The organism is Arthrobacter sp. PM3 (genome assembly GCF_003352915.1).
Taxonomy (GTDB): domain Bacteria; phylum Actinomycetota; class Actinomycetes; order Actinomycetales; family Micrococcaceae; genus Arthrobacter.
In genome coordinates, this window is the sequence record NZ_CP022314.1 from 3,824,215 (window position 1) to 3,881,885 (window position 57,671).

General features: G+C 69.0%; 49 protein-coding genes and 1 riboswitch (1 of these 50 running past the window's edge). Of the genes, 18 read left to right on the plus strand and 31 right to left on the minus strand.

Annotated elements, in window-relative coordinates:
- The 6 genes from aceE to fabF all read left to right on the plus strand — a co-directional run.
- A partial coding sequence (aceE, locus tag CFN17_RS17455) for a pyruvate dehydrogenase (acetyl-transferring), homodimeric type (RefSeq protein ID WP_208748973.1) occupies positions 1-1,844 on the plus strand: 1,844 nt, incomplete at its 5' end.
- Positions 1,845-2,042: 198 nt separating this feature from the next.
- Positions 2,043-3,287 (plus strand): CdaR family transcriptional regulator, encoded by a 1,245-nt coding sequence (locus CFN17_RS17460; RefSeq protein ID WP_315968638.1) that lies wholly within the window; start codon positions 2,043-2,045, stop codon positions 3,285-3,287.
- An 87-nt stretch (positions 3,288-3,374) separates the two neighbouring features.
- Positions 3,375-4,304 (plus strand): ACP S-malonyltransferase, encoded by a 930-nt coding sequence (locus tag CFN17_RS17465; RefSeq protein ID WP_208748974.1) that lies wholly within the window; start codon positions 3,375-3,377, stop codon positions 4,302-4,304.
- A complete protein-coding gene (locus CFN17_RS17470; protein ID WP_208748975.1) occupies positions 4,301-5,362 on the plus strand; it encodes a beta-ketoacyl-ACP synthase III in 1,062 nt (353 codons plus the stop codon). The genes CFN17_RS17465 and CFN17_RS17470 overlap by 4 nt, the downstream gene beginning before the upstream one ends.
- Before the next feature lie 124 nt (positions 5,363-5,486).
- Positions 5,487-5,732 (plus strand): acyl carrier protein, encoded by a 246-nt coding sequence (locus CFN17_RS17475; RefSeq protein WP_208748976.1) that lies wholly within the window; start codon positions 5,487-5,489, stop codon positions 5,730-5,732.
- 171 nt (positions 5,733-5,903) lie between these two features.
- A complete protein-coding gene (gene fabF, locus CFN17_RS17480; RefSeq protein WP_208748977.1) occupies positions 5,904-7,139 on the plus strand; it encodes a beta-ketoacyl-ACP synthase II in 1,236 nt (411 codons plus the stop codon).
- A gap of 134 nt (positions 7,140-7,273) precedes the next feature.
- Here fabF and CFN17_RS17485 read toward each other — a convergent pair whose 3' ends face one another.
- From CFN17_RS17485 to CFN17_RS17565, 17 genes are all read right to left on the minus strand, one after another.
- Positions 7,274-7,777 carry a DUF3145 domain-containing protein gene (locus CFN17_RS17485; protein WP_208748978.1) on the minus strand — a complete coding sequence of 168 codons (504 nt, stop codon included), beginning with the start codon at positions 7,775-7,777 and terminating at the stop codon, positions 7,274-7,276.
- A 359-nt stretch (positions 7,778-8,136) separates the two neighbouring features.
- On the minus strand, positions 8,137-9,105 hold the full coding sequence (locus tag CFN17_RS17490; protein WP_395925502.1) for a tyrosine recombinase XerC: 969 nt from the start codon (positions 9,103-9,105) through the stop codon (positions 8,137-8,139).
- A 48-nt stretch (positions 9,106-9,153) separates the two neighbouring features.
- A complete protein-coding gene (dprA, locus tag CFN17_RS17495) occupies positions 9,154-10,341 on the minus strand; it encodes a DNA-processing protein DprA (RefSeq protein WP_208748979.1) in 1,188 nt (395 codons plus the stop codon).
- A gap of 69 nt (positions 10,342-10,410) precedes the next feature.
- The gene (locus CFN17_RS17500) at positions 10,411-11,958 is read right to left on the minus strand and encodes a YifB family Mg chelatase-like AAA ATPase (RefSeq protein WP_208748980.1); all 1,548 of its coding nucleotides are present in this window, start codon (positions 11,956-11,958) and stop codon (positions 10,411-10,413) included.
- The gene (locus CFN17_RS17505; RefSeq protein WP_208748981.1) at positions 11,959-12,315 is read right to left on the minus strand and encodes a YraN family protein; all 357 of its coding nucleotides are present in this window, start codon (positions 12,313-12,315) and stop codon (positions 11,959-11,961) included.
- 116 nt (positions 12,316-12,431) lie between these two features.
- Complete coding sequence (locus CFN17_RS17510) at positions 12,432-12,758, minus strand: DUF2469 domain-containing protein (RefSeq protein ID WP_018773443.1); 327 nt, start codon at positions 12,756-12,758, stop codon at positions 12,432-12,434.
- 46 nt (positions 12,759-12,804) lie between these two features.
- On the minus strand, positions 12,805-13,470 hold the full coding sequence (locus tag CFN17_RS17515; protein ID WP_208748982.1) for a ribonuclease HII: 666 nt from the start codon (positions 13,468-13,470) through the stop codon (positions 12,805-12,807).
- Between the two features lie 10 nt (positions 13,471-13,480).
- Positions 13,481-14,341: a signal peptidase I gene (gene lepB / locus CFN17_RS17520; RefSeq protein ID WP_208748983.1), complete on the minus strand. Its 861-nt coding sequence runs from the start codon at positions 14,339-14,341 to the stop codon at positions 13,481-13,483.
- A complete protein-coding gene (gene lepB, locus CFN17_RS17525) occupies positions 14,342-15,022 on the minus strand; it encodes a signal peptidase I (RefSeq protein ID WP_208748984.1) in 681 nt (226 codons plus the stop codon). It abuts the gene before it with no gap.
- Positions 15,023-15,148: 126 nt separating this feature from the next.
- Positions 15,149-15,508, minus strand: coding sequence for a 50S ribosomal protein L19 (rplS, locus tag CFN17_RS17530; protein WP_146337296.1), 360 nt, complete (start codon positions 15,506-15,508; stop codon positions 15,149-15,151).
- Between the two features lie 231 nt (positions 15,509-15,739).
- Positions 15,740-16,561: a tRNA (guanosine(37)-N1)-methyltransferase TrmD gene (gene trmD, locus CFN17_RS17535; RefSeq protein WP_208748985.1), complete on the minus strand. Its 822-nt coding sequence runs from the start codon at positions 16,559-16,561 to the stop codon at positions 15,740-15,742.
- On the minus strand, positions 16,562-17,161 hold the full coding sequence (rimM, locus tag CFN17_RS17540; protein WP_208748986.1) for a ribosome maturation factor RimM: 600 nt from the start codon (positions 17,159-17,161) through the stop codon (positions 16,562-16,564).
- A gap of 109 nt (positions 17,162-17,270) precedes the next feature.
- On the minus strand, positions 17,271-17,513 hold the full coding sequence (locus tag CFN17_RS17545; RefSeq protein WP_018773450.1) for an RNA-binding protein: 243 nt from the start codon (positions 17,511-17,513) through the stop codon (positions 17,271-17,273).
- 1 nt (position 17,514) lies between these two features.
- Positions 17,515-17,940: a 30S ribosomal protein S16 gene (gene rpsP, locus CFN17_RS17550; protein ID WP_208748987.1), complete on the minus strand. Its 426-nt coding sequence runs from the start codon at positions 17,938-17,940 to the stop codon at positions 17,515-17,517.
- Positions 17,941-18,170: 230 nt separating this feature from the next.
- Positions 18,171-18,611, minus strand: coding sequence for a hypothetical protein (locus CFN17_RS17555; protein ID WP_208748988.1), 441 nt, complete (start codon positions 18,609-18,611; stop codon positions 18,171-18,173).
- Between the two features lie 868 nt (positions 18,612-19,479).
- Entirely contained in the window at positions 19,480-20,349 is an 870-nt protein-coding gene (locus tag CFN17_RS17560; protein WP_208748989.1) for a VOC family protein, read from the minus strand.
- Positions 20,350-20,429: 80 nt separating this feature from the next.
- Positions 20,430-21,512 (minus strand): amidohydrolase family protein, encoded by a 1,083-nt coding sequence (locus tag CFN17_RS17565; RefSeq protein WP_208748990.1) that lies wholly within the window; start codon positions 21,510-21,512, stop codon positions 20,430-20,432.
- Positions 21,513-21,592: 80 nt separating this feature from the next.
- Positions 21,593-21,700: riboswitch (TPP riboswitch) on the plus strand.
- Between CFN17_RS17565 and thiC the strand changes: the two genes are divergently transcribed.
- The gene (thiC, locus tag CFN17_RS17570) at positions 21,696-23,549 is read left to right on the plus strand and encodes a phosphomethylpyrimidine synthase ThiC (protein WP_208748991.1); all 1,854 of its coding nucleotides are present in this window, start codon (positions 21,696-21,698) and stop codon (positions 23,547-23,549) included. Its footprint overlaps the riboswitch before it by 5 nt.
- Before the next feature lie 73 nt (positions 23,550-23,622).
- On the opposite strand, the gene CFN17_RS17575 is transcribed toward thiC, so the two are convergent.
- Together CFN17_RS17575 and ffh are read right to left on the minus strand one after the other, a co-directional pair.
- Positions 23,623-24,357, minus strand: a complete 735-nt coding sequence (locus CFN17_RS17575) for an alpha/beta fold hydrolase (RefSeq protein ID WP_208748992.1) — start codon at positions 24,355-24,357, stop codon at positions 23,623-23,625.
- A gap of 71 nt (positions 24,358-24,428) precedes the next feature.
- A complete protein-coding gene (gene ffh / locus CFN17_RS17580; protein ID WP_208748993.1) occupies positions 24,429-26,015 on the minus strand; it encodes a signal recognition particle protein in 1,587 nt (528 codons plus the stop codon).
- A gap of 152 nt (positions 26,016-26,167) precedes the next feature.
- On the opposite strand from ffh, the gene CFN17_RS17585 reads away from it, so the two are divergent.
- Positions 26,168-27,556, plus strand: coding sequence for a glucose-6-phosphate dehydrogenase (locus tag CFN17_RS17585; protein WP_208748994.1), 1,389 nt, complete (start codon positions 26,168-26,170; stop codon positions 27,554-27,556).
- 124 nt (positions 27,557-27,680) lie between these two features.
- Here CFN17_RS17585 and CFN17_RS17590 read toward each other — a convergent pair whose 3' ends face one another.
- Both CFN17_RS17590 and CFN17_RS17595 read right to left on the minus strand, forming a co-directional pair.
- On the minus strand, positions 27,681-28,019 hold the full coding sequence (locus CFN17_RS17590) for a P-II family nitrogen regulator (protein WP_018773460.1): 339 nt from the start codon (positions 28,017-28,019) through the stop codon (positions 27,681-27,683).
- Positions 28,016-29,380: an ammonium transporter gene (locus CFN17_RS17595; RefSeq protein ID WP_208748995.1), complete on the minus strand. Its 1,365-nt coding sequence runs from the start codon at positions 29,378-29,380 to the stop codon at positions 28,016-28,018. The genes CFN17_RS17590 and CFN17_RS17595 overlap by 4 nt, the downstream gene beginning before the upstream one ends.
- A gap of 248 nt (positions 29,381-29,628) precedes the next feature.
- Here CFN17_RS17595 and CFN17_RS17600 point away from each other — a divergent pair, with 248 nt between their 5' ends.
- Positions 29,629-30,885 (plus strand): MFS transporter, encoded by a 1,257-nt coding sequence (locus tag CFN17_RS17600; protein WP_395925516.1) that lies wholly within the window; start codon positions 29,629-29,631, stop codon positions 30,883-30,885.
- A 40-nt stretch (positions 30,886-30,925) separates the two neighbouring features.
- Entirely contained in the window at positions 30,926-32,608 is a 1,683-nt protein-coding gene (locus CFN17_RS17605; RefSeq protein ID WP_208748996.1) for a hypothetical protein, read from the plus strand.
- Positions 32,609-32,699: 91 nt separating this feature from the next.
- Here the strand turns inward: CFN17_RS17605 and ftsY are convergent, their stop codons facing one another.
- Positions 32,700-33,914, minus strand: coding sequence for a signal recognition particle-docking protein FtsY (gene ftsY / locus CFN17_RS17610; RefSeq protein ID WP_208748997.1), 1,215 nt, complete (start codon positions 33,912-33,914; stop codon positions 32,700-32,702).
- Positions 33,915-33,987: 73 nt separating this feature from the next.
- The gene (smc, locus tag CFN17_RS17615; protein ID WP_208748998.1) at positions 33,988-37,611 is read right to left on the minus strand and encodes a chromosome segregation protein SMC; all 3,624 of its coding nucleotides are present in this window, start codon (positions 37,609-37,611) and stop codon (positions 33,988-33,990) included.
- Positions 37,612-37,833: 222 nt separating this feature from the next.
- Between smc and CFN17_RS17620 the strand changes: the two genes are divergently transcribed.
- From CFN17_RS17620 to CFN17_RS17635, 4 genes are all read left to right on the plus strand, one after another.
- Positions 37,834-38,856 (plus strand): 3-oxoacyl-ACP synthase III, encoded by a 1,023-nt coding sequence (locus CFN17_RS17620; protein ID WP_208748999.1) that lies wholly within the window; start codon positions 37,834-37,836, stop codon positions 38,854-38,856.
- A complete protein-coding gene (locus tag CFN17_RS17625) occupies positions 38,850-41,519 on the plus strand; it encodes an alpha/beta fold hydrolase (RefSeq protein WP_208749000.1) in 2,670 nt (889 codons plus the stop codon). Before CFN17_RS17620 ends, CFN17_RS17625 begins: the two co-directional genes overlap by 7 nt.
- A complete protein-coding gene (locus tag CFN17_RS17630; protein WP_208749001.1) occupies positions 41,516-42,484 on the plus strand; it encodes an NAD(P)-dependent oxidoreductase in 969 nt (322 codons plus the stop codon). Before CFN17_RS17625 ends, CFN17_RS17630 begins: the two co-directional genes overlap by 4 nt.
- A gap of 326 nt (positions 42,485-42,810) precedes the next feature.
- On the plus strand, positions 42,811-47,559 hold the full coding sequence (locus tag CFN17_RS17635; RefSeq protein WP_208749002.1) for a DUF4082 domain-containing protein: 4,749 nt from the start codon (positions 42,811-42,813) through the stop codon (positions 47,557-47,559).
- Positions 47,560-47,617: 58 nt separating this feature from the next.
- On the opposite strand, the gene CFN17_RS17640 is transcribed toward CFN17_RS17635, so the two are convergent.
- The 8 genes from CFN17_RS17640 to coaD form a co-directional block, all read right to left on the minus strand.
- The gene (locus CFN17_RS17640) at positions 47,618-48,646 is read right to left on the minus strand and encodes a hypothetical protein (RefSeq protein ID WP_208749003.1); all 1,029 of its coding nucleotides are present in this window, start codon (positions 48,644-48,646) and stop codon (positions 47,618-47,620) included.
- Positions 48,643-49,935 (minus strand): MFS transporter, encoded by a 1,293-nt coding sequence (locus tag CFN17_RS17645; protein WP_208749004.1) that lies wholly within the window; start codon positions 49,933-49,935, stop codon positions 48,643-48,645. The genes CFN17_RS17640 and CFN17_RS17645 overlap by 4 nt, the downstream gene beginning before the upstream one ends.
- 4 nt (positions 49,936-49,939) lie before the next feature.
- Entirely contained in the window at positions 49,940-50,644 is a 705-nt protein-coding gene (locus tag CFN17_RS17650) for a hypothetical protein (RefSeq protein WP_208749005.1), read from the minus strand.
- Positions 50,645-50,788: 144 nt separating this feature from the next.
- Positions 50,789-51,736: a bifunctional DNA-formamidopyrimidine glycosylase/DNA-(apurinic or apyrimidinic site) lyase gene (gene mutM, locus CFN17_RS17655; protein WP_208749006.1), complete on the minus strand. Its 948-nt coding sequence runs from the start codon at positions 51,734-51,736 to the stop codon at positions 50,789-50,791.
- Positions 51,737-51,745: 9 nt separating this feature from the next.
- The gene (rnc, locus tag CFN17_RS17660) at positions 51,746-52,450 is read right to left on the minus strand and encodes a ribonuclease III (RefSeq protein ID WP_208749007.1); all 705 of its coding nucleotides are present in this window, start codon (positions 52,448-52,450) and stop codon (positions 51,746-51,748) included.
- 21 nt (positions 52,451-52,471) lie between these two features.
- Complete coding sequence (gene rpmF, locus CFN17_RS17665; protein WP_208749008.1) at positions 52,472-52,675, minus strand: 50S ribosomal protein L32; 204 nt, start codon at positions 52,673-52,675, stop codon at positions 52,472-52,474.
- Between the two features lie 36 nt (positions 52,676-52,711).
- Positions 52,712-53,236: a DUF177 domain-containing protein gene (locus CFN17_RS17670; RefSeq protein WP_208751567.1), complete on the minus strand. Its 525-nt coding sequence runs from the start codon at positions 53,234-53,236 to the stop codon at positions 52,712-52,714.
- 144 nt (positions 53,237-53,380) lie between these two features.
- Complete coding sequence (gene coaD, locus CFN17_RS17675) at positions 53,381-53,881, minus strand: pantetheine-phosphate adenylyltransferase (RefSeq protein ID WP_208749009.1); 501 nt, start codon at positions 53,879-53,881, stop codon at positions 53,381-53,383.
- Positions 53,882-54,028: 147 nt separating this feature from the next.
- On the opposite strand from coaD, the gene CFN17_RS17680 reads away from it, so the two are divergent.
- The 4 genes from CFN17_RS17680 to CFN17_RS17695 form a co-directional block, all read left to right on the plus strand.
- Entirely contained in the window at positions 54,029-54,880 is an 852-nt protein-coding gene (locus tag CFN17_RS17680; RefSeq protein ID WP_208749010.1) for an SDR family NAD(P)-dependent oxidoreductase, read from the plus strand.
- Positions 54,877-56,100: an aminotransferase class I/II-fold pyridoxal phosphate-dependent enzyme gene (locus tag CFN17_RS17685; protein WP_208749011.1), complete on the plus strand. Its 1,224-nt coding sequence runs from the start codon at positions 54,877-54,879 to the stop codon at positions 56,098-56,100. The genes CFN17_RS17680 and CFN17_RS17685 overlap by 4 nt, the downstream gene beginning before the upstream one ends.
- A gap of 2 nt (positions 56,101-56,102) precedes the next feature.
- Positions 56,103-56,888, plus strand: coding sequence for a spermidine synthase (locus CFN17_RS17690; RefSeq protein ID WP_208749012.1), 786 nt, complete (start codon positions 56,103-56,105; stop codon positions 56,886-56,888).
- Between the two features lie 279 nt (positions 56,889-57,167).
- On the plus strand, positions 57,168-57,671 hold the 5' end (the start) of the coding sequence (locus tag CFN17_RS17695) for an alkaline phosphatase D family protein (protein WP_208749013.1). Its footprint extends 1,167 nt past the window's final position; the window shows 504 of its 1,671 coding nt (coding positions 1-504); it begins with the start codon at positions 57,168-57,170; its stop codon lies beyond the right edge, outside the window.

Here is a 57,671-nt window from a genome sequence, read left to right on the forward strand (position 1 = left end):
GCTGGAACGTGATCAAGGTCGTCTGGGGCCGGGAATGGGATGACCTGCTGGCCAAGGACCGGGACGGGTCGCTGGTGAAGATCATGAACGAGACCGTCGACGGGGACTACCAGACCTACAAGGCCGAATCCGGCGCGTTCGTCCGCGAGCACTTCTTCGGCCAGACCCCGCAGACCAAGGAACTGGTCCAGGACCTCACCGACGACCAGATCTGGAACCTCAAACGCGGCGGCCACGACTACAACAAGGTCTACGCCGCGTACAAGGCCGCGACCGAGTTCAAGGGCAAACCCACCGTTATCCTGGCCCACACGGTCAAGGGCTACGGCCTGGGCACCCACTTCGAGGGCCGCAACGCGACCCACCAGATGAAAAAACTCACCCTCGCGGACCTCAAAGCCTTCCGCGACCACCTGCGCATCCCCATCACCGACGACCAGCTCGAAGCCGACCCCTACCGGCCCCCGTACTACCACCCCGGCCCCGACGCCCCGGAAATCCAGTACCTCATGGAACGCCGCCGCGCCCTCGGCGGCTTCGTCCCCGAACGCCGGTCCAAGCACACCGAGATCACGCTGCCGGACGACAAGGCCTACGAGGTCGCCAACCGCGGGTCCGGCAAGCAGCTGGCCGCGACCACCATGGCGTTCGTCCGCCTGCTCAAGGACCTCATGCGGGACAAGAACTTCGGTTCCCGGATCGTGCCGATCATCCCCGATGAGGCCCGCACGTTCGGCATGGACGCGTTCTTCCCGACGGCGAAGATCTACAACCCCAACGGCCAGAACTACCTCTCCGTGGACCGGGACCTCGTCCTGGCCTACAAGGAGTCGATCTCCGGCCAGATCGTGCACGCCGGCATCAACGAGGCCGGCTCCGTCGCCGCGTTCACGGCGGCCGGCACCGCCTACGCCACGCACGGCGAGCCGCTCGTGCCGATCTACGTGTTCTACTCCATGTTCGGCTTCCAGCGCACCGGCGACTCCTTCTGGGCCGCCGCGGACCAGATGACCCGCGGGTTCATCATCGGCGCCACCGCCGGCCGCACCACCCTCACCGGTGAAGGCCTGCAGCACGCCGACGGCCACTCCCCCATCCTCGCCGCCACCAACCCGGCCGTCGTCACCTACGACCCCGCCTACGGCTACGAGATCGGCGTGATCATGCGCGACGGCCTGGAACGGATGTACGGCCCGGACTCGGAAGACCGGAACCTGATGTACTACATCACGGTCTACAACGAGCCGATCGCGCAGCCGGCGGCCCCGGCGGAGCTCGACGTCGAAGGCATCACCAAGGGCATCTACCTGCTCGCGCCGGCCAAGATCGACGGCCCGCGCACGCAGATCCTGGCCTCCGGCGTCTCCGTGCCCTGGGCCCTCGAAGCCCAGCGGATCCTCGCCGAAGACTGGGGCGTCTCCGCCGACGTCTGGTCCGTGACCTCCTGGAGCGAACTGCGCCGCGACGCCATGGCCGCCGAAGAGGAAGCCTTCCTCAACCCCGGCCAGCCCGCCCGCGTCCCGTTCGTCACCCGGCAGCTCGCCGGCGCCACCGGCCCGATCGTCGCCGTCACCGACTACATGAAGGCCGTCCCGGACCAGATCCGCCAGTTCCTCCCGAACGAGTTCGCCTCACTCGGAGCCGACGGCTTCGGCTTCTCCGACACGCGCGCCGCAGCCCGCCGCTTCTTCAAGAACGACGTCCACTCCGTGGTTGTCCGTTCCCTGCAGATGCTGGCCCGGCGCGGAGAGGTCGACGCCCAGGCCCCGGCCCAGGCGATCGAGAAGTACCGCCTGCTCAACGTGAACGCCGGCACCACCGGCAACGCGGGCGGCGACTCCTGAGCGGCCGTCCCTGCCGGGCCGGGCGGCCCGGCAGCCGTTCCCGACGGCGGTTCCCCCGTAAAGGTGGGGGCCGCCGTCGGGCGTTTAATCCCAAAGTGCCCCGCGGCGGGCGGCTGCGGACACTTGTGACACAGGACAACCGCAGTTGTAGCCTTTGCACAAATGGAGCTTGGGCGGCGCGCCCCGTATGCTCGATGCATGGCCGAGCCGATCACCACTCCAGAAAAACGCAAGCCGACCTCGCGGGCGATGACTCCGGAGAAGGCCGAGACGCTCAAGAAGCTCCGCGCCAGCGTGGGCCAGCTGTCCACGACAACGCTGCGCCAGCTGGAGAAGTCGCTGCCGTGGTACAGCCGGCTGAACTCGGACGAGCGCTCCGCCCTGGGCATGGTTGCGCAGAACGGCATCGCGGCCTTCGTCACCTGGTATGAGAGGCCGAGCTCGCCGTCGTGGATCCTGTCCGACGTCTTCGGCACCGCCCCCACCGAACTGACCCGCTCCATCAGCCTCCAGAAGGCGCTGCAGCTCATCCGGATCGTCGTGGAGGTCGTCGAGGACCAGGTCCCGGTCATCGCCCCGGAAGCGGACCAGTCAGCCCTGCGGGAAGCGGTGCTCCGCTACTCGCGGGAGGTCGCCTTCGCGGCCGCCGACGTCTACGCCCGCGCCGCGGAATCCCGCGGGTCCTGGGACACCCGGCTGGAGGCGCTAATTGTCGACGCCATCCTGCGCGGCGAAAACACCGACGCGCTGCGGTCCCGGATCGCGGCCCTGGGCTGGAAGGCGCAGGAACGGTTCACCGTCATGGTGGGCAATTCCCCCTCTGAGCCGAGCGCCAGCTACGTCAGCGAACTGCGGCGCACCGCGGGGCGCTTCGCCGAGGACGCGCTCGTGGGAATCCAGGGCGACCGGCTCATCCTCATCCTGGGCGGGGTCCAGGACCGGGAGACCGCATACCTGAAACTCAGCGAACTCTTCGCCCCCGGTCCCGTGGTCTACGGCCCGGAGGCCGGTTCCCTCCTCGAGGCCAGCGGCTCGGCCCAGTCGGCTTTCGCCGGCCTGACGGCGGCCCGCGCCTGGCCCTCCGCGCCGCGCCCCGTGGCGGCCGATGATCTGCTCCCGGAGCGCGTGATCTCCGGCGACGACGCCGCCCGCCGCTCCCTGGTCAAAAACATCTACCGCCCCCTGCTGGCCGCCTCCAACGGGCTCGTCGAGACGCTGGGAACCTACCTGGAACTGGGCCATTCGCTGGAGGCGACGGCCCGTGAGCTCTTCGTCCACGCCAACACCGTGCGCTACCGGCTCAAGCGCGTCTGCGACGTCACCGGCTGGGATCCGCTCCTGCCGCGGGAGGCGTTCGTGCTCCAGACTGCCCTCGTGGTGGGCCGGCTTTCGACTCCCCCGAAGGCCCCGGCCGAGCGGCAGCCTCCCCGCAACGGCTCCTGATCCATTGTAGACTTCCTACAAACTGACCCAGTGAGCTTGGTGTATGAAAACACCAATGTTCACGCGGTAATTTGGAAAGCTGGTTACGTGCTTGCAATCGTCTGCCCTGGACAGGGCTCCCAGACCCCCGGTTTTCTGGCCCCCTGGCTGGAACTGCCACCCATAGCGGGCCTTCTGGCCTCCCTCAGCGAAATAGCAGGCATCGATCTCGCCGCCCACGGCACCACCTCCGATGAGGAAACCATCAAGGACACTGCCGTCGCGCAGCCCCTGATCGTCGCCGCCGGCCTCGTGGCCGCGAAGTCCCTGTTCGACGTCGAACTGAGCACCCTGCCGGTCATCCTCGCCGGCCACTCCGTCGGCGAAATCACCGCAGCCGCGCTGGCCGGCGTGCTGACGGAAACAGAAGCGATGACGTTTGTCCGCGAACGCGCCAATGGCATGGCCGCCGCCGCTGCCGCCACGCCGACGGGCATGAGCGCCGTCGTGGGCGGAGAACCGGCTGATGTCCTGGCCGCCATCGAGGCCTCCGGCGCCACCGCCGCCAACGTCAACGGCGCGGGCCAGATCGTGGCCGCCGGCACACTGGAGCAGCTCAAGGCCCTCGCCGAGAACCCGCCGGCCAAGGCCCGGGTCATCCCGCTGAAGGTCGCAGGCGCATTCCACACCTCGCACATGGCCCCCGCGGGCGCAGCCCTGCAGGCGTTGCGCCCGTCGCTGCACCCGCGGAACCCGCAGGTCCCGCTGCTGTCCAACTTCGACGGCGCGGAAGTCACCGAAGGCGGCGCCGCCGTCGACAGCCTCATCGCCCAGGTCTCCCGCCCGGTCCGGTGGGACCGCTGCATGGAGACGATGGTGCAGCGCGGCGTGACCGGCGTGATCGAGCTGGCGCCTGCCGGCACACTGGCCGGCCTCGCCAAGCGCGGCATGCCCGGCGTCAAGACCGTCACCGTCAAGACCCCGGACGATCTTTCCGCGGCCCTGGCCCTATTTGCAGAACTGGAGGGAGGGGAATGAGCGTTCCCACTCTGAAGCAGGCGCCCGTGCAGGAAAACACCCGCATCCTGGGTGTCGGCGCCTACCGGCCCAGCGTGATCGTGACCAACGAGGACGTGTGCCAGTGGATCGACTCGTCGGATGAATGGATCCGCCAGCGCACCGGCATCATCACCCGGCACCGCGCCCCCGCCGATGTCAGCGTGATCGACATGGCCGAGGCCGCCGGCCGTGAGGCGCTCCGGAAGGCCGGCATCGAAGCCTCCCAGCTCGGCGCGGTGATCGTTTCGACGGTCACCCATCCTTACGCCACCCCGTCCGCCGCCGCGAGCCTCGCCGACCGCATCGGCGCGACACCGGCCCCCGCGTTCGACATCTCCGCCGCGTGCGCCGGCTACTGCTATGGCATCGCGCAGGGTGACGCCCTGGTGCGTTCCGGCGCGGCCGACTACGTCCTGGTCGTGGGCGCCGAAAAGCTCTCCGACGTCATCGACAACACGGAACGGACCATCTCCTTCCTGCTGGGCGACGGCGCCGGTGCCGTCGTGATCGGCCCCTCGGATACGCCCGGAATCGGCCCGTCGGTCTGGGGTTCGGACGGCAGCAAGTGGGATGCCATCGGCATGACCCACTCGATGCTGGACATCCGCGAGCTCGCCCTGACCGGCAAGCACGGTGCCGCCGTGAGCGACGAGGAAGCCGCCGTGACCGACGCGTCGCTGTGGCCCACGCTGCGCCAGGACGGCCAGACGGTCTTCCGTTGGGCCGTGTGGGAAATGGCGAAGGTGGCCCAGCAGGCCCTCGACGCCGCCGGCGTCCGGGCCGAGGACCTCGCCGCCTTCATCCCGCACCAGGCCAACATGCGGATCATCGACGAGATGGCCAAGAAGCTCAAGCTGCCCGAGACCGTCAAGATCGCCCGCGACATCGCCGACGCCGGAAACACCTCAGCGGCGTCCATCCCCCTGGCCACCCACCGCCTGCTCGAGGAAAACCCCGAGCTCAGCGGCGGGCTGGCGCTGCAGATCGGCTTCGGAGCCGGACTGGTGTTCGGCGCCCAAGTGGTCGTGCTTCCTTAGGCAGCCACCGCTTTCCCCAAACGAAACCCGCACCAAGCCGAACCCTCGGCTTGAATCATTTCCGCCGACGGCGGCCGGCATCCCGCCGGCAGCCGGGGGCACCAACCAAGAAAAGGAGCCACCAATGGCTAGCAACGAAGAAATCCTGGCCGGCCTGGCTGAAATCGTCAACGAAGAGACCGGCCTGGCCCCCGAGGCTGTCGAACTGGACAAGTCCTTCACCGAGGACCTGGACATCGACTCCATCTCCATGATGACCATCGTCGTCAACGCCGAAGAGAAGTTCGGCGTCCGCATCCCCGACGAAGAGGTCAAGAACCTCAAGACCGTCGGCGACGCCGTCAGCTTCATCTCCAACGCCCAGGCCTAAGCCTGGTCCCGCCGCTTCCGGCGGACTCCGCGGACCGGTCCGGGCGGCACATCAGCGCCCGGACCGGACCGCAGCCATCAAGTGCACGACCACAGAGTTTTCCCTACGCAGGCCCCGGCCGCCCCGTTCGCGGGTCCGGACCCGGCAAGCGCACCGACAGAGAGTGATCCCATGGCACGCAAAGTAGTCATTACCGGGCTGGGTGCCACCACACCCATCGGCGGCGATGTCCCCACGATGTGGAAGAACGCGCTGAAGGGCGTCTCCGGCGCGCACACGCTTGAGGACGACTGGGTGGCAAAGTATGAACTGCCCGTGCACTTCGCTGCACGCGCCTCCACCCCGGCGCTGGAGGTCCTGAGCCGGGTCGAAGCCAAGCGCATGGACCCGTCGACCCAGTTCGGCGTCATCGCCGCCCGTGAAGCCTGGGCCGACGCCGGGATCACCGACATCGACCACGACCGCCTCGCCGTGGCGTTCGCCACCGGGATCGGCGGCGTCTGGACCCTGCTGGACGCCTGGGACACCCTGCGCGAAAAGGGCCCCCGCCGTGTCCTGCCCATGACTGTGCCCATGCTGATGCCCAACGGCGTCGCGGCTGCCGTCAGCCTGGACCTCGGTGCCCGCGCCGGCGCCCACACCCCTGTCTCCGCCTGCGCCTCCGGCACCGAAGCCGTGCACCTGGGACTGGACCTGATCCGCTCCGGCAAGGCCGACGTCGTGGTCTGTGGCGGCGCCGAAGCCGCCATCCACCCGATGCCGATCGCCGCCTTTGCTTCCATGCAGGCGCTCTCCCGCCGCAACGATGACCCTGAGCACGCCTCCCGTCCCTACGACCGCGACCGCGACGGCTTCGTCATGGGTGAAGGGGCCGGTGCCCTGGTGATCGAGGCCGAGGAGCACGCCCTGGCCCGCGGGGCCCGGATCTACGCCGAGCTCGCCGGAACCTCGGTCACGGCCGACGCCTACCACATCACCGCCCCGGACCCGGAGGGCCTCGGCGCGACCCGTGCCCTGAAGGCTGCCATGTTCGACGGCCGGATCCAGGCCGAGGACATCGTGCACGTCAACGCCCACGCCACCTCGACCCCGGTCGGCGACAAGCCCGAGTACACCGCCCTGAAAGCGGCCCTGGGCAGCCACGTGGACAACGTCGCCGTCTCGGCCACGAAGTCCCAGATGGGGCACCTGCTGGGCGCTTCCGGTGCCGTCGAAGCCGTCCTCACGGTCCTGGCGGTCCACGAGCGCAAGGCACCCGTGACGATCAACCTGGAGAACCAAGACCCGGAAATCCCGCTCGACGTCGTCACAACGGCCCGCGACCTGCCCGCCGGCAGCATCGCGGCGCTGAGCAACTCCTTCGGCTTCGGCGGCCACAACGCCGTCATCGCGATCCGCAGCGTCTAACACCGCGGCCCTTCCCCCGCCGGGATGACAGATGGCGGCAATGTTCTTCACGAACATTGCCGCCATCTGTCGTTTCGGCGCCTGGCTATGGAATTGCTGTGGAGGACTGCTGCGGTGGGGCGCCCGGCCGGCTCTTAGCCGACCTGGTGAAGCCAGCGCACCGGGGCGCCTTCCGCCGCGTGGCGGAAGGGTTCGAGTTCTTCATCCCAGGCCTCGCCCAGGGCGAGCGAGAGTTCGTGGTAGACGGCCGAGGGGTCGCCGGCGCCGGTTTCATAGGCGTAGCGGATGCGGTCTTCGGAAACCATGATGTTGCCGTGGACGTCCGTGGTGGCGTGGAAGATCCCGAGCTCCGGGGTGTGCGACCAGCGTCCCCCGTCGACCCCCTGGCTGGGTTCCTCGGTGACTTCGTAGCGCAGGTGCGCCCAGCCGCGCAGAGCGGACGCCAATTGAGCCCCCGTGCCCGGCTTTCCGGTCCACGACAGCTCGGCCCGGAACATTCCGGGCGCGGCAGGCTGAGCGGTCCACTCCAAGTCCGTCCGCTTGTCCACGACTGACCCTATGGCCCACTCCACGTGGGGGCACAAAGCAGTCGGGGCCGAGTGAATGAACAACACACCACGGGTCAGTGCAACAGACATTCCATCCTCCATAGCTGTAGGTACGTCTTCCCCAACGACCTCTGCCTGGATGTCTGTCCGTTGCGCGGATCCGAAAATGCGCCTGCGGTCCCTGCCAAAGTACTAATATACAACCGGTTTCCAAGCTGGGACATGAAGCATTCCAGCTTCAAGCTCAACTTGAAACTTCCCGGGCGTGAGTTTCATTCTGCCCTACCCCTCCTAATTACGCCAGTGCGATTCGGCGCGTCTTTTCCGGCGCGCCGCGCAGGGGCGCTGCGGCCTTTCGTCGGGCCACCGGCAGGCAGCACGAAGGCGTCCGGCGCGGCCGCGGGCGGCCTGCGGGCGGGGGCCGCGGGTGGCCTGCGGCGGAGCACCCTTCAGGCCCGGGGGTGCGCCTGCCGGTAGCTTTGTCGGAGCCTCTCCACGGACACATGGGTGTAGATCTGGGTGGTGGCAAGACTGCTGTGGCCGAGGATTTCCTGCACGGCACGCAGGTCCGCCCCGCCGTCGAGCAGATGCGTGGCCGCCGAGTGCCGCAGGGCGTGCGGCCCGGTGGCGGCGGTGTCCCCCAGGTTATCCAGCATGTCCTTGACGACGCTGCGGACCTGTCGCTGGTCCACCCTGCCGCCCCGCACGCCCAGGAAGAGCGCCGGGCCGCTGCCATCGGCGGCGAGCGCCGGCCGGCCGCGGCGGAGCCAGTCGTCAACCGCGAGCGCCGCCGGCAGCCCGTAAGGCACCGTGCGCTCTTTGTTGCCCTTGCCGAGCACCCGCAGGGTCCTGCGGTCCGGGTCGAGGTCATCGACGTCCATACCGGCCAGCTCGCCGACGCGGACACCCGTGGCATACAGGAGCTCCAGCATGGCCCGGTTGCGCAAGGCCAACGGTTCTCCCTCGGCCGAGGCGCTTTCTGCGTCGTTCACGAGCCGCCTAACCTGCTGCTGTTGCAGGACACCCGGGAGCGACTTCTCCCGCTTCGGGGCCTTGAGCCGGAGGGCGGGGTCGGCCTCAATCAGCTCCTCCCGGACCGCCCAGGCGGTGAAGGCCCGCGCGGTGGCGGCGCGGCGGGCCAGGGTGGCCCGGGACTTTCCGGACTCGCTCTGGGCGCCCAACCAGCGACGCAGTGTCCCGAGTTCCAGCCCCGCAAGGTCCTGCACGCCCTCCGTCGCGGCGTGGACGAGGAGGCTTTCGACGTCCGAAAGGTAGGCCCGCACCGTGTGGGCGGAGCGTCCCCGCTCAGCTTCCAGGTAGCGGCCGAAACTGTGGGCGGCGTCGCGTAGGGCCGAGGGCAGCGGGGCGGGAAGATCCTGTGTAGGCACCTTCCTACTGTGGCAGTGTTCCTTCGGCATTCAAGGAGCTTCCCGGCGCGCCGCGTCATCCGGGTGCAGCCCATCGTCTCAGTCCGCCTTCGGCGAGCGTTTCCACGCGCCCCGCTGTGCTTCGGCCAGGCCCAGCAGCCCCAGCCGGCCGAGTCCGGCGCGGACCGCATCCGGGCTGAGGCCGGCCACCGCGGCCAGCTTCTCGACCGAGCTCGTGGTCCGCAGGGGCAAGGCATCGAGCAGGATCAGGTCCTCGAGGGTGAGCCCGTCCTGGACCTCGGCCCGGCCCGCTTCCTCCGCGGCCAGGGCTTCCCCGCTCGGGGAGGCGAGCTCGGCGATTTCCCCCGCATCCGTGACACACACGGCGCCGCCCTCGCGCAGCAGCCGGTGGCAGCCGGCGGAATTGGCGCTGTGGACGGATCCAGGCACGGCCCCCACGGCCCTGCCCAGGCTCTCGGCATGGTGTGCCGTGTTGAGGGCACCGGACCGCCACCGGGCCTCGACCACCACCGTCACGGAGGCCAGCGCCGCGATGAGGCGGTTCCGCTGCAGGAACCGGTAGCGGGTGGGCGCGGAGCCGGGCGGGACCTCGGCCAGGACTGCACCGTGGTCCGCGACCGCCCGCAGCATATCCTCATTACCGGACGGGTAGAACCGGTCCACTCCCCCGGCCATGACGGCGATGGTGGGCATGCCGCCGGCACCTCCGGCCAGGGCCGCCCGGTGGGCATGGGCGTCAATGCCGTAAGCGCCGCCCGAGACGATGGTGAACCCGCGCTGGGCCAGGGAATAGGCGAGGTCCGCCGTCACGGACGCACCGTAGCTCGTGCTGTCCCGGGAACCCACCAGCGCAATGGCCCGGGCCACGGCGGGGAGTTCCTGTTCCACGCCGCGCCACCAGAGGCACAACGGCTCCTGAAGGCCGAGGTCGGCCAGCTGCGGAGGCCACAGCTCGTCCGAGGGGATGATGAGACGGCCGCCGAGCCGTTCCATGGTCGCCAGGTCCCGCTCGGGCGCGAGATCGGGCAGGCGCGTCGCCCACCGCTGCAGCGCCGCGCCCAGTCCCGGCCAGCTACTGCCGGCCCCGCATGCCGCCAGTATTGCGGTGATCTCCTGCTCGAGGTGGACGCCGGCCGCCAGCCGCCCGCTGGCAATCCTCAGGGCGTCCTGCGCGCCCGCCGCTTGCACCAGGGCGAGGGCCGCCGCGTCCTGCGGTTCGAACAGCCGGGACAATGCCGCCCGGGCCGTCCGTTCGTCATCGCTCATGGGAGAGTCCTTCCGTGGAGGCGGAGATACTGGTGGCCGGCTCGTGCGGGGCCGGGATGTGTGCCGGGCTCACGCGGACACCGTGCCGGCCTGGCGCAGTCCGAGCGCCTGTCCGACGTCGTCCGCGTCCGGGGCGTCGTGCCGGGAGAGATCTGCAAGGGTCCAGGCCAGGCGCAGCACGCGGTCGTAGCCGCGTGCCGTCAAGACACCCCGTTCCAGCGCGTAGTCCAGGATGCGGGTTGCGGGGGCCTCGAGCCGCAGTGCCCCGCGCAGCAACCGCCCCGGCACTTGCGCGTTCGTCTCCAGGCCGAAAGGCAGCAGGCGGTCCAGCTGGCGGTTCCGGGCCTCGCGGACCCGTTCGGCGATGGCGGCCGTACCTTCCTCCGCTGCCGGCTGGCCGAACCCGGCGAGCGACACACGCTCGACCTCCAGTTGGATGTCGACCCGGTCCAGCAAGGGCCCGGACATCCGGGCCTGGTAGCGGCGGCGCATGGTCGGTGTGCAGATGCAGTCCACACCCTTGCCGGTGGCCTTCCCGCAGGGGCACGGGTTGGCGGCGAGGACCAGCTGGAACCGCGCGGGATAAGCCGCCGCGCCGCCCGAACGGTGAATGACGAGCTCACCGCTTTCCAGGGGCTGGCGCAGCGCGTCCAGGACCCCGCGGTCATACTCCGGCGCCTCGTCGAGGAACAGCACACCGCGGTGGGCCCTGGACGCCGCTCCGGGCCGCGGCAGCCCCGAACCGCCGCCGATAATGGCCACGGCGGTGGCGGTGTGGTGCGGGTTTTCGTAGGGAGGCCGGCGCAGCAGCTGCACGGACACCGACGACAGGGAACACAGCGAGTGGATGGCGGTCACCTCCATGGCCTCGGTGTCGCCCAGGTCGGGCAGGAGCCCGGGCAGCCGCTCGGCCAGCATGGTCTTCCCGGCGCCGGGCGGCCCCGTCAGAAGAATGTGGTGGGCGCCCGCGGCAGCCACTTCCAGGGCCTGGCGGCCCGCGGCCTGGCCGGAGACGTCGCACATATCCGGCTCCGGCGCGGGACCCGTGCCGGCGCCGGGGTCCTCGCCGTCCTCCGGCTGCGGTTCGAAGTCAAGTGCCAGGTCCTGCGGATCGGCCCCGCAGTCGAACGCCAGCCGGGCGAGCGTCGCGTAGCCGCGGACCCGCGCGCCGGGGACGAGCCGCGCCTCGGCGGCGTTGGCCCGGGCGACGACGACATCAGGGTACCCGGCCCGGACGGCGGCCATGACCGCAGGAAGCACGCCCCGCACGGGCCGGAGCCGGCCGTCCAGGCCGAGCTCGGCGATGAAGACGGTCCGTCCGGTGGGCCGGATGTCGTTGGCGGCCAGCAGCACGGCCATGGCGATGGCGAGGTCGAACCCGGAACCGCGTTTGGGCAGCGAGGCCGGGATCAGGTTGGCCGTGATCTTCCGGCGGCTGAGCGGGATCCCGGAATTGTGCGCCGCGGAGCGGATCCGTTCTTTGGCCTCGTTGAGCGAGGCGTCCGGCAGGCCCAGGATCACGAATGCCGGGAGCGTCTGGCCGATGTCGGCCTCGACCTCCACGATGTAGCCGTTCAGGCCGACGAGGGCCACGGAGTAGGTCCGGCCCAGCGCCACCTAGCCCACCCCCTTGAGGTGTTCGACGGCGGGCTCGCCGGTGCCGTCGTCGAGCACGGCGATCACGTCCACGCGGCGGGGCGGCATGCCCATCCCGCGGACCCGGCACCAGGCCGCTGCCAGGCGGTGGAGGCGGGCAAGTTTGTCCGCTCCGACGGCCTCAAAGGGGTGCCCGTAAGCGAGGGATTTCCGGGTTTTCACCTCGGCGATGACCAGGGCGTCGCCGTCGAACGCGATGATGTCGATCTCGCCCTCGGGACACCGCCAGTTGCGCTCGACGATCCGCAGGCCCTGCGCCTGAAGATAGCCTGCCGCGATGTCCTCCCCGCGCCGGCCCAACACATCCTTAGCTCTCATGCCTCCAGCGTGGAGCGACGGGCGGCAGGATCACAGGGTCCTCTTTGGCTATGTGGAAAACCCCGACGGGACCAGGCGAAGGGCTCGGTCGCGGGACCAGGCGAGGGACAGGGAAATCAGTTGCCCAGGTCTTCGACCTTGGGCAGCGCGAGCTCCTCGCTGCGGGGCAGCTCCTCGACGTTGACGTCCTTGAACGTGATGACGCGGACGCTCTTGACGAACCGGGCGGAGCGGTAGACGTCCCACACCCAGGCGTCCTGCAGGGTCAGGTCGAAGTAGACCTCGCCGTCGGCGCTGCGGGCCTGCAAATCCACATGGTTGGCAAGGTAGAAACGCCGCTCGGTCTCGACCACATAGCTGAACAGTCCGACGACGTCGCGGTATTCGCGGTATAGCTGCAGCTCCATGTCGGTCTCATAGTTTTCAAGGTCCTCGGCACTCATGGTTCCATCTTGCACCATCCGGCGCCGGCCGTGCGCCACGCACGCGCTAGAGCAGCTGCCAGCTGACCCGGTGGTGCGGCGAGGGGCCGGCGGTCCGCAGCGCGTCCTTGTGCGCGGCCGTGCCGTAGCCTTTGTTCTCGTCCCAGCCGTAAGCCGGATAGGCGGTGTGAAGCTCGCCCATCATGGCATCGCGCTCCACCTTCGCGAGGATGCTGGCCGCCGCGACGCTCAGGCACTGCATATCGGCCTTGACGAGGGTGTGCACCGGCGCGTCGCAGCCGGCTTCGGCGGGCGCATCGTCAAACAGCGAAGGCTGCCGGTCGGGCGAGAGCCAGTTGTGGCTGCCGTCAAGCAGGACGACGTCGGGCATGACGCCGGCAGCAAGGACGGCGAACCAGGCGCGGTTGCCGGCAAGCCGGAGGGCGCCGATGATGCCGAGGTCATCGATCTCCTTGGCGGACGCATGTCCGACCGCGGCTGCGACGCTCCACTTCCGGACCACGGGCACCAGGCGTTCCCGGTCGGCCACCTTGAGCAGTTTGCTGTCCCGGACATCGGTCAGAAGCTTCTGCCGTTCGAGGTCCACGACGGCGATCCCCACGCTGACGGGGCCGGCGAGGGCACCGCGGCCGACTTCGTCGATGCCGGCGAGCAGCCTGGCACCGGAGTTCCGGAAGCGGCGTTCGTAGTCGAGGGTGGGGGCGGCGGACATGGCGGGTGGCTTACTTTCCGGTCGGGGCGGGCACGCTCCGGAACACGTCCGGATAGTTGTCCAGGGCCGCCATCCTGTTCAGCGGCCAGGCGATGACGGCAGCCTTGCCTTCGATGTCGGATTCGTTGACGAAGCCGCCGTTGGTGTCCATGTGGGCGCGGGAATCGGCGGAGTGGTTGCGGTTGTCGCCCATGACCCAGACCTTGCCGGCGGGCACGACGACGTCGAAGTCGCGGACCTGGGGGATCTCGGCCGGGTTGATGTACTTCTCGTCCAGGGGCGCGCCGTTGACGGTAAGCTGCCCGCCGGCGTCGCAGCAGACCACGTGGTCACCGGGCAGCCCGATCACCCGCTTGACCAGGTGCTGTTCGGAGTTGTCCGGGAGCAGGCCGACGAATGTGAGCCCGTCCTGGACCCAGGTGAAGGGCCCCTTGGCTTTCTGCGCTGCGGGGGCCAGCCAGTTCTGGCTGTCCTTGAACACCACCACGTCCCCGTGCTGGAGCGCGATGGGCTGCGGCACGAGGAGGTTGACGAAGATGCGGTCGTTGACATCGAGGGTGTTGACCATGGATTCGGACGGGATGTAGAAGGCCCGGAACAGGAAGGTCTTGATCAGGAAGGACAGCACGACGGCGACGACGACAACGGTGGCCACTTCCTTCAGCCAGAGGAAGAGCGGGCTGCGCCCTTCCCGGGCTTTGGCGCGCTTGGCCCGCCGCGAGGACCCGCCCGCGTGCGCCGGTCCCGCATGGGACGGCCCCGCCTGCGCTGGCCCCGCCTGCGCCGGTCCCGCGTGCTCCGGTTCGGCGTGGGCCGCCCGGGGTCGGTCCTGGCCCTGCGGATCAGGAAAGCGCGGTTCGCTGTCGGGCATCTACTGTCCGTTCGTCGTCGTCGTTGTCACGGCCGGTTCAGGCCGCGCTACTGCTGCAAATCTATCAAGCGGCCAGATGATCTGTACCGGCCTGCCAATGACGCGTTCCACCGGCACCATGCCGCCGCCGGGAGCGCCGAGCAGGCTGCGGGAATCGGCCGACACGGAACGGTGGTCGCCCATGAGCCACAGCCGGCCGGCCGGGACCTCAACACTGAACTTTGTCTGGCTGGGGCTGTCCCCCGGATACAGATAGGGTTCCGTAACTTGCTGGCCGTTGACTGTGAGCCGGCCGCCGGCGTCGCAGCACACCACGCGGTCGCCGGGCAGCCCGATGACGCGTTTGACGTACGTGGTGTCACTGCCGGCCAGGCCCAGCCAGCGTCCGGTTTCGGCCAGGGTATCCACCACCGGCCCGTTGCCGCTGTTGAGCGGCGCGAACGAGCCGCGGCCGTCGAACACCACGACGTCGCCCCGGGCCAGGGACGCCGCCGGGGCGACGGTGCGCGCCACGAGGATCCGGTCCCCGGTGCGCAGGAGCGGTTCCATCGACGCGGACGGGATGTAGTAGACGTCCAGCCACAGGGAGCGGACCACGGCGCTGATGGCCACGGCGAGCACCAGGGCCAGCAACGCAAAACGCCAGCCCGGTTTCCCGTGCTGGCGTTTTGGCTGTTCCATGTTCCGTATCCCTTGGCGCTGTGGTGAACTGATGTGCGCTGTTGCGGATAGCTTCGGCGCGCCGGAGGGCGTACCGGGTACGGTCCGTGGACCCGCGGGCTAAGCCTGTGGTGGAACCCGGCAGGCTTACTTGGCGGTCTGGAAGTCGCGCTTTTCCTTGATCTTCGCGGCCTTACCACGCAGTGCACGCATGTAGTAAAGCTTGGCGCGGCGCACGTCACCCTTGGAGACGAGCTCGATCTTGTCGATGATCGGGGAGTGCACCGGGAAGGTACGCTCCACGCCGACGCCGAAGGAGACCTTGCGGACGGTGAAGGTTTCGCGGACGCCGTCGCCCTGGCGGCCCAGGACGAAGCCCTGGAAGACCTGGACGCGGGAGTTCTTGCCTTCGATGATGTTCACGTGAACCTTGATGGTGTCACCCGCGCGGAACTCGGGAACATCGGTGCGCAGCGAGGCTGCATCTACGGAATCGAGGATATGCATTGATCCACTCCTGGTGAACGCCACAGGTCACTCACGTTGGGTTACGGCGGCCAAGCCCGGGGGCAGGCGCCGCCCGGAAATTTCCGCCGAAAGTTTGTCAATCCGGCCCTGTCAGGAATTGACGGGACCGGGGTGCCGGGCTGTTGGTGGCGCTCCCCCTGTGGCAGGTTCGCAACCCAGCAGGCACAAGGACTAATTTTGCCACATGAGGTGCGGGTTAGCCCAATCTGGTCAAACGCCGGGCCGGCGGGTGAGGCGGCCGTCGACGACGTCGTACCCGAGGTCAGCGAACGCCGCGCGGTCCGCGCGGGGCAGCCCGCCGGCGTCGAACTCCGCAAGGAGGTCCGGACGGCGTTCGGCGGTGCGCCGGTATTGTTCGTGCCGGCGCCATTGGGCGATTTTGCCGTGGTTGCCGCTGAGCAACACTGCCGGAACCTCCCGGTCCCGCCAGATGGAGGGCTTGGTGTAGACGGGGTATTCGAGCAGCCCGTCGGAGTGGGACTCCTCGACGAGGGATTCGGGGTTGCCGACCACACCGGGCAGCAGCCGGCCGATCGCCTCCACCATGGCCAGGACGGCGACTTCGCCGCCATTGAGGACGTAGTCCCCCAGGCTCATCGGGCGCACAGTGAAGTGGTCTGCGGCCCATTCCAAGACCCGTTCGTCGATGCCCTCGTAGCGGCCGCAGGCAAAAACCAGCTGGTCCTCTTCCGCCAACTGGTGCGCGGTGGCCTGGGTGAACCGCTCGCCGGCCGGGGACGGGACGATCAGCACGGGCTTGCCGGCGGCGCCGGGCGCGCCGGACCCGGTTTCCGCGGCGGCCCGTCCCGCCGCCACCGCGGTGAGCGCCTGCGCCCACGGCTCGGGCTTCATGACCATGCCGGCCCCGCCGCCGTAAGGGGTGTCGTCCACGGTCCGGTGCCGGTCGGTCGTGAATTCGCGGAGGTCGTGGACGCGCAGGTCCAGCAGGCCGTCCTGCCGGGCTTTGCCGATCAGGGACAGTTCCAGCGGGGCAAGGTATTCAGGAAAGATGCTAACGACGTCGATTCTCATCTACGCGTTGCTCCCGGTGTTCGTGTCCCCGGCGTCATTGCTCTCGGCGTCCGTGCCCCCGGAAGCGGCACCCGGGATCCCGGGGGAGTCCTCGGCGTTGATCTCGAAGAGGCCCGGCGGCGGGGTGACCACGACGTACTTCTCCCCCACATTGACCTCGGGCACGATCTGCTCGACGAACGGGACCAGGATTTCCTGGCCGTCGGCCGTGGTGACCACCAGCAGGTCCTGGACGGGCATCGTGTGCAGCGCGGAGACCTTGCCCACCACGGTGCTGCCGAGGCGGACGTCGAGGCCCACGAGCTCGTGCTCGTACCAGCCTTCGTCGTCGTCCTCATCGATCTCTTCGGTCTCGATGAACAGCTTCGCGCCGCGGAGGGCTTCGGCGTCGTTGCGGGTCTCGGCCTCCTCGAAGGCCAGGAGCAGGATGTCCTTGTTCCAGCGGGCGCTATAGACCGTCAGCGGCCCGGAGGAGGCCGGTTCCACGATGAACCGGGTCCCCGGGACGAAGCGGTCGCCGGGCGCATCGGTCAGCACCTGGACGGTCACTTCGCCGCGGATGCCGTGGGGTTTGCCGATTCGTGCCACCTGGAGCTGCATCTGTTCCTCTGTTCGGGTTTTGTCGTGGGGGTCTGGGCGGAAAACAGCCCGGCCCCTCCACCATTATCTGGTGAAGGGGCCGGGCTAAAGACAAGTAGTGCTGAACGCGTTAGCGGCGGCGGTCCGTGTCGACGACGTCGACCCTGACCGGCTCGCCATCCGCCAGCGCCGCAACCACAGTGCGCAATGCGCGTGCGGTCCGGCCCTGCCGGCCGATCACCCGTCCCAGGTCGTCCTGATGAACGCGCACCTCGAGGGTTTCCCCTCGGCGGTTGTTCTTCGCACTGACCTTGACGTCCTCGGGGCTGTCAACAATCCCGCGGACCAGGTGTTCGAGCGCTTCTGCCAGCAATTTACTCAGCCTCGGTGGTCTCTGCTTCGGCGGCGTCGGCCGGAGCCTCGGCAGCTTCGTCCTTCTTGGCCTTCTTGGTGATGGCTTCCGGGATGATCACGGAACCCTTCTCCGGGGCAACGAAGTCAGCCTTGGCAGACTTGGTCTTCAAGGTGCCTTCCTGGCCCGGGAGACCCTTGAACTTCTGCCAGTCACCGGTGATCTTGAGGATCGCGGAAACCTGCTCGGACGGCTGTGCGCCAACGCCGAGCCAGTACTGGGCACGGTCCGAGTCGACCTCGATGTACGAGGGCTCTTCGGTCGGGTGGTACTTGCCAATCTCTTCGATGGCACGGCCGTCACGCTTGGAGCGTGCGTCCATGACGACGATGCGGTAGTACGGTGCGCGCATCTTACCGAAGCGCTTAAGGCGAATCTTAACGGCCACTTTTGTGGTCACTCCTGTTTCTGAAACGGGGTCGAGCCCGGCGTTCTGCACCCGTGGGGCGGGCCGTACTAGGGGGTTCTAAAGGACAAGATCAGGACGCGGAGAGAGGGGCCGCGCAGATCGAGTACCTGTTCATTGTGCCAGATCACCGGCGCGATTTCGACTTGACACGGCCCCGGCGCCGCTTTGCGCCGCCCGGGCCGGCAGCCCGGGCCGTCGGCGCGGACGGGTCAGGAAGTCCAGACATACAGCCCGGACTTGGTGGCGGGGTCGATTCCGGCGGCCAGTTCCGCGATCCGGCGGACGTAGCCGCGGGCCTCGTCGGCACCGAAGGGCATGTCCTCTTCAGCGGCCCAGTTGGCGGAAACTTCATCCAGCACGTCGCCTTCACCCTCGGTTTCGTAGCTGAGCAGTTCGGCAAGGGTGCGGACCATTGCGGCGGGGACGCCGAGCAGCGAATCGCTGGCCACGTCCACCATCGCGAGCTCATAGTCGGCGCCCGGGGCGTGCACGGCCACTCCGGCGAGGTCGCCGAGCCGCTCCACCTCGAAGTCGCTGATGTCCTCGATCCTGACGGCGTCCGGTGCGGCCGCGGCTCCGCCTTCGAGTGCCTCGGCGCGCTTGAGGGCGTCCTTGTGGGTGGTGGACACAAAGATTTCGGTGAATCCCATAGAGCTGGTCCTTCAGGGTCCTGCGGCGCGGGGCCGCTGTTGTTCGTCCGTCGCTTCAGCCTAACCGCTCCGACCCGCTCCACCCCCGCGGACATGCCCTCCGCTGGCCGCACCCACTGGACATGCGCCCCTCCCTCGAGCGCATCCACTGGACATGCGCCCCCTTGGCTGCGGCCACCGGACATGCGCCCCTCCCTCGAGCGCATCCACTGGACATGCGCCCCCTTGGCTGCGGCCACCGGACATGCGCCCCTCCCTCGAGCGCATCCACTGGACATGCGCCCCTGGGCTGCGGCCACCGGACATGCGCCCCTCCCTCGGGCGCGGCCACTGGACATGCGCCCCCTTGGCTGCGGCCACCGGGCATAATTCCGCCATGTCCGGTCCCCGGCATAAAAAATGGGCATGCTCAAAGCCTTCGCCGGCCACCGGGGAGCATGCCCATTCCAGGGCCTCACATCACCCGGACTCAAGTGGACATGCCGCACCCGACTGCCACCATCGAGCATGCTCTCCCCGGGCCGTGGGGCCGCCGTCCGTGTTCCGCCAAGCCAGCCGATTCCTCCGGGATATGCCCCCCGGCCGCGACCACTGAACATGTCCTCCCCCACGAAGGGACTTTCCAAGGACGCGCCCAGCTATGGCACCCCGACCACTGGACATGCCCTGTTGCTCCACCCGATTTCCCCGGGACATGCCCTCCGCTGGCCGCGCAGGCTGGACATAACGCCCGTATGTCCGCTGCGAGGCCCCAGGACTGAGCATGTCCTCCGGGCCGGGACGCAGGACTGAGCATGTCCGCTGCGAGGGCCCGGGACTGAGCATGTCCCGTTACCCGGGAGGGGCTGGAATGGGGGCCGCTCCCGGGCTACCGGACGGCGACGCGGATCCGGTTGCGCCAGGGGTCATCGAAGCGCAGTTCGGCGCCGGTGTGGTGCGAGTCGATGCCGGCGACCTTGAGGCGGTCAGCGAGCGCACCGACGTCGTCGCCGGACGGGACTTCGATGAGCACCTCACCCAGGCCCAGGGTGTCCTGCCGCGGTCCGGCGCCGCGGCTGTTCCATACGTTCATGGCCATGTGGTGGTGGTAGCCGCCGGCGGAGACGAAAAGCGCCTGGCCGTGCCAGCCCGCGGTCTTCTCGAAGCCGAGCGTCCCGACATAGAAGTCGTGCGCAGACTGGACGTCGCCGACCTGCAGGTGGACATGCCCGACGCCGGCGCCGGCCTGATGCTGTCCGGACAGGGATTCCTCGGTCAGGTGCTGCTCCAGGTAGCGCTGCGGCGGGAGGGCAAGGCTGTCCATGACAACACTCTTGCCCTCCCAGGACCATGCCTCGCGGGGCCGGTCCCAGTACAGTTCGACGCCGTTGCCCTCGGGGTCGGTGAAGTAGAAGGCCTCACTGACCAGGTGGTCCGCGCTGCCGGTGAAGGACAGGGGTTCGTACCGGGCTGCGCTGGCTACGGTGGCGGCCAGGGCGGGCTGGTCCTCGAACAGGAGGGCAGTGTGGAAGAGTCCGGCCTCGCCGCGGGAGGGGATATTGAGCCCGGGCGCCGGGGCCAGGTGCACCAGCGGCTTCTGCCGGCGGCCCAGGTAGAGCCCGCCGTCCTGCTCGGCCACGATGTCCAGGCCGAGGGCGCGCTGGTAATAATCGGTCATGACCTTCATGTCGCCGACCTTGAGCATCACGGTGCCCATGGTGAGTGCGGCAGGAAGGAGATCCTGGGCTTCTGCAGTCATCGAAACTCTCCTGGGTTCTGCAGCCACCGGACTTCGGCGGTCTTGCATAGAGTTAAATTACTTGAAGCTTCAATTTATTCCTAACGGATGAGGAGCCCCCGCAGCACCACGTGCTGCAGCTCCGCCAGGGTGCCAAGGTTCTGCCGCGGGTCCTCGGCGCAGACCAGGACATCGGCGCTGGCCCCTTCGGCGATCCCGTCCGCCCCGAGCCAGGTCCGCGCCGACCAGCTGGCGGCGTCGAGCGCGGCGGCCGCCGTCAGGCCCGCGGCGTGCAGGGCCCGGACCTCGTCCGCGATCCGTCCGTGCCGGATCACGCTGCCGGCGTCCGTGCCGGCGTAGATGGCCACCCCGGCCTCGTGGGCTTCGAGGATCCGCTCGGCCCTCCGTTCCCACAGCGAGCGCATGTGCGCGGCGTAGCGCGGGAACTTGGGCGCCGCCCTGGCGGCGATGTCCGGGAAGGTGGCGATGTTGATCAGGGTGGGGACGATGGGTACGCCCTGCTCCACGAAGCGCGGCAGGTGACGCGGCAGCAGCCCGGTGCCGTGCTCGATGCAGTCGATCCCGGCGTCGAGCATGTCATCGAGGGTGTCCTCGGCGAAGCAGTGCGCGGTGACACGGACCCCTTCATCGTGCGCGGCCCGGACGGCGTCCCTGACCGTCCCGGCGGGAAAGCCGGCGGCGAGGTCGCCGGCGTCGCGGTCGATCCAGTCTCCTACCAGTTTGACCCAGCCGTCTCCTGCGAGGGCCTGCTTGCGCACGGCCTCGACCAGTCCTTCAGGCTCCACTTCGACGGCAAATCCCCGCAGGTAGCGCCGGGTGCGGGCGATATGCCGGCCGGCGCGGATGAGCCGCGGCAGGTCGGTGCGCTGCTGGAGCCACCGGGTGTCATGGACGGCGCCGGCGTCGCGGACCAGCAGCGTCCCGGCGTCGCGGTCCGTCACGGCCTGGGCCTCGACAGTGTCCTCGGGCACGTCGCCGTCCGGTCCGAGGCCGATGTGGCAGTGGGCGTCCACGAGGCCGGGGATGACCCAGCCGTCGAGCACGTGGTCCGGCGCGGCAGCGGGCCGGCGGAACGTCAGGAGCCCGTCGACGGACCAGAGGCCGTGGCGGACGGTGGCCGGGCCGGTGAGGACGGGGCCGCTGAACTCGATGATGCCGGTCATGGTTTAAAGCCTAGCCCCGGGCGGCCATCCGCGGTCCGCGTCACACTCCGCGGGACTGCGGCGCAGCGTGATAGCTTCGTCTACGACCACACGGGTGCCCTTGCAGGGGCTGAGATCGGGCTGACGCGGCCTGCGACCGTTGAACCTGTCCGGGTAATGCCGGCGAAGGAAGTGAGTAATCCTTTGAGCACCACAGAAACACAGCACAGCCCTGCCCAAAACCAGCCCGTCCGCACGGAGGCAGCCGACCAGCCGGCCACGACCCAGCCGGCCCCGACCCAGTCGCTGAAGTCCCAGTCGCTGAAGTCCCATTCGCTGGCCTTCGACACGGACCCGGAGCACGGCATCCGCGTCCCGGTCACCGAGATCGCCCTGGAGCCCTCGCCGGGCGGCGCACAGAACCCGCCGTTCCGGGTCTACCGCACGGCCGGGCCGGGCAGCGACCCGGTCGTGGGCCTCGCGCCTTTCCGCAGCGAATGGATCGCCGGGCGCGGTGACACGGAGCCGTACAGTGGCCGGGAACGGAACCTGCTCGACGACGGCAGGTCCGCCGTCCGCCGCGGCGCCGCCTCGGCCGAGTGGAAGGGCGCCCCGCCGGTGCCCCGCCGCGCCGTCGAAGGCAGGACGGTGACCCAGATGCACTACGCCCGGCAGGGCGTGATCACGCCCGAAATGCGGTTCGTGGCGGTGCGGGAGAACTGTGATGTGGAATTGGTCCGCAGCGAGGTGGCGGCCGGCCGGGCCATCATCCCCAGCAACATCAACCACCCCGAGTCCGAGCCGATGATCATCGGCAAGGCGTTCCTCGTGAAGATCAACGCGAACATCGGCAACTCCGCCGTGACCAGCTCCATCGCCGAGGAGGTCGACAAGCTCCAGTGGGCCACCCAGTGGGGTGCGGACACCGTGATGGACCTCTCCACCGGGGACGACATCCACACGACCCGTGAATGGATCATCCGCAACTCCCCCGTCCCCATCGGCACCGTCCCGATCTATCAGGCCCTGGAGAAGGTCAACGGCGAGGCGAACGCGCTGACCTGGGAGATCTTCCGGGACACCGTGATCGAGCAGTGCGAACAGGGCGTGGACTACATGACCATCCACGCCGGGGTGCTGCTGCGGTATGTGCCGCTGACGGCCAACCGGGTCACCGGCATCGTGTCCCGCGGCGGGTCCATCATGGCCGGCTGGTGCCTTGCGCACCACCGGGAGAACTTCCTGTACACCCACTTCGATGAGTTGTGCGAGATTTTCGCTCAGTACGACGTCGCGTTCTCGCTCGGGGACGGGCTGCGGCCGGGCGCGACGGCGGACGCCAACGACGCCGCGCAGTTCGCCGAACTCGACACCCTGGCCGAGCTGACGCAGCGGGCCTGGGAGTTCGACGTGCAGGTCATGGTGGAAGGTCCGGGGCACGTGCCGTTCCACCTCGTCCGGGAAAACGTGGAGCGCCAGCAGGAACTCTGCAAGGGAGCACCCTTCTACACGCTGGGTCCGCTGGTGACCGACATCGCGCCGGGCTATGACCACATCACCTCAGCGATCGGCGCCACCGAGATCGCCCGCTACGGCACGGCCATGCTCTGCTATGTCACACCCAAGGAACACCTGGGGCTGCCGAACAAGGACGACGTGAAGACCGGCGTGATCACCTACAAGATCGCGGCCCACGCCGCCGACCTCGCCAAGGGCCACCCCGGAGCCCACGAACGCGACGATGCCCTGTCCAAGGCACGGTTCGAGTTCCGCTGGCGGGACCAGTTCGCCCTGTCCCTGGACCCGGTGACGGCCGAGGCATTCCACGATGAGACGCTCCCCGCCGAACCGGCGAAAACGGCGCACTTCTGCTCCATGTGCGGGCCCAAGTTCTGCTCCATGCGGATCAGCCAGGACATCCGCAACGAGTACGGATCCGCTGATTCACAGGCAGCGCTGGCCGAAATGGCCGCCGGGATGCAGGCCAAGAGCAACGAGTTCCTGGCCTCCGGCGGCAAGGTCTACCTGCCCGAACCCACCGTCGGCGTGCAGGCCTAGTTCTGCAGTCCGGGCGCCCTCCCTGCGGGGGGGGGCGCCCGCGGTCCCCCGGCGCGCAGTCCCGGGGTGAAGCCTAGGACGCGCGGGCGTGCTGGTGCCGGCTGACCTCGGCAATGAACGAGCGGATGGCCCGGTCCCCTTCGGCCGAGTCCTGGGGCCGGTGCCCTCCGGCGGCGGTGCGGTGCAGCGCGCCGGTTTCGCGCAGGTACCCGGCGATCTCCTCGTACAGCGGTTCCCAGCCGCCGGTCAGGACCAGGGTCGGCACCCCCGGGACGATCTGCAGTGGCGCCTCCCACGGCGGCGCCTGCAGGCGCAGCCGGCGCGCGGCCCGGCGGGCTTCGGGGGTGGTGGCCCCCGGGGCCTCGGCGGAGAACGCCCGGCGGATGAACTCGCGCTGGAAGTCGTCGTCGCTGAGGTTGTTCCGGACGTCGAAGAGGGGCTGCATGAGGGCCCGGTGCGCGGCGGTGGCCGGGAGCTCCGCGGTCAGGGACAGGCAGGCCGGTTCCACCAGGGTCAGGGACCGGACGAGGTCGGGGCGTTCGACGGCGGCCATCATGGCGGCGATGGCACCTTGTGAATGCGCTACGACATGGCCGCCGGACTCGCCGCGGCCGTCGTCGGCCAGGGATGCCAGGACGATTGCGGCGTCGGCGGTGAAGTCGGATTCGAGCGGTTCCGCGGCGGCGTCGAAGCCGTGCCGGCGCAGGAACAGGGCGTCGTAGTCCAGTGCCATCCCGTGCTGCTTTGGCCACGCGGCGGCGCCGAAGCTGCCGTCCCCGTGGACGAAGACTACGCGCTGCTTGAACATGGTCTAACCCTATGGCACTTCAGGGCTGATGCCGCCGGCGACACAGCGGCGGCGGCATCAGCCCTGTGCGGCTACTTGCTGCCGCCGAGGAACTTGTCAAAGCCCTTGGGCAGGTTCAGCTGGGACGGGTCGAAGTCGCCGCCCTGCTGGCCGAACGACGCTCCGGTGGGCAGGGCCTTGGCGCCGGCGGCGCGCCGGGCCTCGGCGTCGCGCAGTTCCTGCGCCGCCTTCGCCGGGTTGCCGGAGCGGGCCTTCTTCTTCGGCGCGTTCTTGGCTCCCTTCCGGGCACCGCCGGCACCCATGCCGGGCATTCCGGGCATCCCCGGCATGCCGCCGCCGGCGGCCATTTTCTTCATCATCTTCTGGGCCTGGGCGAAGCGCTCCAGCAGGCCGTTGACCTCGGAGACGTGGACACCGGAGCCGCGGGCGATGCGGGCCCGGCGGGAGCCGTTGATGATCTTGGGAGCCACGCGTTCGTGCGGGGTCATCGACCGGACAATGGCCTCGACGCGGTCGATCTCGCGCTCGTCGAACTGCTCGAGCTGCTGCCGGATGTTCTGCGCGCCGGGCATCATCATGAGCATCTTCTTCATGGAGCCCATGTTGCGGATCTGCTGCATCTGGGCCAGGAAGTCGTCCAGGGTGAAGTCTTCCTGGTCGGCGAACTTCTTCGCCATCCGGGCGGCTTCGTCCTTGTCCCAGGATTTCTCGGCCTGCTCGATCAGGGTGAGGACGTCGCCCATGTCCAGGATGCGGGAGGCCATGCGGTCCGGGTGGAAGAGCTCGAAGTCGTCCAGGTTCTCGCCGGTGGACGCAAACATGACGGGCTTGCCCGTGACGGACGCGACGGAAAGCGCGGCGCCGCCGCGGGCGTCGCCGTCGAGCTTGGAGAGCACGATGCCGGTGAAGTTGACGCCCTCATCGAAGGCCATGGCCGTGTTGACGGCATCCTGTCCGATCATGGAGTCGATCACGAACAGCACTTCGTTCGGGACGATCGCCCGGCGGATCTGGCGTGCCTGTTCCATCATGTCGGCGTCGACGCCGAGCCGGCCGGCGGTGTCCACGATCACGACGTCGTGCAGGGTGCGCTTGGCTTCCTCGACGCCGGCGCGGGCGACGGCGACCGGGTCACCGGCGGGGTGGTCGAGTTCGGTGGACGTGGCGCCCGGGTGGGGGGCGAAGACGGGCACGCCGGCGCGTTGGCCGACCACCTGCAGCTGGGTGACGGCGTTGGGGCGCTGGAGGTCGCAGGCGACCAGCATGGGGCTGTGGCCCTGGGCCTTGAGCCACTTGGACAGCTTGCCGGCCAGGGTGGTCTTGCCGGCACCCTGGAGGCCCGCGAGCATGATGATAGTGGGGCCGGTCTTGGCCAGGCGGATCCGGCGGGTTTCGCCGCCGAGGATCTCCACGAGCTCCTCGTTGACGATTTTCACGATCTGCTGGCTCGGATTCAGCGCCCCTGAGACCTCCGCCCCGAGGGCACGCTCGCGCACGCGGCCGGTGAATTCCCGGACCACGGGAACGGCGACGTCGGCGTCCAGGAGGGCGCGACGGATTTCGCGGACCGTGGCGTCAACGTCCGCCTCGGACAGGCGGCCTTTGCCACGGAGGTTCTTGAAGGTTGCTGTCAACCGGTCAGAGAGTGAATTGAACACGCGCCGTGCACTTCTTTCAGTGGATCTACAGGTGGCGTCCGGTCCGGCACGCCAGCGTCTCGACTGGCATTCGCCGGAACGAACCGCCTCGACAACGGGACTCGACTATCTAGGGTACCAAGATGCGAGTTCAAGATGGCATGCTGGCTTAGGTGACCAGCCAAACAACTGTAAAAACCCTGCTCATCCTTGGTGCCTCCGGCGATCTTACCGGCAGGCTCCTGCTGCCCGGGCTGGCCCGCCTGGTGGGCCGGGGCCGCGCCGACGGGCTCGTCCTGGCCGGCGCGGGATCGGATCCCTGGACGGCCGGTCAGTGGGAGGACCGGCTTGAGGAGTCCTTCGCCGATGAGAACTCGCAGGCCGATGCCTACGGCAAGCGTGAGCTGAAGCGGATCCGCCAGGAAAGCGCCTATCATCAGCTCGACGTCACGGCCAAGGGCGAGCTCGCCGCGCTGCTGGCGGAGCTGGAAGGGCCGGTGGCGGTTTACTTCGCCCTCCCGCCGCGCATCAGCCAGCTCGCGTGCGAGGCCCTGGCCCCCGAGGACGTGCCCGCCGGCACCCGGCTGGTGATGGAGAAACCGTTCGGCTCGGACGAGGCGTCCGCCCGGCACCTGAACAAGACACTGGCGGCCCTGGTTCCGGAGGACCACATCCACCGGGTGGACCACTTCCTGGGCAAGGCAACCGTCTTGAACATCCTGGGCCTGCGCTTCGCCAACGCCTTCCTGGAACCGGTGTGGAACCGGCAGTACATCGAGAAAATCGAGATCGTCTTCGACGAGGACCTCGCCCTCGAGGGCCGCGCCCGCTACTACGACGGCGCCGGCGCCCTCCGGGACATGATCCAAAGCCACCTCCTGGAAATCATGGCCCTCATGGCGATCGAACCGCCGGCCTCCGTGGACGAACGCGATCTGCGTGACGCCGTGGCCACGGTGCTGCGCGCCAGCAGCATCAGCGCCCCGTACCGGCAGAGCACCCGGCGGGCCCGGTACACGGCGGGGTCCATCGACGGGCGCAGGATTCCGGACTACGCCAAGGAAACCGGCGTGGACGCGTCCCGCAACACGGAGACCCTGGCCGAGGTGCAGGTGGGGATCGACAACTGGCGCTGGCAGGGCGTGCCGTTCATCCTGCGCTCCGGCAAGGCGCTGGGCCGCAAGCGCAAGGAAGCCGTGGTGACCTTCCGGCCGGTGCCGCACCTGCCCAAGGGATTCACCGGCGTGGATGCGCCCAACCGGCTGCGGATCGGGTTCGGTCCGGACACCTTGCAGTTCGACGTCGATGTGAACGGCCCGGGCGATGTCCTCAGCCTGGACCGGGCCGTGTTGGAGGCCGAGCTGAGCGCCTCGGACCTCCTGCCCTACGGCGAGGTGCTGGAGGGCGTCCTGACCGGCGATCCCCTGCTCTCCGTGCGGGCCGACACCGCGGAGGACTGCTGGCGCATCCTGGCACCGGTCCTGAAGTCCTGGGCCGCGGGGCATGTCCCCCTGGAGGAGTATCCCGCCGGAAGCACCGGGCCGGAGGGCTGGCCGGCGTAGCCAGCAGCCGCCGTCGGGCACAAGACCGCACCGGGCACAAAGAAGCGGGCCGGATGCCTTTTCAGGCATCCGGCCCGCTGTGTCAGTGCCGCCGTCGCTGTGGCCGCGGTCCGCGGTGCGGGGGCTAGATGGCCGCCGCGCCGCGCTCCCCGGTGCGGACCCTGACGGCCTCGAACACATCCATCGTCCAGACCTTTCCGTCGCCGGCCCGGCCGGTGTTTGAACTGGCGATGATGACATCGAGGATGTCGTCGGCCTGTTCGTCGGTGGCCAGTACTTCGACCCGGATCTTGGGCAGGAGGTCCACGTTGTATTCAGCACCGCGGTACACCTCGGTGTAGCCGCGCTGCCGGCCGTAGCCGCTGGCCGCACTGACCGTGAGGCCCTGCACGCCGTAGGCTTCCAGGCCTTCGCGGATTGCCTCAAGCTTTTCCGGACGGACGATTGCCGTGATCAGTTTCATGCCCCCACACTTTCCTTACCCGTTGCGTTCTTCTTGCCGTTGGACGTGGCGTCCACCGGAGCTGCCAGGACCGCGTCCTCGCCCGTCTTGCCCGTGATGATCTCGTGCAGCGGCTGGAAGCTGCCGCCGTGGCCGCCGACGCCGAACTCGTACGCGGTCTCGGCGTGCAGGCTGAGGTCAACACCCACGACTTCCTGCTCCTGGGAGACCCGGAAGCCCATGAGCTTGTGGATCGGGAAGGCGATGACGAACGTCATGATCGCGGTGAAGACGATGGACATCAGGGCCGCGAGGCTCTGGGCGACGAGCTGGGTGGTGCCGCCGCCGTAGAAGAGGCCGGCAGCGCCCTGGGTCGGGGTGGCCAGGAAACCGATGGCCACGGTGCCGACAACACCGGCGACCAGGTGCACGCCGACGACGTCGAGCGAATCGTCGTAGCCGAACTTGAACTTCAGGCCGACGGCGAGCGCCGAGGCCACACCGGCGGCAACGCCGAGGGCGATCGCACCGAGCGGGGAGACGTTGGCGCAGGCCGGCGTGATGGCCACGAGGCCGGCGACGACCCCCGAGGCGGCACCGAGGGAGGTCGGGTGACCGTCGCGGAAGCGTTCGACGGCGAGCCAGCCGAGCATGGCGGCGGCCGGGGCGGCCAGGGTGTTGATCCAGATCAGGCCGGCCTGTTCAACAGTGGCAGCGGCACCGGCGTTGAAACCGAACCAGCCGAACCACAGGATCGCGGCGCCGAGCATCACGAACGGGATGTTGTGCGGGCGGTGGTTCGGGTCTTTGCCGAAGCCCTTGCGGTTGCCGATGATCAGGACCAGGATCAGGCCCGCGACGCCGGCGTTGATGTGGACCACGGTGCCGCCGGCGAAGTCGATGACCGGCGCGAACGTCTGGCCGAACCAGCCGTCAGCAGAGAAGAGGCCGCCGCCCCAGACCATGAACGCCATCGGAGCGTAGACGAGCGTGGCCCAGATCGGGGTGAAGACCACCCAGGCGGAGAACTTGGCACGGTCCGCGACCGCACCGGAGATCAGGGCCACCGTGATAATGGCGAACGTGGCCGCGTAGCCGACCTTGAGCAGGTCGGCCGGGTCGGTGAAGCCGTGGAGGCCGAAGTGGCTGAACGGGTTGGCGAAGATCTGGAAGAAGTTGTCCTCGTTGCTCGTCGCCATCGAAGCGCCCCACAGAACCCACATGATGCCAACGGTTCCGATTGCGACGAAGCTCATCATCATCATGTTCAAAGCCGACTTGGCACGCGTCATGCCGCCGTAGAAGAATGCCAGGCCCGGGGTCATGAACAGCACGAGTGCCGCGGCGACCAGGAGCCAAACGAGACCTGCGGTGAGTTCCATGGTCTGCGTCCTCTCTTGCTATCAGGTGCGGAGTAGTCCGCCGGTCCCAACGCATTATTTGCGTTCTACAACGAGTGTCGCGGCGCTGTGTTTCGCTGGCGGAGGATTTACATTGCCGCCTTGTTACAAGAACCTCCCGGACGTAAATGGTGCATCTCACACTTGTTACGGTTATGTTTCACCCGCATAATTCCGCGACCGCCGCCCGGCAGCCCGCCGGCCCGCTCCGACCCAAGGATCACCGCACTATGAGCAACACCCCACGCCCCGCCGGCGAAGCCGCGTCCACAGTGCCTTCCCGGGCGCAGGGCCGGGCCCGGCTGCCCCGGGACATCAAGGTGATGCTGGTCGCCGCGTTCCTGATCGCCATTGGTTTTGGCCTCGTCGCGCCGGTCTTGCCCCAGTTCGCGACCACTTTCGACGTCGGCGCGACGGCGGCGGCCGTGATCGTGAGCATCTTTGCGTTCATGCGGCTCGTCTTCGCCCCGGCCGGCGGCGCCTTGATCGTCAGGCTGGGCGAACGGCCCGTCTACGTCGCCGGCCTGCTCATCGTGGCGGCGTCGACGGCGGCCTGCGCGTTCGCGCAGGACTACTGGCAGCTGTTGGTCTTCCGCGGGCTCGGCGGCGCCGGGTCGGTGATGTTCACCGTGGCGTCCATGGCGCTCGTGGTCCGGCTCGCTCCGCCGGAAAGCCGGGGCCGCGTGTCCGGGGCCTACGCCTCGGCGTTCCTGATCGGCAACGTCTGCGGCCCGATCGTCGGCGGCCTGCTCGCCGGGTTCGGCCTGCGGGTGCCGTTCCTCGCCTACGCCGCGGCCCTGCTGCTCGCGGCGCTTGTGGTGCAGACCCAGCTCAGCCACATCCCTGCCGCCGCACGGCAGGACGGCGCCGCGGCCCCGGCGATGGAGTTGAAGGACGCGCTGCGGGACAGCGCGTACCGGGCCGGCCTCTTTTCGAGCTTTGCCAACGGCTGGGCCACCTTCGGCGTGCGGATGGCGACAGTGCCGCTGTTCGCCGTCGCGGCCCTCGGCGCCGGACCGGAGTCCGCCGGCTGGGCCCTGGCCGTGTTTGCCGGCGGCAACGCGGTGGCCCTGACGTTCTCCGGCCGGCTCGCGGACAACCTCGGCCGCAAGCCGCTCCTGCTGGCCGGGCTGCTCGTCACCGGCACGGCCACGGCGGCCATCGGGTTCACGCACCAGCTGCCCTGGTTCCTGCTGGCCTCCGCCTGTGCCGGCATCGGCTCCGGGCTGCTGGGACCGGCGCAGCAGGCCGCCATCGCGGACGTCATCGGCAACGAGCGCTCCGGCGGCCGCGTGCTCGCCGTCTTCCAGATGGCCTCGGACAGCGGTGCGATCGTCGGCCCCGTGGTGGCCGGACTGCTGGCGGACCGGCTCGGCTACGGCTGGGCCTTCGGCGTTACCGGCGGCATGCTGCTGGCCGCCGCGGCCGTGTGGCTGCCGGCGCGGGAGACGTTCCGGCGGTCAGCGGGGTCCTCCGGCCTTGGCTAAGCTGGGGACACTTGCCACAACCGTCCGGAGGTAATCCCCCATGGCCAGATTCGACTCTTCCCCTGGAAAAGCCGAAGTCCCCGACCCCGACAAACCCGCCAACGCGGCGACGCGGAAGCGCGGCCGGCTCATCGCCGGCGCCGGAATCGCCGCCGCCCTCGTGGCCACGGCCGTACTGATTCCACTGTCCCTCAACGGCCCCGCGCCCGTGCCGCCGTCGGCGTCCGACACGCCGGCCCCGACGCCGACCGTCACCGAGGTCGGGCCGCCGGTGAAGTACTACTCGCAGCCGGGGCCGCCGGCCGGTTCGCCGCTGGAGGCGGTCCAGCCCCTGCGGGTCAACGTCTCCCCGGACCTGGTGGGCACCTCCCTGAACAAGGGACTGACGGGAATCTCGCTGGAGGCCACGGATCTGGCCGACCCGGACCTCAGCGCGGACAACGCGTCAATGGTCAAGCTCCTCAAGGAACTCGACCAGCCGGTCCTGCGCTTTGGCGGCAACGCCGTGGACCGGCGGTTCCTGTGGACGTCCACGGGCGAGGGCGTGCCCGCCAGCTACAAGGGCGACAAGACGCACCCGGTCAAGGCCGTCGGCCCGGCGGACCTGGCCCGGCTGAAGACGCTCCTGGACGCCGGGAACGCCAAGGTCAGCCTCACCGTGGACCTGGGCCACTACGATCCTGCCCGGGCGGCGGACATGGCCAAGCATGCCTCGGAGATCTTCGGTGACCGGCTGCTGAGCATTACGGTGGGTAACGAGCCCAACGGCTTCGTGTTCAACGACGTCAAGACCGGCAGCGGCTACAGCCTGGAGCAGTACGTCCGGGAACTGAAGGACTACGCCAACGCCATCTACGCGGTGGCCCCGAACGTGCCGATTTCCGGCCCGGGCGCATATGACTCGAAGTGGTGGCAGCCGTTCGTCGATGCGGACATTCCGCAGAAGAAGATCCTGACGTTCCACAACTACCCGTTGTACAGCTGCGACGGCAGCGACCCCAAGGGTTCCCCGACCATGGCCAACCTGATGAGCCAGCTGATGCATGACCGTGCGGCGGACTACCAGAAGTCGGCCCTGAAGGTCGGCCAGGCCGCCGGCTTGGAGACGTGGCTGCCGGAGACCGGAATCGCGGCCTGCCCGGGCTCGAACGAGACCTCCCGCACCCACGGCTCGGCCCTGTGGGCGGCGGACTACGCGCTGAACGCCGCACAGCTGGGGATCACCCGGATCGGCTTCCACAGTTCCCTGCTGACCTGCAAGGGCGGCCCGCCCCTGTCCGCCATCTGCAGCGCAGGCTCCTACCCGTTCGGCAACGGCCAGATGTCCGGCCGGGCCAATTTCTTCGGTATTTCCCTGGTGGCCGGACTCGACGCCGGCAAGTTCATGAAGCTGGACAGCTCCGGGGGCGGACTGGCCTTCAGCTACGCCCTGCAGAACGCGGACGGCAGCACCACCGTGGTGCTCGTGAACGAGAACGATCCCGAGAAGGCCGCGCAGACGGACGTCACCCTGACCCTGCCGGGCAAGCCCGTGACCGGGACGATGACCCAGCTGCAGGGCCCCAGCTACAAGGCCGAGGACCAGACCGTGATCGACGGCGCCAAGGCCGCGGCGAAGCCGATCGCCGAACGCCCCACCGTGCCCGGCTTCACGTACAAGTCCAGCACCCAGCAGTTCAAGCTGACCGCCGGAACGGTCACGGTGCTGAACTTCACGTACTAGCCGCATAGCGGGCCGTCACCACGGCGGCAAAAAGGTGCCCCGGTCCTGTGGACCGGGGCACCTTTGCGTTGAACCTCTTGGGTGGGCGGGGTCAGTTCAGCAGCGCGTCCACGAACCCTTCGGCGTCGAACGGCGCGAGGTCATCGGCACCTTCACCCAGGCCGATCAGCTTGACCGGGACGCCGAGCGACTTCTGGATGGCCACGACGATCCCGCCCTTGGCGGTGCCGTCCAGTTTGGTCAGGACGATGCCGGTGATGTTGACCACCTCGGAGAACACGCGGGCCTGGTTGAGCCCGTTCTGGCCGGTGGTGGCGTCCAGGACCAGCAGGACCTCATCCACTTCGGCAAGCTTTTCGATGACGCGTTTGACCTTGCCGAGCTCGTCCATGAGGCCCACCTTGTTCTGCAGGCGGCCCGCGGTGTCGATCATGACGACGTCGACCTCCTGGTCGATGCCCGCCTGGACGGCCTCGTACGCCACCGACGCCGGGTCCGCGCCGTCGATGTCCGACTTCACCGTGGGAACGCCGACGCGCTGGCCCCACGTGGCGAGCTGTTCGGCGGCGGCGGCGCGGAAGGTGTCGGCCGCACCGAGCAGCACGTCTTTGTCCTCGGCCACGAGCACGCGGGCGAGCTTGCCCACGGTGGTGGTCTTGCCGACGCCGTTGACGCCCACCACCATCATCACGGCCGGCTTGTCGGCGTGGCGTTCGACGTTCAGGCTGCGGTCCATCGTGGGGTCCACGAGCTTGATCAGTTCCTCGCGGAGCAAGGCCTTGACGTGCTCGGGATCCCGGGTGCCGATCACTTTGACGCGTTCGCGGAGCGCGTCCACGAGCTGCATGGTCGGTTCGGTGCCGAGGTCGGCCAGCAGGAGGGTTTCCTCCACCTCGTCCCAGACGTTCTCGTCGATCTTGTCCGCCGACAACAGGGCCAGCAGTCCCTTGCCCAGGATGTTGTTGGACTTGACCAGCCGCTCGCGCAGCCGGGTGAGGCGTCCCGCCACCGGCAGCGGCGTCTCCACCGGCACGGTTTCCAGTCCCGCGACGGTGTCCGGCACCTCGACGGTTTCCAGGCCCTCGAGGTCGGTTTCCTTCGGGGCCGCCCGTTCCGGGGCCGGCGCCGGTGCCGGCCGGTCTTCCACCAGGGTCCCGGCTCCCGGCGCCTGCACGGGATCATTTGCATCCCGCGGGCCGGGATAGTTTTTGGTGTTCTTCCGGGTCTTCATGAGCACCGGAATCAGCGCACCAAGGACCACCAGGACAGCGAGGATGGGCAAAATAATGGGGAGGATGTCGTTCACTCCCCTAGCTTCTCACAAACCCCAAACAGGCCGTGGCCAGCGCTTTCGCCACGCCTGGTCCCCGGCGGCCGGCCTACACGTCGGCGCCGAGCCGCTGGCTGATCACAGTGGACACGCCGTCGCCGCGCATTGTGACTCCGTACAGGGCATCGGCGACTTCCATGGTGCGTTTCTGGTGTGTGATGACAATCAGCTGGCTGGATTCGCGCAGCTCCTCGAAGACGGTGATGAGCCGGCCCAGGTTGGTGTCGTCCAGCGCGGCCTCGACCTCGTCCATGACGTAGAAGGGCGAGGGTCGGGCCTTGAAAATGGCCACGAGCAGGGCCACGGCCGTCAGCGACCGTTCCCCGCCGGAGAGCAGCGAGAGCCGTTTGATTTTCTTGCCGGCCGGGCGGGCTTCCACCTCGATGCCCGTGGTGAGCATGTCCGACGGGTCGGTCAGGACCAGCCGGCCTTCCCCGCCGGGGAACAGCCGGGCGAAGACCCGGACAAACTGCCGGGAGGTGTCCTCAAACGCTTCGGCGAAGACCCGCTGCACACGCTCGTCGACTTCCTTGATGATGTCCAGCAGGTCCTTCCGGCTGGACTTGAGGTCCTCGAGCTGGGTGCTGAGGAACTGGTGTCGTTCCTCGAGCGCCGCAAATTCCTCAAGCGCCAGCGGGTTGACCTTGCCCAGCGCGGCGAGATCACGTTCGGCGCGCCGCAGCCGCTTTTCCTGTTCCTCGCGGACGAAGGGCACGCCTTCGAGGATCTCGCGGCCGTCCTCGTCCACCGGGGCGCGCAGGGCGGCCCACTTGTCCGCCGTTGCGGCGGCGGGCACCGGGACGGGCTGGTCCGGGCCGTAGTCGGCCACGAGCTGGTCGGCTGTGAGGCCCAGGTCCTCCACGCTTTTGAGTTCCAGCGCCTCGATCCGGAGCCGCTGCTGGGCGCGGGCAAGCTCGTCGCGGTGCACGGAGTCGGTGAGTTCGGCCAGTTCGCGGGCCAGGGCGTCGTTGGCGGTGCGGACCGCGGCAAGGTCGCGTTCCATCCCGTCCCGGCGTTCCTCCGCGCTGTCACGCTCCCGGCGGGCCAGTTCCACGGAGACGTCGATGAACGCTGTCACGTGCTGCACGGCATCGGCGACGGCGGCGGCGCGCCGGGCCTGGAGCCGGCGGCGGCGGGCCCGTTCCGCCGCTTCCTCGCGGGCGCGCCGCTCGGTGGCGGCGGCCCGCTCAAGGGAGGCCGCCCGGTTGCGGGTGGCCGTGAGCTGCTCCTCGGCGCTGCGCAGGGCGAGCCGGGCCTCCATTTCGGCGGTGCGCGCCAGCGAGGCGGCCAGGGCCAGGGCGTCGCGGTGTTCCGGGGAGGGTTCGGCCTCGGCGGGGGCCTCCTGGGCGGCGGCGAGCCGGGCCGTGACCGCTTCGAGGGCCTCCTGTTCGCTGGCGATGCCGGCTTCGGCGCGGGACAGCGACGCGGTGAGGCGTTCGCTTTCGCCGACGGCGCCGCGCAACACGGCGTTGAGGTGGCCCAGGCGTTCGGCGACGGCGGCAAGTTTCGCATCGGAGTCGTGGAGTTTGGCGAGGGCGGCGTCCGCGCGGTCCTGGGCGTCGCCGCGCCGGGCCCGGGCGGCGGCCAGGGCGAAACGGTTGCGTTCGAGCCCGGCGGTGACCTCGGCCAGCCGGGCGGCGGCGTCGTCGACGGCGGCCTGGACTTCCAGCAAGGACGGCGCCGTCGCCGAGCCGCCCACGACGGTCAGTGCGGTGCAGACGTCCCCTGCCCGGGTGACAGCGGTCAGCCCGGGATGGGCGGCGATCAGCTGCGCCGCCGCCGTCAGGTCGTCGACGACGGCGACGCCGGCCAGCAGCCCGGCGAGCGGCAGCCCCGCAGCGCCGGCGTCCACAGCCGAGACGAGCTCCGCGGCCCAGCGCGCGCCGGCGGGCAGCACATCGTCTTCGGTAGGCACAGCGCCGTCGGGGACGGCGCCGGGAGCCGGGGCATCGGCCAGCAGCAGGGCGGCGCGGCCGGCGTCGTCCTCGCGCAGCATGCGCACGGCGGCGGCGGCCGTCTCCCGGTCCCGGACCACCACGGCGTCGGAAGCGGTGCCGAGCGCGGCGGCGATGGCCGGCTCATATCCGGCCTCGACCGTGATCAGGGAGGCCAAGGATCCCAGGACGCCGGCGGCCAGGCGCCCGGACAGCCCGGCGTCGAGCACGTGCCCGGATCCGTCCTTCCGGTTCAGGCCCAGCTGCAGGGCATCCCGGCGGGCGGTGAGGGCTCCGCGTTCCCGCTCCCCCTCGCGCTCGGCCGCTTCCAGCTCATCAATTTCGGCGAGGATGGCCTCCAGGTCCGCGCTGGCGGCCTCGTAGTCGGCGTCGAGGGATTCCTCGCCGTCTTCGACCCCGGCTACTTGGGCTTCCAGGGCGGTGAACTCGCTCTGCGCCTGCCGGCGGCGCTCGTCGCCGGCCTTTTGCGATTCGCGGAGGCGGCCGAGCTCGGCCTGGGCCGCCTCCACACGGGACCGGGCCGCGCCGACCTGCCCGGCGAGCTTTGCCAGCCCCTCCCGCCGGTCCGCGGCGGCCCGCAGCAGGGCGGCCAGACGTTTGTCCTCGGCGGCGGCGGCCTGTTCGGCCTCCTGCTTGGCCGCCGTCGCGGCGTCCAGGGCCGCCGTCCGGTCCAGGATCTGCTGTTCCAGCCCGGCCTGCTCCTCGCGGACGCGGCCGGCCTGCTTCTCCAGCTGGTCCGGGTCCCTGGCCGTGTCCGGGACCACGTCCGCGGCGCCGAGCAGCCGGCGGCGTTCCTCGGCGAGGGAGCCGAGGGAACGGAGCCGTTCCCGGCCGGTGGAGAGCGCGTACCAGTTGTCCCGGGCGGCGTTCAGCGCGGGCGTCGCCTCGGCGGCGAGCTGTTCCAGGGCGGCCTGGCGCTGCCGTCCGGCGTCGAGGTCACGTTCGACGACGGCGCGGCGCGCCTTGAGCGCCGATTCGTCCGCGACGTCCTGGGCCAGGGCGGACTGCAACTGGACGAGGTCGTCGGCCAGGAGCCGGGAGCGCGCGTCGCGGACCTCGAACTGGACTGTCTGGGCGCGCCGGGCGACTTCCGCCTGTTTGCCCAGCGGTGTGAGCTGCCGCCGGATTTCGCCGGTGAGGTCGCTGAGCCGGGACAGGTTGGTCTGCATGGCTTCCAGCTTGCGGACCGTCTTTTCCTTGCGGCGGCGGTGTTTGAGGATGCCGGCGGCCTCTTCGATGAACCCGCGGCGGTCCTCCGGGGTGGCGTGCAGGACCCGGTCCAGCTGGCCCTGGCCGACAATCACGTGCATTTCGCGGCCGAGGCCCGAGTCGGAGAGCAGTTCCTGGATGTCCAGCAGCCGGCAGCCGGCACCGTTGATGGCGTATTCCGAGCCGCCGGTCCGGAACAGGGTGCGGGAGATCGTCACCTCGCTGTAGTCGATCGGGAGCGCGCCGTCGGTGTTGTCGATGGTCAGCGAGACGTGGGCGCGGCCCAGGGGCGGCCGGCCCGAGGTGCCCGCGAAGATCACGTCCTCCATCTTGCCGCCGCGCAGGGTCTTGGCTCCCTGTTCGCCCATCACCCAGGCCAGCGCGTCCACCACGTTGGACTTGCCCGAACCGTTGGGGCCCACCACGGCGGTGACGCCTGGTTCGAATTCAAAGGTCGTCGCAGAGGCAAACGACTTGAATCCGCGGACAGTCAGGCTCTTGAGGTGCAAGGTGTTTCTGGTCTCCTGCTCGGCGGATGGGGCACGCTAGTACTTACAATCTACTGCGGAGCAGCGGTAATTCCGCGCAGACCCCCGCGCGAAGCCGCCGCAGGTGCCGCCGGCGGCATGTGCGCGAACTGGCCCGCACCGGGCATAGTTAAGCTCTTGGGCCTGTGCTTGATGGTGCAGTCAACCGCCGGGGCCCGGGACGAACATGAACAGGGGCTTGATTTGGTAGGGAATGCAACATTCCGGCACTACAACACCGCGTTGCTGTCGGTGAGCAGTGTCGAAGCTCCGACGATCGTCAGTTCCACGGATTTCGACCGCAGGCTGGCCTCGACCCTGCGGCGCCTGAAGTTCCCGCCGAAGCTGCTCGAACGGGTCGCCGGGATCACGCACCGGCGCTGGTGGGCCCCCGGGACATCGTTCGACGACGCCGCCATCGAGGCGGGCGCGAAGGCGCTGGCGGAGTCCGGCATCGAGGCGGCCGACGTCGGCTTGCTGATCAACACTTCCGTCACGCGCCGCAACCTGGAGCCGTCCGTCGCGGTGAAGATCCATCACGGGCTCAGCCTGCCGTCGTCGGCCATGAACTTCGACCTCGCCAACGCCTGCCTCGGTTTCGTCAACGGCATGACCCTGGCGGCCAGCATGATCGACTCCGGCCAGATCAAGTACGCGATGATCGTCAACGGCGAGGACGCCCAGGCCACCCAGGAGGCCACCCTGGCCCGGCTGCAGCGCCCCGAGACGACCCGGGAGGATTTCAACCGCGAGTTCGCCACCCTCACCCTGGGCTCCGGTGCCGCGGCCGCCGTCCTGGGCCCGGCGGACCAGCACCCCGGCGGGCACCGGATCGTCGGCGGGGTGATGCGTGCCGGCACCGAGCACCATGAACTGTGTGTGGGCGGCATCGACGGCATGGCCACCGACACCAAAGGCCTGCTCGACGGCGGCCTGCAGCTCGTCGTCGACGCCTGGCGGGAGGCCCAGCCGGAATGGGACTGGGCCTCGATGGACCGCTACGTCACCCACCAGGTCAGCAACGCCTACACCCAGGCCATCATCGACGCCATCGACCTGGACCCGGACAAGGTGCCCATCACGTTCCCGCACTGGGGCAACGTGGGCCCGGCCTCCCTCCCCATGACCCTCGCCGCCGAGGCACAGACTCTCGCGACCGGGGACCGGGTGCTGTGCATGGGCGTCGGGTCAGGGCTGAACACCGCCATGGTGGAAATCGTTTGGTAGCCGCCGACTGGACCGGCGTGGACCCCGAGTGGTCCCGCGAAATTGATGTCCCCTCGACCTCCGCCGCCGATGCGCCCGGCACCGTGCGCCGCTGGCATCTGCTCGACAACGGCGCACAGCTCGCCCGCCGCGGCCTCGCTCCCGCCGGCACCCTGCTGTGCGTGCACGGCAATCCGACGTGGTCCTACCTGTGGCGGACCCTGCTGGCCGCCGGTTCCGGCCCGGCCCGGCCGTGGCGCGTGGTGGCGGTGGATCAGCTGGACATGGGCTTCTCCGAACGCACCGGCACGTTCCGGCGCCTGGCCGACCGGATCAACGACCTCGGCGACCTCACCGCCGCGCTCGGGCTGGACGGTCCGGTTGTCACGGTCGGCCACGACTGGGGCGGCGTGATCAGCCTCGGCTGGGCCCTGGCGCACCCGCAGCAGCTCGCCGGGGTGGTGCTGACCAACACCGCCGTCCACCAGCCTGCCGGCACCCCCATCCCGCCGGCGCTCCGGCTCGCCCTGCACCCGGCCGTGCACCGCTGGGGAACGACGACGTCGGATTCCTTCCTTCGGGTGACGCATGCCCTGGCCCGCCCGCCGCTGGCCGCGGACGTCCGGGCCGCCTTCATGGCCCCGTACCGGGGCGCCGGCCGCCGCGCCGGCGTGGGGAACTTCGTCGCTGACATTCCCGCCGACGCGTCCCACCCGAGCTACCCGGCCCTCAACGGCGTCGCCGAAGGGCTGCGCGGGCTCACCGTCCCGGCCCTGATGCTCTGGGGCCCGCGGGACCCGATCTTCTCCGACCGCTACCTCAAAGACCTCATCGGCCGGCTGCCGCACGCACAGGTGCACCGCTTCGAGGGCGCCGGGCACCTGGTGGCCGAAGACCGTGACATTGCCTCTCCCATCTTCGACTGGCTCGCAGAACGGCCGGGCAGTGCGGCGCAGGACGCGCCCGCGGCACCCGGAGCCGAACGAGAGCACGCCGGGCCCGGGGCTGAGCCGCTCTGGGCGCCGCTCAACGCCCTGGCGGCGGGACCTGCCGGCGGGGACACCGCCGTCGCGGAAATGGCCGCCGACGGCAGCGTGGCCCGCTCGCTGAGCTGGCAGGAGCTGGACCACCGTGTCGCCGCCCTCGCGGCCGGCCTGCGCGACGCCGGCGTCGGCCCCGGCAGCCGGGTGAGCCTGATGGTCCCGCCGGGCGTGGACCTGACCGTGGTCCTCTACGCCTGCCTGCGGCTCGGCGCCGTCGTGGTGGTGGCGGACGCGGGCCTGGGCACCCGCGGCCTGAGCCGTGCCGTGAAGGGCGCCACCCCGGACGTCCTCATCGGCATCGACAGGGCGCTCGCCGCTGCCGCGGCTCTGGGCTGGCCCGGGCGGCGCATCAGCGTACGGGACCTGCCCGCCGCCCGCCGCCGGGTCCTCGCCGTCGACACCTCCCTCGCCGCCCTGGCCCGCCGCGGCACCGCGCTCGGCCCGGCGGCTCCGGCGGACGCACCGGATCCGGACGCGCCGGCCGCCGTGCTCTTCACCTCGGGTTCCACCGGGCCGGCCAAGGGCGTCCGCTATACGCACCGGCAGCTCGCCGCGATGCGGGACACCGTGGCCGCGACGCTGGGGATCCGCCCGGGCGCGCGGCTGGTGGCGGCGTTCGCGCCGTTCGCGCTGCTGGGCCCGGCCTTGGGCGCGGTCTCGGTGACGCCCGCCATGGACGTCACCGCGCCGCGCACGCTCACGGCCCGGGCGCTGGCAGACGCCGCCGCGGCCATTGGCGCCACGGTGGTCTTCGCCTCCCCCGCCGCCCTGGGCAACGTCCTGGCCACCCGGGACGGACTCGACCCCGCCGCGCACCAAGCCCTGGGACGCGTCGAACTGCTGCTCTCGGCCGGCGCGCCCGTCCCCGAACCGCTCCTGGCCCAGGTGCAGCACCTGCTGCCGGCGGCCTCACTGCACACCCCGTATGGGATGACCGAGGCGCTGCCCGTCTCCGACATCAGCCTCGAGCAGATCCGCGCCGCCGAGGCCGACGCCTCTGCCGGGACCGTGGCCGGGGCCGGCAACGGCGTCTGCGTGGGCCTGCCGGTTCACGGCGCCCGCCTGGCCGTCATCCCGCTCGCCGCGGACGGCACCGCCCCGGGAAACAACCCCGTCACGGAGCCAGGCGTCACCGGCGAGATCCTGGTCAGCGCCCCGCACATGAAGGACAGCTACGACCGGCTCTGGCTGACCCAGCGCGACAGCGTCCGCACCCCGGGCTGGCACCGCACCGGCGACGTCGGGCACTTCGACGCCGCAGGAAGGCTCTGGGTGGAAGGCCGCCTCGCGCACATCGTGACCGCACCGGAAGCGGTGGTCACGCCGGTCGGCGCCGAGCAGGAAATCGGGCGCCTGGACGGCGTCGGCCTGGCCGCCGTCGTCGGGGTCGGGCCGTCCGGCACCCAGGCGGTCGTCGCCGTCGTCGAAACGGTGCCGCCGGCGCGGCGGGCCGGCCCCGCGGAGCCGGGGCTCGCCGGACGCGTGCGCGCTGCGGCCCGCCGGGCCGGCGTCAGCGTCTCCGCCGTGCTCACCGTGCCCGCCCAGCCGACCGACATCCGGCACAACGCCAAGATCGACAGGACCCGCCTGGCCCGGTGGGCTTCCGCGGTACTGGCCGGCGGGCGTCCGGGGACACCGTGAGGGTCCTGGTCACCGGCGCGAGCGGCCTGCTCGGCCGCGAAGTGGCAGGCTTGCTGGTGCGCCAAGGCCACGAGGTCAGCACCTTCCAGCGCCGGCCCTCGGGGGTCGAGGGCGCGGCGGACCTGTCCGGGTCCGTCACGGACGACGCCGCCGTCCGCCGCGCCGTCGAAGGCGCCGACTGCGTCATCCACCTCGCGGCGAAGGTCTCCTTCACCGGTCGCGCCGCGGATTTCGACGAGGTGAACATTGAAGGCACGCGCCGCCTGCTCCGTGAGGCCCGCGCGGCCGGCGTGCGGGACGTGGTGTTCGTCTCCTCCCCCTCCGTGGCCAACTCCGGGGCCGCCATCGCCGGCCTGGGCGCCGGGCCCGCCGACCCGGTCCGTGCACACGGTGACTACTCCCGCACCAAGGCCGAAGCCGAACTCCTGGCACTGGCCGCGGACGCACCCGGCTTCCGGGTCACGGCGGTGCGCCCGCACGTCGTCTGGGGCCCGGGCGACACGCAACTGGTGGAACGGGTCCTGGACCGGGCCCGCCACCACCGCCTGCCGCTGCTTGACGCCGGGGCGGCCCTGATCGACACCACCTACGTGGACAACGCCGCCTCGGCCATCGTCGCCGCGCTGCACCGGATGGGGCATGTCCACGGCCGGGCGCTGGTGGTCACGAACGGCGAACCGCGCCCGGTGGGCGAACTGCTGGCCGGCATCTGCGCCGCGGGCGGCGCCCCCGCGCCGTCGTGGCGGGTGCCTGGCCGGCTCGCGCGGGCCGCCGGCTCCGTGATCGAGAAGGCGTGGACCCGTTCCGGCCGGGCCGACGAACCGCCGATGACCCGGTTCCTGGCCGAGCAGCTTTCCACCGCCCACTGGTTTGACCAGCGCGAGACCCGCGAACTCCTCCACTGGGCCCCCGCCGTGTCGCTCGACGAGGGCCTGGCCAGGCTCGCCCGGCACTACCGCCCTTAGCCCGCGGAGACAACTTTTCGTCCATTAATGGACTTCCCCTGCCCCAAATTAAGCGTATCTAAGCTTTTCCCAAGGAATTTTCCCCGAGCGAACCGTAGGCTTGCGCCGAAGAGTTGCTAGACACAGTTCGGGCCGGCGGGTTCACGCCGTCCCGGCTGGGAAGGACGCAGTTCGCTCCGCGTTCTACCACTGGCGCAGGGGGGCGCTTGGCTCGCAACTCGGTGTAGGGACAACTGAAAAATGGTTGGCTGCCCGGGGGTGGCAGCACAGGGCGGTACACGATGTACCGCCCGATACCGTCGCAGCGCACTCACTCAGGAGTTCACATGTCTGTATCCTCAGCCGGCCGCACGCTGAAAACTCTTCAGCGGATCGTCATCCCCCTCGCTCTCGCTCTGGTTGCAGCGCTCTTGCCCGCCGGGGCACCGGCAATCTTGCTGCCGATGGCCAACGCCGCGGATCCTTGCTCCCCGCTCCTGAACGCTGTGGCATGTGAAAATTCGAAACCCGGAAGCCCGCCATCGGAATGGGACATTACTGGCGCCGGCGATTCGGATATCCAGGGGTTCGCGACCGACATCAGCGTCAATGCGGGACAGCCCATCAAATTCAAGGTGGACACCACCGCATCCAACTACACGATCGCCATCTACCGGACCGGCTGGTATCAGGGACTCGGTGCCCGCAAGATTGCCGATGTCACCCCGTCCGCATTTCGCCAGCAGCAGCCTCAATGCCTGTCCGACCTCACCACCGAACTCTATGACTGCGGAACGTGGGCGGTGTCCGCAACCTGGCAGGTGCCCGCCACGGCCGTCTCGGGCGTGTACTTTGCCTTGCTGACGAGGCCCGACAACGGCAACCAAAGCCATATCACCTTTGTGGTCCGCTCCGACGCGAGCCATTCCGACGTCGTCTTCCAGACTTCCGACACCTCATGGCAGGCCTACAACGACTACGGCGGCTCGGATTTCTACCAGGGCGCACAGAACGGCCGGGCCTACAAGGTCAGCTACAACCGTCCGGTGAACACGCGTGGCGGCATCGGCGGACGGGACTTCTATTTCAGCAACGAATACCCCCTCGTCCGTTTCCTGGAGAAGAACGGCTACGACGTCAGCTACATCAGCGGGGTGGACACCGACCGGAACGGGGCCGCCCTACTCAACCACAAGGTCTTCCTCTCCGTAGGCCACGACGAATACTGGTCCGGACCGCAGCGCGCCAACGTGGAGGCGGCCCGGGATGCCGGCGTGAACCTGCAGTTCCTCTCCGGCAATGAAGTCTACTGGCGCACCCGGCTGGAGCCCTCGCCGGTGGACGGCGCAGCAGCGCGGACCATCACGACCTACAAGGAAACCTGGGCCAACGCCAAGATCGATCCCAGCACGCAGTGGACCGGTACCTGGCGGGATCCGCGGTTCGCTGCCCAGTCCAACGGCGGAGGCCTCCCCGAAAATGGTCTGACGGGGACTATGTACATGTCGAATTACACCGACCTGCCCATCACCGTCAGCGCGGCCGAAGGCAAATCCCGGCTCTGGCGCAACACGTCCCTGGCGACGCTTCCGAGCGGAGGCTCGGCGCAGCTGGCACCCCACACAGTAGGGTACGAATCCGACGAAGACCTGGACAACGGGTTCCGGCCGGCGGGGCTGATCCGGCTCTCGACCACCACGGGCCCTGTCGATCAGTATCTTCAGGACTTTGGCACCACAGTTCGGCCCGGCACCACCACGCACCACATGACCATGTACCGGGCAGCCAGCGGCGCACTCGTCTTCTCCGCCGGCACAGTCCAGTGGACGTGGGGCCTGGACGAAGTCCATGACGGCGACGGCGCCCCCGCGGATCCGCGGATGCAGCAGGCCCAGATCAACCTCCTTGCAGACATGGGCGCCCAGCCCGCCACCCGCGATACCGCTCTGGCAGCGGCATCGCCCAGCAGTGACAAGACGGCCCCGGCCGTGACGATATCCGCACCGGTAGAGGGGGCCACGGTTCCGCACGGGACCAGCGTCACCGTGTCCGGAACGGCCAGTGACACCGGCGGCATCGTGGCCGGAGTCGAAGTCTCCACCGACGGCGGCAGCACGTGGCATCCTGCCCAGGGAACGCAAAGCTGGTCCTACACCTACATCCAGAAAGGCCTCGCAACCGCCACCATCAAGGTGCGCGCCGTGGATGACAGCGCCAACATCGGCACGCCCGCCACCCGTAACCTTCAACTCACCGGGCCCTACACGGTCTTCGGCCAGCAGATTCCAGCGGTGCCCGATTCCCAGGACGGCGGCGCCTACGAACTCGGCATGATCGTCACCCCCAGCGTCGACGGCTTCATCTCCGGGGCGCGCTTCTACAAGAGCACCGCCAACACCGGCACGCACACCGCGTCGCTGTGGTCCGCCACAGGCCAACGGCTCGCGACGGCCACGTTCGCATCAGAGACGGCGTCCGGCTGGCAGAAAGTTCTCTTCAGCCAGGCTGTAGCGGTCACCGCCGGCCAGAAGTACACCGTTTCCTACACGGCACCGAGCGGCCACTATGCCAGCAAGGATTACCAGTGGGCCAGCTTCGGGTTCCAGGATCCGCCGCTGACCGTTGCGGGCGGGTTCGGCAGCCAGCCGGCCGGCGTCTACGGCAGCCCGGGGTCCTTCCCTGTAAACAGTTTCGGGAACGGTAACTACTTCGTGGACGCAATGTTCGACACCGTGGACAACACGCCCCTCACCGCGTCGGGTCAGTGGCCACTGGACGGCTCTTCGAGCGTCCCGCAAAGCACCACCGTGGGAGCGGTCTTCTCCAAGCCGGTTACGGCGTCCACGGCAAAGCTCACGCTGACAGCCAACGGGTCACCGGTTGCAGGCACCACAAACTACGACTCGACCACCCGCAAGATCACCTTCACGCCCTCGGCAAGCCTCGACCTTGGCACGACCTACACCGCCACTTTGAGCGCCACAGCGACGAGCGGCGGCACACTGACCGGCAGCAGCACATGGTCCTTCACCACTGTCGTCTCACCGCCGACACCGGGGACCTGCCCCTGCAGCCTCTACGATGACTCCGTCCTGCCGGGAATCCAGGAGGTCCGGGACGGGGTACCGCTGACCCTCGGCGTCCGCTTCTCCAGCACCGCGGCCGGAAATGTCACCGGCGTCCGCTTCTACAAGTCCGCGGGCAACACCGGCACTCACAGCGGCACGCTGTTCACGGCGGCCGGACAGCAACTCGCCACCGTCACATTCGCCAATGAAAGCACCTCCGGCTGGCAGACGGCCAACTTCAACCAGCCCGTCGCCATAACGGCCAACACCGAGTACATCATTGCCTACAAGAGCACCACCGGCTCGTACTCGGCGACACTGAACGGCTTTGGTCCCGGGCTGAGCGTCGGAAACCTCAGAACCGCCTCCGACGCCGGGGCGTACTCCTACACCAACGACTTCCCAAGTGCGCGCTCCAATGCCAGCTACCTCGTCGACGTCGTTGTCCAGTATCCGGACCCGCCGTTCGTGGCCGGTGCCCAGTCGCCGCTGCCCGGTGCGTCCAGCATTCCCCTGGCCACGACCATCGCCGCGACGCTGTCCAAACCGGCTGCCGCGTCCAGCGTGCACCTTACTTTGACGGGCCCGAACTCCGCCAGTGTCGCCGGGACCACCACTTACGACTCGTCCACCGGCAAGGTGACCTTCACCCCCACTTCACCCTTGGCGGCGGGGGCTGCTTTCACCGCCACCCTGACCGCGACGTCGACCACCGGACAGACGCTCGGTGACGGGGGTACCTGGACCTTTACGACCGTCCCCCCGGCACGGACGGACGGAGTCTGCCCGTGCACTCTGTACCAGGACACCGTGACCCCCAGCGTGATGGAATTCAATGACGGAGTGCCGCTGACCCTCGGCGTACGCTTCGCCAGCGACTCATCGGGCCAGATCACCGGCATCCGCTACTACAAGTCGGCGGGCAACGTGGGAACGCACACCGGGGCCCTGTACACCACGGGCGGCCAACAGCTGGCCACCGTCACATTCGCCGGAGAGTCGACAGCCGGATGGCAGACTGCCACGTTCAGCCAGCCCGTGGACATTGCAGCCAACACGGAGTACGTGGCTGCTTACCGCACGCCCAACGGAGTCTACTCGGCGACGCCGGGCGGCTTGAGTTCCGGTATCACCAGCGGGCCGCTCCACGCATCAGCCGGCGCCTACACCTACAACGGCGATTTTCCGTCGAACTCTTCGAGCGCGAGCTACCTCGTGGACGTGGACTTCGTCAAGACGGTTCCGCCGCTAACCGTTACATCCCAGGTACCGGCCGCAGGCTCCACGGACTTCCCCCTGGCAGCGAAACCGTCGATTACCTTCTCCGCGGCCATCGCGGCAGGCTTCACGTTCGGGCTCTCTGCCAATGGTGCCGCCGTTGCCGGCACCTCGGCCCTGTCGGCCGACGGACGGACCATCACCTATTCCCCGGCTCAGCCACTGCCGGCAGCCACGGTGCTGACAGCCAGCGTGAGCAACGTGGTCTCCACGCAAGGGGCCACCCTGGCCCCGCTCACGTGGCAGTTCACCACCTCTAATCCGTCCGGCCCGCAACAAACCCTGTTCGGGTCGCTCCTGCCGGCCGTCTCCGCAGTCACCGGGGACACATCGTCCATCGAGTTGGGAACCGCCTTCTCGGTGTCCACGGCCGGCAGCGCCACGGGCGTCAGGTTCTACAAGGGGGCAACGAACACCGGAACACATGTGGGCACGCTGTGGAACGACGCCGGCGACAAACTCGCCCAGGTGACGTTCGCGAACGAGACGGCCAGCGGCTGGCAGACGGCCTCGTTCTCCGCTCCCGTCGCGCTCACGCCGGGCCAGAGGTACGTGGTGTCCTACGTGGCACCCAGCGGCAACTATGCCTCCACAAGCGCGTTCTTCGCAGAGCCCTGGATCAACGGCGCTTTGACGGCGTCGGGACCCAACAACGGGCTGTTCTCGTACGGGGCCGGCGGTGCAGTTCCGGTGAACTCCTGGAACGCCACCAACTACTTCGTCGATATCGTCTTTGCACCCGCGCCTTAGGCCAACCGCCGCAGGAGCCCCGGAGCTTCAGGGCTTCGGGGCTCCTGCGGCCTCGGGCTCAGCGCACCACGGAAGGAGACCAGGCGTGTTCGATGTACAGGGAGGCACTCGACGCCGGATCCGCGTTGATCTGCCAGACATCGCTGTCGCCGGCAGCACCGTCGCGGGCGAGTCCGTACAGCAGTGTCCGGTCGTCAAGCCATTCGATCTGGTCATCCACGCTGCGCGGCTCGGACAGCACGGTTTCCTGCCCTGTGGCCAGGTCCAGGACGGCCACACGCCAGTGCGCAGCCAACGCGCTACCGGTGTTCTTCTTGTACGCAATGCGCGTGCCATCGGGAGAGAGCGACGGGCACTCAACGCCGTCGTGGATTGCTGTGAGAGTGCGCGCCGCAATACTTCCCTTCACCAGCCAGATGCGGCCCGATGATGCCGCGGTCGCGTAGAAGGTGTCGCTTTGGTCCGGCGCGAAAGTCACGCCCCAGATGTTGCGGTCCACGGCGGTGATGCGGGTGCCGTTAACCATCAGCGCGAAGTCCTCAAGGTTCCCGGTTCCCCCACCGCCGTGAGCCTCCATGATGGACGTCGCGGTCACGAAGCCCGTAGTACCGTACGAGTGTCCGGTAACAAACACCGTTGTGGCTACGAGGGAGCCGTCCCTGCTCATCCGGGTACGGTTGGGAATACCTGGCACTGCCCAACTCCTGGTCTGCTGCCACTCCGGGTTCAGGAGGTCTGCCTCAAAGCCGGTCACCAGGCCGCGGTTCGTCTTCAGGCATACGACGTCCTGAGTGGTGCCGTAAACCCTGTCGCAGGCTACCGGCGCCAGGGACCGTTCCCCGGCAGGATCGGCCAGCGAAACAGTGCCTATCATCCCGTAGCCCTGGCCTGGCGCCGTGTTGCGGAACAGGACAGTGCCGCCCTTCAACGCGGCGACGCCGGACGCCACACGTGCGGTCGATGCCGCCGTCTTGCTCTCCTGAAAGCGTTCGAACGCAGTCGCCGCGTAGGCTCCGGCGGCGCCCACGACCAGCACCGTAACCACCAGCAGAATCCCCCAGCGGGCCTTGCTCGCACCGCGGGTCAAGCTGCCAGCCTCTGCCGCAGGCCGGAACGCAGGATCAACCAGGACGCCACGATGCCTCCGGCCAGGCAACTGCCAACCACCACCATCGCCACGGCGGGGCCAAGCGCGAACCAGAGGACACCAAAGCCCACCGAGGCGGCCATCCGGCTAAGCGCCACCACTGTCTGGGCGGCACCGAGTCCCGTGGCAAGTTTGTCCGGCGGGGTCAGCTGGCTCGCCAATGCCGCCAGCACCCCGTCCGTCGCGGCGTAGAAGACCCCCAGCAGGACCAGGCAGGCCGCCGTCGGTCCGAATCCCCCGACCGGTGCCGCCGCCAGCAGGTAGCACGCAAGGAGGGCGACGTGCCCGGCGATGAAGACCCGCGCCTTTCCCCAGCGGTCCGCCAGACGGCCCAACGGAATGGCGAGGAGGAGGAACACCACGTTGGTGCCCACATACAACAGCGGAAACCACTGCACAGCGAATGAGTCTCTGTTCTGCAGCACCAAGTAGATGAAGCCGTCCCCCACGGTCAGCAGACCCAGGATCCCGGCCGCGGCCAAGAGCCGGCCAAGTCCCGGTTCACGCAGCAGGCGCCAGCGGAAACCCCACACCGGCCTGATGTTGTCCGCCGGCGCCGGCTTGCCCGCACGGCGGGTTCTCAGGTTCGGCACCAAAAGAGCCAACACTGCGACACCAAGCACCGCAAAGGCCAGGGAGACCACAAAGACGGTACCGTAGCCGTCCGGGATCAGCATGAGAATGAAGAAGGCCAGCAGCGGACCGCTCGCCGCACCGATGTTGTCCAGCATGCGGTGCACCCCGAAGTGACGCGCCAGGTATTCCGGCTGGGCTGACACTGCAATCAAAGCATCGCGCGGGGCCGTCCGGATGCCCTTGCCAATCCGGTCGGCCGTCACGACGGCCGTCAGGGCCCAGAACCCGGTGGCGAACAGGAGCCCGATCCTGGCCACCATGGACAGGCCGTAACCTGCGACGGCGACCCCTTTGGGGCGTCCGATGCGGTCGGACGCCAAGCCGGCAGCGATCCGGACAAGGGCGCTGGCACCCTGGTTGATTCCATCAAGGATTCCGAACGCAATGGTGGACAGGCCGAGGAACCCCGTGATGTACAAGGGCAGGATTGCGGACACGGATTCGGACGATACGTCAGTGAACATGCTGACCACGCCCAACCAGAGAATGACCGGGGACAGCCGGAAAGGCTTCTTCAATATCCCGTTCGGGCTCGAGTCCGGCGCTTGCAGGTCCTTCTTGCCGCCGTTGCGGTCTGAAATGGAGATATACATGCCGCTACCCGCCTGCCGCCACATGCAAATTTCCCAACAACATAAACCGCGTGCCTCCCGTGCCCGTGGTCGATGTCGTGAGAGTCATTGAGTCCCGACCCCGGCTGAACCGCACGGCCCGCTGACCTTGCGCGGCCGGCACAGGTTCAGACCAGAATTTCAGGGGCGCCAGGATTTGCTGGAAGTGCCCCACGACCGCGTCCTGACTCTTGCCGACGACGGCGTCGGCGGTCACCTGCAGTGATCCGTCTGCTGCGGAGACTCCCGTCGAGACAATCACCGTTCCGTCCGGAAAGGAGATGACTTTGGTGGGGAACCCGTTCACGATCTTGCCCTGGGCTGATGCCGTTGCCGGCAGGGGAAGACTGACGAGGGCAGCAGGCGGCGACGGCACCGGAAGCCCGGAAGGCGTCGCACTCACGGGTGGAAGGACCTCACGGCCCACGGGGGCCGGGGCCGAACCAGTGGTCGAACCAGTGGTCGAACCGGGGGTCGGCGGCGCCGCCCCCTGGTTCGGTCCCGCGGTGGCCGCCGGGTCAGTTTTGCCCGGGCCCGGGCTGGAACTGACGGTCGGCGGGCTGCTGCCGGCCGGTGCCGCGACCCGCGAGGCCGACGTCTCTCCTGCAGTCATCTGGTCCAGCGCCACCGCGGTACCCGCGAGAATGGCCGCTATGGCGACCCCGGCGATGACCAGCCGCTTGGCTTTCACCGTGGACTCCCGGCCCTGTTGCTTCCGGCCTTGGCCAAAGCATGCAATACGCCCCTGCTACGTACTCCAATTCCTCCCATCGGCACAGTCTGTCAGTGGGATGAACGGTTCGGAAGAGTATTGCTACTTGTTTCGCGGGGTTCGCTACCAGCGCCCGTTCCGCGGCTTGGGCTGGCAGACAGGGCAGGTATAGGACGAGCGGTTCATGAACTGTTCGCGCCGCATGATGCTTACCAGGCCGGCGGCGGCACAGCGTTTGCACTCCTGGCCCTCGCGGCCGTAGGCATTCAGGGAGCGGTCGAAGTACCCGGAGGCTCCGTTGACGTTGACGTAGAGCGAATCGAAGCTCGTCCCGCCCGCGGCCAGGGCATCGGTCATGACCTCGCGTGCGGCGTCGAGCACCCGCAGCGCCTCGGCACGGCGCAGGGTGTCCGTGGGCCGGGCGTAGTGCAGCCGCGCCTTCCAGAGGGCCTCGTCCGCGTAGATGTTGCCGATCCCGGAGACCAGGCTCTGGTCCAGCAGCGCCCGCTTGAGGCCGGTCTTCCGCGCCCGGAGGCGCCGGTAGAAGGTGTCGAAGGAGAAGTGCGGATCCAGCGGATCCCGCGCGATGTGCGAGGCCTCCTCCGCGATGAGCGGCAGCGGCGTCTCGGCCAGGCCGCCGGGACCGCCGTCGTCGGTGGGGATCAGCGCGGTGAGGAACAGGCCGCCGAAAATGCGCTGGTCCACGAACCGGAGCTGTTCCGGCATGCCCTCCGCGGGGCTGAGGCGCAGCCTGACCTTGAGGTGCTTTTCATCCGGAACGCCGGGGTCCTGCATGAGCAGCTGCCCCGACATGCCCAGGTGCGCCATGAGCGCGACGGCGGGAGGCCCGGGACGGCCGGGTGTGTCCGCCAGCGGCATCCACAGGAATTTGCCGCGGCGGACCACGTCCAGCACCCGGGCGCCCTCGAGGTTGCCGGCGAAGTCCTCCGGCCCCAGGACGTGGCGGCGCAGGGACCGCGGATCCAGCACGTCGACGGCGGTGATGGTCCGGCCGCGCACCCAGCTCACCAGGCCGCGCCGGACCACCTCGACCTCGGGCAGTTCAGGCAAAGCCGCTGCCTAGCTGCCGGCCTGGGTGTCGGAGGCCGGGGCGGTCAGGCGGCGCCAGGCGTCGGCGGCGGCTTCCTGCTCGGCTTCCTTCTTGGAGTTGCCGCTGCCGGTGCCGTAGTCGGTGCCGCCGATCCGCAGCACGGCCTCGAACGTCCGGGCGTGGTCCGGTCCGGAGCCGTCGACCGCGTAGTTGATGGTCCCGAGCTGCCGGCTGGCGGCCAGTTCCTGGATGCTGGTTTTCCAGTCGGTTCCCGCGCCCAGGGCTGCGGCGTCCTTCAGCAGCGGCCCGATAAGGCGCATCACCAGCTGCCGGGCCGTCTCGATGTCGTTGGAGAGGTAGGTGGCGCCGATCAGCGCCTCCATGGTGTCGGCAAGGATGGAGGCCTTGTTCTTGCCCTCGGTGAGCTTCTCGCCTTGTCCGAGGTAGATGTAGTCCCCCAGGCCGATGCTGCGGCCGATGCCTGCCAGGGCACGGGTGCTGACGACGGCGGAGCGGCGCTTGGCCAGGTCGCCTTCGGGCAGCGTGGGATTGTCACGGTACAGCGCATCTGTCACGGAGAACCCCAGGATGGAGTCGCCCAGGAACTCGAGCCGTTCGTTGGTGGGAATGCCGCCGTTTTCGTAGGCGTAGGAACGGTGTGTGAGCGCAAGACGAAGCGTCCCGGCGTCAATATTGACACCGAGACGCTTCAGAAGCTCTTCAGTTGAAGACATCTTTTTCAGCCTGTTGGCGGATTAGACGTCTGCGACCTTGCGGCCCTTGTACTCAAGGAACAGCGCGGTGCCAGCCGAGTCGGTAACGACCTTTGCCTGGTGCGGCAGGCTGTAGACAACCTGGCCGTTTTCGACGGTCTTCACCAGGTTGGGGGCGGTTGCCTTCCACTGGGAGCGGCGGGCGCGGGTATTCGAGCGAGACATCTTCCGCTTGGGAACAGCCACGGCTAACTCATTTCTCTCTAGTCCAACACTTACAAATCAGTTTTGCCGGTCAGGCTTAGCCAAGTCAGCCAGGGCGGCCCAGCGAGGATCGGTGACCTCGTGGTGATGCCCCGGCTCGTCTTCCAGGCGTACTCCGCATTCGGAGCAAAGGCCCTGGCAGTCTTCCCGGCACACCGGCTGGAACGGCAGCGTGGTGACTACTGCGTCCCGCAACACCGGCTCAAGATCGATTAGATCGTGCTCGACTCGACGTTGCTCTTCTTCGTCTTCTCCGTCCGGGAACTCAGCGTCCTCGTAGAAGAAAAGTTCTTGCACATTGACCTCTTGGTCATACGCAAGGGGATCCAGGCATCGGCCGCATTCGCCGGTTACTTCGACGAACACGGAGCCTGATACCAGAATTCCTTCGTGTACGGCCTCGAGCCGCAGGTCCAGCTCGATATCCGAGCCTTCCTCCACGCCAATGAGCGCCACGCCAAGATCACTTGGCGCGGGTACATGTTCTTTCAGCGTCCGCATGCTTCCCGGACTGCGTCCGAGGTCCTTGACGTCGAACGCCAGGGGCGAACTAGCATCTCGTTTAATGAGAACTCCTGTTGAACATATGACCGACGTACCATCTTAGCCTGAACTTCCGGACGGACTCAAACCGGGCGCAAGGCCAGGACAGGCAGCCGGAAGCAGGCCGCTGAGTACCGGTCAAGCTTACACTTTTCGGGCCCGGTTCTGGACCGGCTCGCCCGGGGCCAGCCGTTTCAGCACGGACCGGGGGACAAACTCGGAGACGTCCCCGCCCAGGCTGAAGACCTCTTTAATGAGGGTGGAGGACAGGTGCAGGTAGTGGCCCTCGGCCGGCAGGAACACTGTTTCCACGCCGGTCAGCTGGCGGTTCATCGTGGCCATCGGCAACTCATAGTCGAAGTCGGACGAGGAGCGCAGGCCCTTGACAATCGCCGACGCACCGCGCTGCCGGCAGTACTCGGCCAGGAGACCCTCCCCCACGGGTTCCACCACAATCCCGCTCAGCGACGCGAAGGTCTCGCGGGCCATGTCGATCCGCTCGTCCAGGCTGAAGCGGTACTTCTTGGCGTAGTTGGTGGACACCGCCACGATCACCTCGTCAAAGAGTCCCGCAGCGCGCGCAATGACTTCCAGATGGCCATTGTGGATGGGGTCAAAGGAGCCAGGGCATACAGCACGTCTCATGCTCCGAACCTACCGCATCGGCGCCGTGGGCCGGGATAGCATGGCGGAATGTCAGCATCGAAGAAACGCTTCGCCCTGCCTTCCAGGACCCTGCTTTCAAATACGCAGCCTTCCAGAACACAGCCTTCCGGCACGCAGCCTTTCGCCATGGACGGCGGCGTGGCCCTGGTCACCGGCGCCGCCGGGGGCATGGGCCGGCTGTACGCCCTCCGCGCCGCCCGGGAGGGCGCCGCGGCCGTGATCCTCTGGGACGTCGACGCGGACGCCCTGGCCAGCGCCGCCGCCGAGGTCACCGCCCTGGGCACCCGCGCCGTTACCCGGACGGTGGATCTGGCGGACCGCGCCGCGATCGCCGACGCCGCCCGGGAAGCCCGGGCCGAGGGTCCGCTCGCACTGCTGGTGAACAACGCCGGAATTGTCCGCGGCGCCTACTTCTGGGACCACGTCCCGGAGCGCGACATCGCCCTGACCATGGACATCAACGCCCTGGCCCCCATGTATGTCACCCTCGAGTTCCTGCCGGACATGATGGCCGACGCCGGCCGGCCGCGCCGGATCCTCAACGTCGCCTCGGCCGCGGGCACGGTGTCGAACCCGCGAATGAGCGTCTACGCCGCCTCCAAGTGGGCCGTGATCGGCTGGAGCGACTCGCTCCGGCTGGAACTGGAGCAACAGGGCTACGGCCACCTCTCGGTCACCACGTTCTGCCCCAGCTACATTTCCACCGGCATGTTCGAAGGCGCCCGCGGACCCCTGCTGACGCCGCTCATGACACCGGAGGACGCGGTGGACCGCGCCTGGCGGGCCACCCTCGCCGGGCAGCCGCAGCTGATCGCCCCCGGCATGGCGAAGCTTGGCAAGGTCCTCAGGGGCGTCCTGCCGGTGCGGGCCTGGGACTTCGTGGGCGGCAAGGTCTTCGGGATCTACTCCACGATGGACAAGTTCACCGGCCGGCCCGCCGCCACGTCCGGCCACGCCAGCAAGGCGGGCTCGCTGTGACCGGCATCCCCGCCGGCAGCGCCGGCCGGCTCCCGTGGCAGCGTGCCGCGACGGGCGCCAACCTGCTCTCCCCCGACGGCTCCCTGGGTGTGACGATCTTCGAGGAGATGACCACCCTGGCGCTCAGCACGGGCGCCATCAACCTGGGCCAGGGTTTCCCGGACGAGGACGGACCGGTGGAGATCAAGGAGGCCGCCCAGGCCGCGATCGCCGCCGGCGCCAACCAGTACGCGCCCGGCAAGGGCATCCTGCCGCTGCGCGAGGCCATCGCCACCCACCAGGAGCGCTTTTACGGGCTGGCACCGGATCCCCAGACGGAGATCATCGTCACCACCGGCGCCACCGAGGCCATCGCCGCCGCGCTGCTGGCCCTGGTCAGCCCCGGCGATGAGGTGCTCACGTTCGAGCCCTTCTATGACTCCTACGGCGCGATCATCGGACTCTCCGGCGCCACCCACGTCACGGCCCCGCTCCTGGCCCCGGATTTCATGCCGGACCCCGCCGCGCTGGAAGCCGCCTTCAGCCCGCGCACCAAGGTGGTGCTGGTCAACAACCCGCACAACCCCACCGGCGCCGTGTTCCCCCGCGAGGTGCTGCAGCGCGTCGTCGACCTCGCCGTCAAGCACGACGCCGTCATCATCACCGACGAAGTTTACGAACACCTCACCTTCGGCGTCCGGCACATCCCGGTCGCCACCCTCCCTGGCGCGGCCGGGCGCACGCTGACCATTTCCTCCGCCGGCAAGACCTTCTCCTTCACCGGCTGGAAGATCGGCTGGCTGTCCGGGCCGGAGCACCTCGTGGCGGCGGCACGGACCGTGAAGCAGTTCCTGAGCTACAGTTCCGGCACTCCGTTCCAGGCCGCGATCGCCGTGGGCCTGGGCCTGCCGGACGAGTTCTACACCGGCATTGCCGAGACCCTCCGGTACAAGCGCGACATCCTCAGCGCGGGGCTCCGCGAGGCCGGACTCGAGGTCCTGACGCCGCAGGGGACGTACTTCGTGAACGTGGACACCTCGCCGCTGGGGATCACCGATTCCGTGGAGCTGGCCCGCCGGCTCCCGGCCCTCGTCGGCGTGGCCGCCATCCCGGTGCCGGTGTTCTGCCACGCCGACGGCGCCGAGCGCACCCGCAGCCTGCTCCGGTTCGCCTTCTGCAAGCAGCTGCACGTGCTCGAGGAAGCCGCCGAGCGCCTTGCCACCCTGCGCGGCAGGCTGTGACCGTGACGGAGCAGCATCCCGGCGCCGCCAGGTTCCTCCGGACCACGGGGCAGCACGCCTCGATCGAACCGGACCCCTTCACCGAGGGCGGCTTCGTGCTGAGCATTGGCGGTGCGGAGCAGTCGCACGTGAACCTGGCCGAACCCGATGACATCTTCTACGAATACCTGCGCCGGATCGGGCACATCGTGGACCTCGCCGCCCCCTGGGGAGAACCGGTCACGGCGCTGCACCTCGGTGCCGGCGCCCTGACCCTGGCCCGCTACATCCAGGCCACCCGGCCCGGCTCGATCCAGTACGCCGTGGAACTCGAACGGGAACTGCTGGACTTCGTGCTGCAACAGCTGCCCCTGCCGGAGGGAACGCAGCTGCATACCGTCATCGGCGACGCCCGGGACGCCCTCACCGAGCTTCCTGCGGAACTGCGCTTCGACGTCGTGATCCTGGACATCTTCTCCGGGCCCGAGGCCCCGGCCCACATCGCGTGCACCGAGTTCTACCAGGAGGCCGCGGCGCGGCTGACCCCGCGCGGTGTGCTGATCGTCAACGTCGGCGACGAGCCGGGGCTGACCCTGGTCCGCAGCCAGGTCGCGGCGATGCGCCGGGCCATGGCCGACGTCGCGGCGTTCGCCGAGGCGGGCATGTTCACCGGCCGATACCCGGGCAACATCATCCTGGCCGGGACGCAAGGCCCGTGGCCGGCGGTGTGGACGGCGGCGCTCACGGCGCGCGGACCGCACCCGGCGAAGGTGCTCGCCGGCGTCGAACTGGACATGCTCTCCGGTTAGCGCCCCGGCCCCTGCGGCCCGATTCCGGTTGGGTGGGCCGGCGTCGTCATGCCGCTGCCGCCGGGTTCGCCGGAACCTGCCGATTTCGCCGGGAGCTTCCGGCGCTTTGGGCGCGTTCCCGCGAAATCGCGAGCGGGAGTGGCGGGAAGGACCGCCAACCTGGACGAGCTGGCGCCGGCTGTCGTTGTGCCCGGCACCAGCGGCCGGACGGGTTGCGCCTGCGAGGTATATGGTTTCCCAGCCATGGCCGCGCCCGTCCCGAGCCGGTACAACTGAGTCATGACGACTTCTCCCCTGGTGCTCGGGCCCATGATGCGGTACGTGGATGAGACCTCGGCGAGTGTCTGGGTGGAGACCCGCTCGCCGGCCCGCGTCACCGTCCACGCCGGCGGCAGGGACTGGGCGGCCCGTACGTTCGCCGTTCACGGCCACCACTATGCGCTGGTGGAACTGGACGGGCTGGAACCCGGGACGGTGACGCCGTACACCCTCGACGTTGACGGCTCGCGGGCCTGGCCCGATCCTTCGTCCGGGTTCCCGCCGCCGGCGATCGCGACGTTGAAGACCGGCAAGCCGCTGCGGCTGGCCTACGGTTCCTGCCGGACCAGCGTGCCGCATGATGAGTCCGGCAACCGCACCCACGGGGTCGATTCGCTCCGAGCGTTCGCGCTGGCGATGGCCTCCGGCGGTGAGCTGCCCTGGCCGGACCTGGTGGCCTTCATCGGAGACCAGGTGTACGCCGACATGACCAGCGAGCAGATGCAGGAGTTCATCCGCGCCCGC

What these genes read in the sequence shown, in the direction of transcription:
- CFN17_RS17460 (WP_315968638.1), top strand. Translation starts at nt 2,043, where the DNA reads ATGGCCGAGCCGATCACCACTCCAGAAAAACGCAAGCCGACCTCGCGG.
- CFN17_RS17470 (WP_208748975.1), top strand. Translation starts at nt 4,301, where the DNA reads ATGAGCGTTCCCACTCTGAAGCAGGCGCCCGTGCAGGAAAACACCCGC.
- CFN17_RS17475 (WP_208748976.1), top strand. Translation starts at nt 5,487, where the DNA reads ATGGCTAGCAACGAAGAAATCCTGGCCGGCCTGGCTGAAATCGTCAAC.
- fabF (WP_208748977.1), top strand. Translation starts at nt 5,904, where the DNA reads ATGGCACGCAAAGTAGTCATTACCGGGCTGGGTGCCACCACACCCATC.
- CFN17_RS17485 (WP_208748978.1), bottom strand. Translation starts at nt 7,777, where the DNA reads ATGTCTGTTGCACTGACCCGTGGTGTGTTGTTCATTCACTCGGCCCCG.
- CFN17_RS17490 (WP_395925502.1), bottom strand. Translation starts at nt 9,105, where the DNA reads ATGCCGAAGGAACACTGCCACAGTAGGAAGGTGCCTACACAGGATCTT.
- dprA (WP_208748979.1), bottom strand. Translation starts at nt 10,341, where the DNA reads ATGAGCGATGACGAACGGACGGCCCGGGCGGCATTGTCCCGGCTGTTC.
- CFN17_RS17505 (WP_208748981.1), bottom strand. Translation starts at nt 12,315, where the DNA reads ATGAGAGCTAAGGATGTGTTGGGCCGGCGCGGGGAGGACATCGCGGCA.
- CFN17_RS17510 (WP_018773443.1), bottom strand. Translation starts at nt 12,758, where the DNA reads ATGAGTGCCGAGGACCTTGAAAACTATGAGACCGACATGGAGCTGCAG.
- CFN17_RS17515 (WP_208748982.1), bottom strand. Translation starts at nt 13,470, where the DNA reads ATGTCCGCCGCCCCCACCCTCGACTACGAACGCCGCTTCCGGAACTCC.
- lepB (WP_208748983.1), bottom strand. Translation starts at nt 14,341, where the DNA reads ATGCCCGACAGCGAACCGCGCTTTCCTGATCCGCAGGGCCAGGACCGA.
- lepB (WP_208748984.1), bottom strand. Translation starts at nt 15,022, where the DNA reads ATGGAACAGCCAAAACGCCAGCACGGGAAACCGGGCTGGCGTTTTGCG.
- rplS (WP_146337296.1), bottom strand. Translation starts at nt 15,508, where the DNA reads ATGCATATCCTCGATTCCGTAGATGCAGCCTCGCTGCGCACCGATGTT.
- trmD (WP_208748985.1), bottom strand. Translation starts at nt 16,561, where the DNA reads ATGAGAATCGACGTCGTTAGCATCTTTCCTGAATACCTTGCCCCGCTG.
- rimM (WP_208748986.1), bottom strand. Translation starts at nt 17,161, where the DNA reads ATGCAGCTCCAGGTGGCACGAATCGGCAAACCCCACGGCATCCGCGGC.
- CFN17_RS17555 (WP_208748988.1), bottom strand. Translation starts at nt 18,611, where the DNA reads ATGGGATTCACCGAAATCTTTGTGTCCACCACCCACAAGGACGCCCTC.
- CFN17_RS17560 (WP_208748989.1), bottom strand. Translation starts at nt 20,349, where the DNA reads ATGACTGCAGAAGCCCAGGATCTCCTTCCTGCCGCACTCACCATGGGC.
- CFN17_RS17565 (WP_208748990.1), bottom strand. Translation starts at nt 21,512, where the DNA reads ATGACCGGCATCATCGAGTTCAGCGGCCCCGTCCTCACCGGCCCGGCC.
- CFN17_RS17575 (WP_208748992.1), bottom strand. Translation starts at nt 24,357, where the DNA reads ATGTTCAAGCAGCGCGTAGTCTTCGTCCACGGGGACGGCAGCTTCGGC.
- CFN17_RS17590 (WP_018773460.1), bottom strand. Translation starts at nt 28,019, where the DNA reads ATGAAACTGATCACGGCAATCGTCCGTCCGGAAAAGCTTGAGGCAATC.
- CFN17_RS17595 (WP_208748995.1), bottom strand. Translation starts at nt 29,380, where the DNA reads ATGGAACTCACCGCAGGTCTCGTTTGGCTCCTGGTCGCCGCGGCACTC.
- CFN17_RS17600 (WP_395925516.1), top strand. Translation starts at nt 29,629, where the DNA reads ATGAGCAACACCCCACGCCCCGCCGGCGAAGCCGCGTCCACAGTGCCT.
- CFN17_RS17605 (WP_208748996.1), top strand. Translation starts at nt 30,926, where the DNA reads ATGGCCAGATTCGACTCTTCCCCTGGAAAAGCCGAAGTCCCCGACCCC.
- CFN17_RS17635 (WP_208749002.1), top strand. Translation starts at nt 42,811, where the DNA reads ATGTCTGTATCCTCAGCCGGCCGCACGCTGAAAACTCTTCAGCGGATC.
- CFN17_RS17645 (WP_208749004.1), bottom strand. Translation starts at nt 49,935, where the DNA reads ATGTATATCTCCATTTCAGACCGCAACGGCGGCAAGAAGGACCTGCAA.
- rnc (WP_208749007.1), bottom strand. Translation starts at nt 52,450, where the DNA reads ATGTCTTCAACTGAAGAGCTTCTGAAGCGTCTCGGTGTCAATATTGAC.
- coaD (WP_208749009.1), bottom strand. Translation starts at nt 53,881, where the DNA reads ATGAGACGTGCTGTATGCCCTGGCTCCTTTGACCCCATCCACAATGGC.
- CFN17_RS17680 (WP_208749010.1), top strand. Translation starts at nt 54,029, where the DNA reads ATGGACGGCGGCGTGGCCCTGGTCACCGGCGCCGCCGGGGGCATGGGC.